Annotated in this window: 57 protein-coding genes, 1 tRNA gene and 1 pseudogene (2 of these 59 cut by a window edge); 33 read left to right on the top strand and 26 right to left on the bottom strand. The window is 67.3% G+C overall.

Translation table 11 applies throughout. The annotated features are described in order from the left end of the window. Together VGN58_RS14575 and VGN58_RS14570 are read left to right on the top strand one after the other, a co-directional pair. On the top strand, window positions 1-140 hold the final stretch of the coding sequence (locus tag VGN58_RS14575; RefSeq protein ID WP_327483899.1) for a hypothetical protein. 367 nt of this gene lie to the left of the window's left edge; only the last 140 of its 507 coding nucleotides appear in the window; its start codon lies beyond the left edge, outside the window; its stop codon occupies window positions 138-140. Window positions 141-189: 49 nt separating this feature from the next. Next, complete coding sequence (locus VGN58_RS14570) at window positions 190-633, top strand: DUF4920 domain-containing protein (protein WP_327483898.1); 444 nt, start codon at window positions 190-192, stop codon at window positions 631-633. Between the two features lie 9 nt (window positions 634-642). Here VGN58_RS14570 and VGN58_RS14565 read toward each other — a convergent pair whose 3' ends face one another. Beyond that, window positions 643-1,278: an NAD(P)H-binding protein gene (locus tag VGN58_RS14565; RefSeq protein ID WP_327483897.1), complete on the bottom strand. Its 636-nt coding sequence runs from the start codon at window positions 1,276-1,278 to the stop codon at window positions 643-645. 167 nt (window positions 1,279-1,445) lie between these two features. On the opposite strand from VGN58_RS14565, the gene VGN58_RS14560 reads away from it, so the two are divergent. The 6 genes from VGN58_RS14560 (at window position 1,446) to VGN58_RS14535 (ending at window position 4,540) form a co-directional block, all read left to right on the top strand. Next, on the top strand, window positions 1,446-1,841 hold the full coding sequence (locus VGN58_RS14560) for a hypothetical protein (protein WP_327483896.1): 396 nt from the start codon (window positions 1,446-1,448) through the stop codon (window positions 1,839-1,841). A 204-nt stretch (window positions 1,842-2,045) separates the two neighbouring features. Beyond that, entirely contained in the window at window positions 2,046-2,417 is a 372-nt protein-coding gene (locus VGN58_RS14555) for an EF-hand domain-containing protein (RefSeq protein WP_327483895.1), read from the top strand. 130 nt (window positions 2,418-2,547) lie between these two features. After that, window positions 2,548-2,853, top strand: a complete 306-nt coding sequence (locus VGN58_RS14550) for a hypothetical protein (protein ID WP_327483894.1) — start codon at window positions 2,548-2,550, stop codon at window positions 2,851-2,853. A gap of 40 nt (window positions 2,854-2,893) precedes the next feature. Next, window positions 2,894-3,184, top strand: a complete 291-nt coding sequence (locus VGN58_RS14545) for a hypothetical protein (protein WP_327483893.1) — start codon at window positions 2,894-2,896, stop codon at window positions 3,182-3,184. 125 nt (window positions 3,185-3,309) lie between these two features. Beyond that, on the top strand, window positions 3,310-4,032 hold the full coding sequence (locus tag VGN58_RS14540) for an HAD family hydrolase (protein ID WP_327483892.1): 723 nt from the start codon (window positions 3,310-3,312) through the stop codon (window positions 4,030-4,032). Between the two features lie 40 nt (window positions 4,033-4,072). After that, on the top strand, window positions 4,073-4,540 hold the full coding sequence (locus VGN58_RS14535) for a hypothetical protein (protein ID WP_327483891.1): 468 nt from the start codon (window positions 4,073-4,075) through the stop codon (window positions 4,538-4,540). A gap of 59 nt (window positions 4,541-4,599) precedes the next feature. Here the strand turns inward: VGN58_RS14535 and VGN58_RS14530 are convergent, their stop codons facing one another. The 10 genes from VGN58_RS14530 to VGN58_RS14485 all read right to left on the bottom strand — a co-directional run bounded on the left by VGN58_RS14530 (window position 4,600) and on the right by VGN58_RS14485 (window position 15,348). After that, on the bottom strand, window positions 4,600-5,724 hold the full coding sequence (locus VGN58_RS14530) for a cupin domain-containing protein (protein ID WP_327483890.1): 1,125 nt from the start codon (window positions 5,722-5,724) through the stop codon (window positions 4,600-4,602). A 118-nt stretch (window positions 5,725-5,842) separates the two neighbouring features. Beyond that, window positions 5,843-6,601, bottom strand: coding sequence for a 2-dehydro-3-deoxy-D-gluconate 5-dehydrogenase KduD (kduD, locus tag VGN58_RS14525; protein WP_327483889.1), 759 nt, complete (start codon window positions 6,599-6,601; stop codon window positions 5,843-5,845). A gap of 171 nt (window positions 6,602-6,772) precedes the next feature. Beyond that, a complete protein-coding gene (gene kduI, locus VGN58_RS14520; RefSeq protein WP_327483888.1) occupies window positions 6,773-7,621 on the bottom strand; it encodes a 5-dehydro-4-deoxy-D-glucuronate isomerase in 849 nt (282 codons plus the stop codon). A 222-nt stretch (window positions 7,622-7,843) separates the two neighbouring features. Then, the gene (locus tag VGN58_RS14515) at window positions 7,844-8,899 is read right to left on the bottom strand and encodes a LacI family DNA-binding transcriptional regulator (protein WP_327483887.1); all 1,056 of its coding nucleotides are present in this window, start codon (window positions 8,897-8,899) and stop codon (window positions 7,844-7,846) included. Window positions 8,900-8,949: 50 nt separating this feature from the next. Further along, window positions 8,950-10,539 carry a family 43 glycosylhydrolase gene (locus tag VGN58_RS14510; RefSeq protein WP_414710801.1) on the bottom strand — a complete coding sequence of 530 codons (1,590 nt, stop codon included), beginning with the start codon at window positions 10,537-10,539 and terminating at the stop codon, window positions 8,950-8,952. An 11-nt stretch (window positions 10,540-10,550) separates the two neighbouring features. Then, window positions 10,551-11,687 carry a pectate lyase gene (gene pelA / locus VGN58_RS14505; protein ID WP_327483886.1) on the bottom strand — a complete coding sequence of 379 codons (1,137 nt, stop codon included), beginning with the start codon at window positions 11,685-11,687 and terminating at the stop codon, window positions 10,551-10,553. Beyond that, entirely contained in the window at window positions 11,684-12,967 is a 1,284-nt protein-coding gene (locus VGN58_RS14500) for a TRAP transporter large permease (protein WP_327483885.1), read from the bottom strand. The genes pelA and VGN58_RS14500 overlap by 4 nt, the downstream gene beginning before the upstream one ends. Window positions 12,968-12,970: 3 nt before the next feature. Further along, entirely contained in the window at window positions 12,971-13,489 is a 519-nt protein-coding gene (locus VGN58_RS14495; protein WP_327483884.1) for a TRAP transporter small permease, read from the bottom strand. A 9-nt stretch (window positions 13,490-13,498) separates the two neighbouring features. After that, window positions 13,499-14,494, bottom strand: a complete 996-nt coding sequence (locus tag VGN58_RS14490; protein WP_327483883.1) for a TRAP transporter substrate-binding protein — start codon at window positions 14,492-14,494, stop codon at window positions 13,499-13,501. After that, complete coding sequence (locus tag VGN58_RS14485) at window positions 14,491-15,348, bottom strand: 2-keto-4-pentenoate hydratase (RefSeq protein ID WP_414710800.1); 858 nt, start codon at window positions 15,346-15,348, stop codon at window positions 14,491-14,493. Before VGN58_RS14485 ends, VGN58_RS14490 begins: the two co-directional genes overlap by 4 nt. A gap of 150 nt (window positions 15,349-15,498) precedes the next feature. Here VGN58_RS14485 and VGN58_RS14480 point away from each other — a divergent pair, with 150 nt between their 5' ends. Then, window positions 15,499-16,848 carry a hypothetical protein gene (locus VGN58_RS14480; protein ID WP_327483882.1) on the top strand — a complete coding sequence of 450 codons (1,350 nt, stop codon included), beginning with the start codon at window positions 15,499-15,501 and terminating at the stop codon, window positions 16,846-16,848. A 488-nt stretch (window positions 16,849-17,336) separates the two neighbouring features. On the opposite strand, the gene VGN58_RS14475 is transcribed toward VGN58_RS14480, so the two are convergent. Continuing rightward, window positions 17,337-20,114: a TonB-dependent receptor gene (locus VGN58_RS14475; protein WP_327483881.1), complete on the bottom strand. Its 2,778-nt coding sequence runs from the start codon at window positions 20,112-20,114 to the stop codon at window positions 17,337-17,339. Between the two features lie 238 nt (window positions 20,115-20,352). On the opposite strand from VGN58_RS14475, the gene VGN58_RS14470 reads away from it, so the two are divergent. From VGN58_RS14470 to VGN58_RS14435, 8 genes are all read left to right on the top strand, one after another. After that, on the top strand, window positions 20,353-21,369 hold the full coding sequence (locus tag VGN58_RS14470) for a sugar kinase (RefSeq protein ID WP_327483880.1): 1,017 nt from the start codon (window positions 20,353-20,355) through the stop codon (window positions 21,367-21,369). Between the two features lie 112 nt (window positions 21,370-21,481). After that, window positions 21,482-22,207 (top strand): TorF family putative porin, encoded by a 726-nt coding sequence (locus tag VGN58_RS14465; protein WP_327483879.1) that lies wholly within the window; start codon window positions 21,482-21,484, stop codon window positions 22,205-22,207. Window positions 22,208-22,327: 120 nt separating this feature from the next. After that, window positions 22,328-24,037: a potassium-transporting ATPase subunit KdpA gene (kdpA, locus tag VGN58_RS14460; protein WP_327483878.1), complete on the top strand. Its 1,710-nt coding sequence runs from the start codon at window positions 22,328-22,330 to the stop codon at window positions 24,035-24,037. A 10-nt stretch (window positions 24,038-24,047) separates the two neighbouring features. Continuing rightward, complete coding sequence (gene kdpB / locus VGN58_RS14455; protein ID WP_327483877.1) at window positions 24,048-26,108, top strand: potassium-transporting ATPase subunit KdpB; 2,061 nt, start codon at window positions 24,048-24,050, stop codon at window positions 26,106-26,108. Window positions 26,109-26,117: 9 nt separating this feature from the next. Beyond that, window positions 26,118-26,720, top strand: coding sequence for a potassium-transporting ATPase subunit KdpC (kdpC, locus tag VGN58_RS14450; protein ID WP_327483876.1), 603 nt, complete (start codon window positions 26,118-26,120; stop codon window positions 26,718-26,720). Between the two features lie 7 nt (window positions 26,721-26,727). Then, window positions 26,728-26,883, top strand: coding sequence for a hypothetical protein (locus VGN58_RS14445; RefSeq protein WP_327483875.1), 156 nt, complete (start codon window positions 26,728-26,730; stop codon window positions 26,881-26,883). 745 nt (window positions 26,884-27,628) lie between these two features. Next, window positions 27,629-30,274: a sensor histidine kinase KdpD gene (locus VGN58_RS14440; protein ID WP_327483874.1), complete on the top strand. Its 2,646-nt coding sequence runs from the start codon at window positions 27,629-27,631 to the stop codon at window positions 30,272-30,274. Beyond that, entirely contained in the window at window positions 30,271-30,996 is a 726-nt protein-coding gene (locus VGN58_RS14435) for a response regulator transcription factor (RefSeq protein WP_327483873.1), read from the top strand. Before VGN58_RS14440 ends, VGN58_RS14435 begins: the two co-directional genes overlap by 4 nt. 1 nt (window position 30,997) lies before the next feature. Here VGN58_RS14435 and VGN58_RS14430 read toward each other — a convergent pair whose 3' ends face one another. Beyond that, a complete protein-coding gene (locus VGN58_RS14430; protein ID WP_327483872.1) occupies window positions 30,998-31,276 on the bottom strand; it encodes a hypothetical protein in 279 nt (92 codons plus the stop codon). On the opposite strand from VGN58_RS14430, the gene VGN58_RS14425 reads away from it, so the two are divergent. The 4 genes from VGN58_RS14425 to VGN58_RS14410 all read left to right on the top strand — a co-directional run bounded on the left by VGN58_RS14425 (window position 31,275) and on the right by VGN58_RS14410 (window position 35,012). Continuing rightward, window positions 31,275-31,934 (top strand): lysozyme inhibitor LprI family protein, encoded by a 660-nt coding sequence (locus tag VGN58_RS14425; RefSeq protein WP_327483871.1) that lies wholly within the window; start codon window positions 31,275-31,277, stop codon window positions 31,932-31,934. The genes VGN58_RS14430 and VGN58_RS14425 overlap by 2 nt on opposite strands. Continuing rightward, window positions 31,900-33,291, top strand: a complete 1,392-nt coding sequence (locus VGN58_RS14420; RefSeq protein WP_327483870.1) for a hypothetical protein — start codon at window positions 31,900-31,902, stop codon at window positions 33,289-33,291. Before VGN58_RS14425 ends, VGN58_RS14420 begins: the two co-directional genes overlap by 35 nt. 15 nt (window positions 33,292-33,306) lie before the next feature. Beyond that, a complete protein-coding gene (locus tag VGN58_RS14415) occupies window positions 33,307-33,870 on the top strand; it encodes a hypothetical protein (protein ID WP_327483869.1) in 564 nt (187 codons plus the stop codon). 326 nt (window positions 33,871-34,196) lie between these two features. Next, entirely contained in the window at window positions 34,197-35,012 is an 816-nt protein-coding gene (locus tag VGN58_RS14410; RefSeq protein ID WP_327483868.1) for a hypothetical protein, read from the top strand. A 15-nt stretch (window positions 35,013-35,027) separates the two neighbouring features. Here the strand turns inward: VGN58_RS14410 and VGN58_RS18315 are convergent, their stop codons facing one another. The 11 genes from VGN58_RS18315 to VGN58_RS14360 all read right to left on the bottom strand — a co-directional run bounded on the left by VGN58_RS18315 (window position 35,028) and on the right by VGN58_RS14360 (window position 43,691). Continuing rightward, the gene (locus VGN58_RS18315) at window positions 35,028-35,234 is read right to left on the bottom strand and encodes an AlpA family transcriptional regulator (RefSeq protein ID WP_345786030.1); all 207 of its coding nucleotides are present in this window, start codon (window positions 35,232-35,234) and stop codon (window positions 35,028-35,030) included. Between the two features lie 3 nt (window positions 35,235-35,237). Beyond that, window positions 35,238-35,549: a DUF7681 family protein gene (locus VGN58_RS14405; protein WP_327483867.1), complete on the bottom strand. Its 312-nt coding sequence runs from the start codon at window positions 35,547-35,549 to the stop codon at window positions 35,238-35,240. Window positions 35,550-35,658: 109 nt separating this feature from the next. Next, window positions 35,659-37,974 carry a phage tail tape measure protein gene (locus tag VGN58_RS14400; RefSeq protein WP_327483866.1) on the bottom strand — a complete coding sequence of 772 codons (2,316 nt, stop codon included), beginning with the start codon at window positions 37,972-37,974 and terminating at the stop codon, window positions 35,659-35,661. Between the two features lie 176 nt (window positions 37,975-38,150). Continuing rightward, window positions 38,151-38,420: a hypothetical protein gene (locus tag VGN58_RS14395; protein ID WP_327483865.1), complete on the bottom strand. Its 270-nt coding sequence runs from the start codon at window positions 38,418-38,420 to the stop codon at window positions 38,151-38,153. Between the two features lie 14 nt (window positions 38,421-38,434). Further along, the gene (locus tag VGN58_RS14390) at window positions 38,435-38,815 is read right to left on the bottom strand and encodes a hypothetical protein (protein ID WP_327483864.1); all 381 of its coding nucleotides are present in this window, start codon (window positions 38,813-38,815) and stop codon (window positions 38,435-38,437) included. After that, window positions 38,812-39,801, bottom strand: a complete 990-nt coding sequence (locus VGN58_RS14385; protein WP_327483863.1) for a hypothetical protein — start codon at window positions 39,799-39,801, stop codon at window positions 38,812-38,814. The genes VGN58_RS14390 and VGN58_RS14385 overlap by 4 nt, the downstream gene beginning before the upstream one ends. 84 nt (window positions 39,802-39,885) lie before the next feature. Further along, window positions 39,886-40,128, bottom strand: coding sequence for a terminase small subunit (locus VGN58_RS14380; protein WP_327483862.1), 243 nt, complete (start codon window positions 40,126-40,128; stop codon window positions 39,886-39,888). 264 nt (window positions 40,129-40,392) lie between these two features. Next, a complete protein-coding gene (locus VGN58_RS14375) occupies window positions 40,393-41,649 on the bottom strand; it encodes an AAA family ATPase (RefSeq protein WP_327483861.1) in 1,257 nt (418 codons plus the stop codon). Next, entirely contained in the window at window positions 41,646-41,897 is a 252-nt protein-coding gene (locus VGN58_RS14370) for a hypothetical protein (protein ID WP_327483860.1), read from the bottom strand. Before VGN58_RS14370 ends, VGN58_RS14375 begins: the two co-directional genes overlap by 4 nt. A 100-nt stretch (window positions 41,898-41,997) precedes the next feature. Continuing rightward, complete coding sequence (locus VGN58_RS14365; protein WP_327483859.1) at window positions 41,998-42,657, bottom strand: hypothetical protein; 660 nt, start codon at window positions 42,655-42,657, stop codon at window positions 41,998-42,000. Beyond that, complete coding sequence (locus tag VGN58_RS14360) at window positions 42,654-43,691, bottom strand: site-specific integrase (RefSeq protein ID WP_327483858.1); 1,038 nt, start codon at window positions 43,689-43,691, stop codon at window positions 42,654-42,656. Before VGN58_RS14360 ends, VGN58_RS14365 begins: the two co-directional genes overlap by 4 nt. 116 nt (window positions 43,692-43,807) lie before the next feature. Between VGN58_RS14360 and dusA the strand changes: the two genes are divergently transcribed. The 5 genes from dusA to VGN58_RS14335 all read left to right on the top strand — a co-directional run bounded on the left by dusA (window position 43,808) and on the right by VGN58_RS14335 (window position 48,533). Beyond that, the gene (gene dusA, locus VGN58_RS14355) at window positions 43,808-44,809 is read left to right on the top strand and encodes a tRNA dihydrouridine(20/20a) synthase DusA (protein ID WP_327483857.1); all 1,002 of its coding nucleotides are present in this window, start codon (window positions 43,808-43,810) and stop codon (window positions 44,807-44,809) included. Between the two features lie 2 nt (window positions 44,810-44,811). Further along, window positions 44,812-45,735 carry an arginine deiminase-related protein gene (locus VGN58_RS14350; RefSeq protein ID WP_327483856.1) on the top strand — a complete coding sequence of 308 codons (924 nt, stop codon included), beginning with the start codon at window positions 44,812-44,814 and terminating at the stop codon, window positions 45,733-45,735. Between the two features lie 147 nt (window positions 45,736-45,882). Next, entirely contained in the window at window positions 45,883-46,287 is a 405-nt protein-coding gene (locus tag VGN58_RS14345) for a hypothetical protein (protein WP_327483855.1), read from the top strand. 76 nt (window positions 46,288-46,363) lie between these two features. Beyond that, window positions 46,364-47,050 (top strand): response regulator transcription factor, encoded by a 687-nt coding sequence (locus VGN58_RS14340; protein ID WP_055937106.1) that lies wholly within the window; start codon window positions 46,364-46,366, stop codon window positions 47,048-47,050. 28 nt (window positions 47,051-47,078) lie between these two features. Continuing rightward, complete coding sequence (locus VGN58_RS14335) at window positions 47,079-48,533, top strand: sensor histidine kinase (RefSeq protein ID WP_327483854.1); 1,455 nt, start codon at window positions 47,079-47,081, stop codon at window positions 48,531-48,533. Between the two features lies 1 nt (window position 48,534). Here VGN58_RS14335 and VGN58_RS14330 read toward each other — a convergent pair. Together VGN58_RS14330 and VGN58_RS14325 are read right to left on the bottom strand one after the other, a co-directional pair. Beyond that, window positions 48,535-49,348, bottom strand: a pseudogene (locus VGN58_RS14330) (zinc-dependent peptidase). Next, entirely contained in the window at window positions 49,315-49,638 is a 324-nt protein-coding gene (locus tag VGN58_RS14325) for a hypothetical protein (protein WP_327483852.1), read from the bottom strand. Before VGN58_RS14325 ends, VGN58_RS14330 begins: the two are co-directional and overlap by 34 nt. 192 nt (window positions 49,639-49,830) lie before the next feature. On the opposite strand from VGN58_RS14325, the gene VGN58_RS14320 reads away from it, so the two are divergent. The 7 genes from VGN58_RS14320 to rocF form a co-directional block, all read left to right on the top strand. Further along, the gene (locus tag VGN58_RS14320) at window positions 49,831-51,645 is read left to right on the top strand and encodes a DegV family protein (protein WP_327483851.1); all 1,815 of its coding nucleotides are present in this window, start codon (window positions 49,831-49,833) and stop codon (window positions 51,643-51,645) included. A 30-nt stretch (window positions 51,646-51,675) separates the two neighbouring features. Further along, window positions 51,676-52,302: a glycerol-3-phosphate 1-O-acyltransferase PlsY gene (gene plsY, locus VGN58_RS14315; RefSeq protein ID WP_327483850.1), complete on the top strand. Its 627-nt coding sequence runs from the start codon at window positions 51,676-51,678 to the stop codon at window positions 52,300-52,302. Then, window positions 52,299-53,267: a bifunctional biotin--[acetyl-CoA-carboxylase] ligase/biotin operon repressor BirA gene (gene birA, locus VGN58_RS14310; RefSeq protein ID WP_327483849.1), complete on the top strand. Its 969-nt coding sequence runs from the start codon at window positions 52,299-52,301 to the stop codon at window positions 53,265-53,267. The genes plsY and birA overlap by 4 nt, the downstream gene beginning before the upstream one ends. Then, the gene (locus VGN58_RS14305) at window positions 53,264-54,013 is read left to right on the top strand and encodes a type III pantothenate kinase (RefSeq protein ID WP_327483848.1); all 750 of its coding nucleotides are present in this window, start codon (window positions 53,264-53,266) and stop codon (window positions 54,011-54,013) included. The genes birA and VGN58_RS14305 overlap by 4 nt, the downstream gene beginning before the upstream one ends. 19 nt (window positions 54,014-54,032) lie before the next feature. Next, window positions 54,033-54,692 carry an SPOR domain-containing protein gene (locus tag VGN58_RS14300; protein WP_327483847.1) on the top strand — a complete coding sequence of 220 codons (660 nt, stop codon included), beginning with the start codon at window positions 54,033-54,035 and terminating at the stop codon, window positions 54,690-54,692. A gap of 13 nt (window positions 54,693-54,705) precedes the next feature. Further along, a tRNA-Thr gene (locus tag VGN58_RS14295) sits at window positions 54,706-54,781 on the top strand. A gap of 98 nt (window positions 54,782-54,879) precedes the next feature. Continuing rightward, window positions 54,880-54,966, top strand: the 5' end (the start) of a protein-coding gene (gene rocF, locus VGN58_RS14290; RefSeq protein ID WP_327483846.1) for an arginase. Its footprint extends 837 nt past the window's final position; only the first 87 of its 924 coding nucleotides appear in the window; it begins with the start codon at window positions 54,880-54,882; the stop codon falls past the right edge of the window.

The following is a 54,966-nucleotide window of genomic DNA, read 5'->3' as shown; positions in this document are numbered from 1 at the left end:
AGGCGCATCTCCAGCCCGGGCAGGTGTTGCTGGTCATCGATGACCCGGACGATGCGCGGCTGGAGCAGGCCACGGTGGCAGTGCTGGCGACTCCCGGCATCGCGCGCCTGCAGGTGCTGCCGCACGGTCTGCTGCAGTAGCGCCGGCAAGCGACGTATCATCGCGGCGACTCCGGACGAGGATGGATGCATGCGACGTTGGGCGATCACCGGAATGATGTTCTTCGCGGGCGCGGCACTGGCGGATGACGCGCAGTGGGAGAAGTTCGGTGCCGACGCGCCTGCCGGTCCCGCAGTGCCGCTGGCCATCGCGCTGGCCGATCCTGCGGCACATGTCGGGCAGGCGAAGGTGTTCAGCGGCCGCGTCGTCGATGTCTGCCAGAAGAAGGGCTGCTGGGTGATGCTGGAAGACGGAGGGCAGGGCGCCCGCGTGCTGCTCGGCGACCACGACTTCTACATACCGAAGGACGTACGCGGCCAGGCCCAGGTCCATGGCGTGCTGGCGCGGGTGGAACTGTCGCCGGACGCGCAGCGGCATACCGCGCAGGAGACCTCCGGCGCCGCGGTGCCGGCCGTGGAGTACCGCATCGTCGCCGACGGCGTGCAGGTGCTGGCCGACGATCCCGGCGCCTGACCGGCGCGGTCAGCCGAGCAGGCGCTCGGACGGGATGATGTGCCTGCCCGGCGGCGCAGCCAGCGCCGCCTGCAGCAGCGCGTCGGCGACCCGTTCGGCGGGCACGATGCGGTAGCGCCGCGGCAGCACGCCGTCCAGCGCCCCCAGCACGCGTAATGCCAGGCGCTCTCCGCCGCGATGCTGCTTGCGCTCTCCGCCCAGCAGTCCCGGACGCAGTACCGTCAGCGACGAGAAGCCGATCCCGGCCAGTGCGTCTTCGACTTCACCCTTGGTGCGCGAATAGAAGACGCGTGAACCGGCATCGGCGCCCATCGCCGATACCAGCACGAAGGTCGTGGCGCCGTGCGCATGCGCCTGCCGTGCGATCGCCAGCGGATAGTCGTGGTCCACGCGGCGGAAAGCCTCCCGCGAGCCGGCATCGCGGATCGTGGTGCCCAGCGCGCAGGCCACCGCGTCCACGCGCCACCAGTCGGCATCGGCGGGCAGCGCGTCGAAGTCCACCACCGGATTGACCAGCTTGGGATGCGGCGCGAGCGGGCGTCGCGTGGGCGCGACCACCTGCAGCACGCGCGGGGAGGCGAGCGCGCGCTGCAAGGCGGCGTCGCCGACCAGGCCGGTGGCGCCGGCCAGCATCAGACGTGTCATGGGCTGTGCATCAGGGACGGGGAGACCTGGCCATCTTGCCAGTCCTGCGGCAGGAGGAGGGGACGGCATCGGTTACCCTTCCAGGGCGGGCGCGGCCCGACGACACGGGATTCCTGCATGCACCGCCTCGCCAGCTTCGTCTCCTCCCATGCCGCAGGCCCCGGCCGATGAATCTGCCGCTGCACTATGGCGTGCTGGGTGCGCTGGAAGCCGGGCTGATCGCGCTGCTGATCGGCCTGCTGTGCTTCCTGTTCTGGAATGCGTTGTGCGCACGGATGCGCTGGTCGATGGGCCATGCGATCGGCTGGTCGTGCCTGAGTGCCGTGATCGTCGGTGCGGGGGCGGATATCTGGAACATGTTCTACCTGGGCATCGCACGACTCGAATCGCCGCTCTATGCGCGCATCGCGCTGCAGGGCATCCACGATCCGGACGGCCTGGGCTCGCGGGTCGTGCTGGAAATCGCCGGAGCGCTGACCGGCGTGGTGCTGGGTTGGCAATGGTTCAGCAAAAAAAACGATGACGCCGCCGCGAAGGACCGCGCCGAAAAAACGGATGCGTAACACCGAAACGCGCGCGACATCACGCATTCGATACCGCGCAGACACCGTGCTCACGACGGCCTAACACCGGGCTAGCCGATGACGGATCGCGCGTGGTTAAGCACGCGTGCACGTTCATGTCGCGCCGCAAATTTCGTTCAGAACGCCGGCGGCAAGGTGGGGCTGTGCGCAATCGGACGCACTCCCACAGAACGGAGCACTGACATGACGAACAACACTCGCAAGCCGCTGATCGCCCTGGTCGCCCTGAGCGCCGCGCTGGCCATGCCGCTGGCCTTCGCGCAGGAGAAGACCGACGACGGCATGCAGGAACAGCAGACCGAGCAGAGCGCCGAACAGGCGACGGGCTCGGCCACCACGCCGACGCAGAGCACCGATGCGGGCGCGACGCAGGCCAAGCAGGGCTGGGCCGACGTCGACACCAACGCCGACGGCAACATCAGCAAGGAAGAGGCCGCCGCCAACCCGGGCCTGAGCCAGGTGTTCGACCAGGCCGATGCGAACGCCGACGGTTCGCTGACCGCCGACGAGTACAAGGCGTTCGTGAGCAAGAACTACGGCGACCAGCAGAAGTAAGCAGCGCCGTTACGAGGGGTGAGCTGATGCGTGCAGTCCGTTGACTGACGCACGGCCATCACCCGACGAAAGGGGCGGCCTTTCGTGCCGCCCCTTCCATTTTCTGGAACCGACCCACGGAGAGGCATCCATGAACATCATCAGGACACGACGGTCCGCGCAGGGTGTGAGCATCGCACTGGCGTTTGCGGTCATGCCGTTCGCGCATGCGCAGGACGCCGCCGAGCGGTCGGAGCGTCCCGCTGCCGCGGCGGCGGCGCCTACCACCGCGCCACGCACGTTCGAGGAACTGGACCAGAACGCGGATGGCGAGATCAGCAAGGACGAGGCCGCTGTCGACCCGCCGCTGGCGCAGGTCTTCGGCACCCTGGACAAGGACGCCGACGGCCGCCTCAGCCCGGAGGAATACGCGGTGCATGTGCAGGGCACGCCCTGATTCCACCGCCCTCTCCCACCAACGAATGCAGGAGCAATCCATGAAGCTTTCCACCCAGCGACTGACGATGGGCCTTGGCGTGGCGCTGTTGAGCGCCGGCCTGATGACGGCCTGCGGCCCGAAACCGGAAGACACCCCGCCGCCCAGCCCGCCCGAACCGATGGACACCACGCCACCGACCGACAACATGACGCCGCCGGCGTCCACTCCCGCCGACCCGACGGTACCGCCGACCGATTCGACGGTGCCGCCGCCGGCCAACCCGAATGCGCCGGAGACGACACCGCCGCCCGCGGACGGCACCACGCCGCCGCCCAGCACGGGCGGCTGATCGCGGACGCTGTCAGCGCACGCGTCCACACCATGGCGGCCGCCCGAAGGGGCGGCCGTTTTCGTGCACGGACGAGCGACTGCTATCCTTCGCGGCCTTCGCAGCGAGGGAAGGGCAGGTATCCGATGGCGCGCATCCGATGGGTCGGCTTCGACGGCGACGACACGCTGTGGAAGAGCGAGGATTACTACCGGCAGGCCGAAGCGGATTTCGAGGCGATCCTCGGCGCCTATGTCGATCTTGCCGACGCGCGCACGCACCAGCATCTGCTCGACGTCGAACGCCGCAACCTGAAGATCTTCGGCTACGGCGTGAAAGGCATGACGCTGTCGATGCTGGAAACCGCGATCCAGGTGACCGCCGAACGCATCAGCGCACACGACCTGCATCGCGTGATCGAGATCGGACGCGCCACGCTGCAGCACCCGGTCGACCTGCTGCCCGGCATCCGCGACGCGGTCGAACGCATCGCCGCCGACCACGAGATCGTCCTGATCACCAAGGGCGACCTGTTCCACCAGGAAGCCAAGATCGCGCAGTCGGGCCTGGCCGACCTGTTCCATCGCATCGAGGTGGTGTCCGAGAAGGACCAGGCTACCTATGCGCGCGTACTGCGGGAGCTGGAGGTGGCGCCGTCGGCGTTCGCGATGGTCGGCAATTCGTTGCGGTCGGACATCGAGCCGGTACTGGCGCTGGGCGGCTGGGGCATCCACATGCCCTACCACGTAACGTGGGCACTGGAGGCCGAGCACGGGGTGGCCGCCGATGCGCCGCGCCTGCAGGTGGTGGAGAACGCAGGTGAACTGGCGGACGCCGTGGCCAGGATCGAGGCGACACCCGAGGCCTGATGCGCTGCGCGGCGCGGCGGCGCTGGGGCACAATGGAGCCATGACGCGCGCAATGGCCATCGCCTTCCTGCTGTCCGTGCTCCTGCTGGCGACCGGGACACCCGGATCCGCACAGGATGGCGAGGCCACGTACACACCGGCCAGCGGCGATGCATCGGTGGACCGGCACCTGGCCGACATCAACGACTACGCAAGCCGCTATCCCGCCGCATTCGCGGACGAAATGGCCCGCTACTACGCGGTGCCGCGCGCCTACGTGGAAGCCATGCAGCAGCAACCCGACTGGACCGCGGGCGACATCTTCATGGCCTGCGCGCTGGCGCAGATCGTGGGGCAGCCCTGCCGTGCGGTCGTGCGCGAATGGTCGCGCGACCACGAAGGCGGCTGGAAGGCCGTGGCGGCCCGGCTGCAGGCGGAACCGGGCAGTGCGCAGTACCGGCGGTTGCGCAGTGCGCTGGAGGCCACGTATCGGCGCTGGGATCGGCCGGCACCTGTCGGCGAGAAGTGAGTGGAGAGGAGTGAGAAGTGAGTAGAGCGTTTTTCCGCTCACTCCTCACTCCTCTCCCCTCACTCCTGCTTCCTCCCGTACATGATCAGCAGCACCAGATCGTCCTCGCCGTCCTGGCGGATCGCATGCGTGCTGCCTGGCCGGGTCAGCATCGCGTCGCCGGCATGCACCTCGCGCGCGACGCCATCCAGTTCGTAAATACCGCGACCGCTGAGGACGTAGTAGATCTCGTCCTTGTGGTGCTGATGCAGGCCGATGCCGGCGCCGCGATGCAGTACGCGCTTGCGGAACTCGAAGCCCAGCGCGGGCGCGTCCTTGAAGAAGGGATGGGCCGTGGTGGTTCCCGCGCCACCATGCGGGCCGGGCTGCTGGATCGCGATGTCGCGCTCATGCACGATCAATGAGGGATGCGCCTGCGCTTTGCGGGCGGACAGCGCCGTGCCGGGCGCGCCGCAGTCGGTGTCGCGCGTTACGTGCGTGGCGAGCGACGGATCCAGCCGCTTCCAGCCCGCCACCACCAGGCACGCCGCCATCACCGCGCCCCGCTGCTGGAAGTGGGTGTCGTCCTGCTGGTCCTGCGCCGGCACGTGCATGAAATAGGCCTTGCTCGGCTCGTCGCCGGCCGCGCGCAGCCAGTCCATGCTGAGCGTGGTCAGGTCGATCACGCCCACCTGCTCGCGCTGCGCCAGATCGCGCACCGCCTGCGCATACAGGCCGTGCGTGTCGAGCAACTGCCCGCGGTCGAACTTGCGGCGCGCCACCGGCGTCACCAGGATCGGCGTGGCGCCCTTGCTGCGCGCCAGTTCGACGTAACGCATCAGCCATTCGGGGAACGCGCGCTGCGGCTCGTTGTAGCGGGTCGGGTCCTCGATCTTCTCGTCGTTGTGGCCGAACTGGATCAGCAGCACGTCACCGGCCCGCATCTCCTTCGCCATGCCGTCGAACCAGCCTTCGGCGATGAAGCTGCGCGAGCTTCTGCCGCTCTGGGCGTGGTTGCGGACCACGTAGGCGTCTTCATCGAGGAAGCCCTGCAACTGCTGGCCCCAACCCTCGCGCGGCGCGCGCTCGGGTCCGTAGTGGCTGGCGGTGGAGTCGCCGGCGATGAAGACCTGGCGTGGGGGGGCGGCGTGGGCAAACGCACAACAGGCGAAGAGCCACACCGTGGCGAGCCAGCGCAACATCATCAGTGATCTCCTCGACCGGTCTCCTGTGGGAGCGACGTCAGTCGCGATGACGGATCGGGATGCCCGTTTCGCGACTGACGTCGCTCCCACAGCACCCCTTGCCACGGTGCGCTGCGCCTCAGCGCGCCAACCAGCCGCCGTCGACCGGGATGACCGCGCCGTTCACGTAGTCCGACGCGCGCGAGGACAGGAACACCGCCGTGCCGCCGAGGTCCGACGGCTCGCCCCAGCGGCCGGCCGGGATGCGGTCGAGGATCGCCTTGTTGCGGTCTTCGTCCGCACGCAGCTGCGCGGTGTTGTCGGTGGCCATGTAGCCGGGCGCGATGGCGTTGATGTTCACGCCCTTGGCGCCCCATTCGTTCGCCAGCAGGCGGGTGATGCCGGCGATGCCGCTCTTCGATGCCGTGTACGACGGCACGCGGATGCCGCCCTGGAACGACAGCATCGAGGCGATGTTGATGATCTTGCCGCGACCCTGCGCGATGAAGTGGCGACCGGCGGCCTGTGACATGAAGAACGCGGACTTGATGTTGACGTTCATCACGTCGTCCCAGTCCTTCTCGCTGAAATCCACGGCGTCGGCGCGCCGGATCAGGCCGGCGTTGTTGACCAGGATGTCCAGTCCGCCCAGACCGTCGACCGTTTCCTTCACCAGGCGCTCGACCGGATCGATGCTGATCAGGTTGGCTTCCAGGTTGAGGAAGCGACGACCCAGGGCACGCACCTTCTCGCCTGTCTCCGCTGCTTCGACGATGCCGGCGGCGGCGATGTCGGCACCGGCTTCGGCCAGCGCCACGGCGATGCCCTGGCCCAGGCCGGTGTTGGCGCCGGTGACCAGCGCGATCTTGCCTTCGAGACTGAACGGATTGCTTGCCATCGTGGACTCCCTCGGTGTGGTGCGCTTCTGGTAGAGCGGAGCGTGCTCCGCTGCGCTTGATGCATCGGCTTCGGATGGACTTGCGGTAGAGCGGAGCTTGCTCCGCTGCGCATGGTGTATCGCATTCGGTGGGGGGTTCAGCCGAGCAAGCTCGGCTCTACACGACGTCGCTTACTTCAGTTGGCAGATGTCCAGCACGTGCATGTCGGTGTAGTCCAGGTTCTCGCCGCCCATCGCCCAGATGAAGGCGTAGTTGCTGGTGCCCGAACCCATGTGGATCGACCACGGCGGCGACACGACGGCCTCGTCGTTCTGCACGACGATATGGCGCTGCGCCTCGGGTTCGCCCATGAAGTGGTAGACGCGGTCGTTCTCGGCCAGGTCGAAGTAGAAGTACACCTCGCTGCGACGATCATGCAGGTGCGGCGGCATGGTGTTCCACACGCTGCCGGTCTTCAGCACGGTCAGGCCCAGCAGCAGCTGCGAGGACTGGCAGGTGGCCGGCACGATGAACTGGTAGATCGTGCGCTCGTTGCTGCTTTCCAGCGCACCGCGCTCCAGCGCCACGGCGTCCTTGATCGACAGCTGCTTGGTCTCGAAGCGCGCATGCGCCGGCGTGGACGTCAGGTAGAACTTGGCGGGATTGGCGGCGTCATCGGACTCGAACGCCACGTCGGCGCTGCCCATTGCCACGTACAGGCCATCCTTCGGGCCGAGCGCATACGTCGTGCCGTCCACGGTGACCTTGCCCGCGCCGCCGCCCACGTTGATGACGCCCAGTTCGCGACGCTCCAGGAACGGCTTGCCGGCGGCCGAGGCCGGCTCGGTCTGGCGCGGCAGGTCGACCTTCGTCGACACCGGGGCCGCACCGCCGATCACGAAGCGCTCGTTGTGCGAGTAGTTCATCTGCACCGTGTCGGCGACGAACAGGTTGCCGATCAGGTAGCGGTCGCGCAGCTGGTCGTTGCTGGCGCCGTCCATCATGTCCGGGTGGGTGGCGTGGTAGGTCTTGCAGAACATGGGCGGGGCTCCGTCGGTGCGGACGCCCGTGGAGCGGGGCGTCGGGATAGGTCGTGAGGCGATTCTACGATCTTTGGTAACCGGTGTCATTTTGCGGTGCGGCAGGAGGTCGGGAGTGGGGGATGGGGAGTGCGGGGTGGAGGCGGCGGGCACAGCGGCACCTTGTCGGCCCGGTGGCTTGAAGGCGCTATCCGCTGTTCCCCATTCCCTGTTCCCGGCCCTTCACTCCGGCGGTTGCGAGGAGTCGCGGATGACCAGGTGCGGGCGGATGCTGGCGGCCGCCAGCATCGGCGTACCTTCCGGCTGGATCAGCATGGCGGCGGCGGTGCGGCCGGTGTCGCGGGTGTTGCGCCGGACCGAGGTCAGCGAGGGCCACAGGCGCGAGGCCAACGGGCTGTCGTCGAACCCGACCACCGACAGCTGGCGCGGGATGTTGATGCCGGCGCGCATGGCGACCTTGTACACGCCGGCCGCCATTTCGTCGTTGCCGGTGAAGATGGCGGTGGGGCGGTTCTTGCCCGACAGCAGTTTCTCGGCCGCGACCACGCCGGATTCGAAGGTGTAACCGGCTTCGATAATGCGCGACTTCGGAACCTCCAGCCCGCGCTTGGCCAGCGCCTGCACGAACCCGTCGGTACGCTCGATCGACGACCGGTAGGCGGCCGGGCCGGTGATCAACGCGATGTCGGTATGGCCCAGCGAGAGCAGGTACTCCGCCGCTTCCGCCGCGCCGTCGCGGTCGTGCGTGACCACCATGCGCGAGGGCTCGTCCATCGAGACCGAGGCGATGCGCGAATAGCGGCAGCCGATCTCCGCCAGCATGTCCGCCAGCGCCTGGTCTTCCGACGCGCGCGGCACCAGCATCACGCCATGCAGCTTCTGCTGCTGCACGAAGCGTCGCACGCCGTCGATGTAGCCCGGGCTGCGGCTGTCGCAGGGGTGCACGACCAGTTCGAAGCCCGAATCGCGCAGCGCGTCCAGCGCGCCGTACTGCATGTTGACGATGTACTGCGCGGTCGGGTTGTCGTAGACCATGCCGATCAGGAACGAGCGGCGGAACGCCAGGCCGCGGGCCATCGGGTCGGGCGAATAGCCGACCTCGCGCATCAGCGCCTCGACCTTGTCGCGCGTGTCCTTCCGCACCAGCGGCGAGTGGTTGATGATCCGCGACACGGTCTTCTTCGAGACGCCGGAAAGCCGTGCGATGTCGTTGATGGTCGCAGCCTTGCCACCGGTGGGCAGGCTGGCAGGGCTGTCGGGCTTCTTGCGCGCGGGCATGGGACGATGCGGGTCCGTTCGTCGGTCGAGGGGATTCTAGCGGCTGGGGGTCAGTCCAGCGCGCGGTAGCGGAAATTACGGAAGCGCACCTTGCCGTCGCCGGCCGCATACAGCGAGGGCTTGAGGGCCAGGAAGCCGCCGGCGACGTTGTGGTGGTAGCCGGAGACCTCCATCTGCACGGGATACTTGGTCCAGGCCTGGCCATCGGCGCTGGTGTGGATGGTGACGATGTGGCGATCGTGCTTGACGCGCAGCCACAGCCTGCCGCCCTTCGCGCTGGGCGGCAGGTGGCCCGGACGCTCCAGGCCGTAACGGTGCATGACGAACTGCTCGCCGTTGCTGCCGACGCCTGCGTACAGGCGGTCGTTGTAGAACAGCACCGCGCCGCCCTGCGCGCCGGGTTCGACCTCCATCTCCACCTCGAACTGGTAGGCCAGGTCGCCGGCGATGACGCCCAGCGGCGAGCTGTCGCGGGGCGACGTGCCCTTGCCCTGCAGGGTCATCACGCCGCCGCCGACGCTCAGGCGCGCGGCTTCGCCCGGTGACGGATCGTAGAACGCCCACTGCGGGCCCAGCCGGTCGCTGCGGAAGTCGTCCGACAGGGCCATGCCGTGCGGCGACAGCGCCTCGCCGGCCGGCTTGCGCAGCGGTTGGCTCAGGTCGCCGCCCCTGGCGACGAACCAGCCGTCCTCGGTCCATTCGATCGGGTCGAGCAGCGCCTGCCGGCCCAGGGTCCAGAAGTCGCGCTCGTAGCCGTGGTAGATCATCCACCACTGGCCTGCCGCGTCCTCGACCAGCGTGGCGTGGCCGCGCGACCACCAGTACTGCTCGCGCGAGGTGGTGCGCACCACCGGATTGTTGGGCGCGTTCTGCCACGGACCGTGGATCGAACGCGAGCGCGCGACGATCACCATGTGCCCGGTCGGCGGCCCCGCGGTGCCGCCGACGGCCGTGATCATGTAGTACCAGCCGTTGCGGAAGGTGATCTTCGGGCCTTCCTGCGCATAGCCTTCCACGTCCCACGATTCCGGGTAGCGCCAGCCGTCGTAGACGTGCTTCACCTCGCCGACGGTGCTCAGCCCGTCGTCGGCCAGCTGCACGTAATCGCCCGCGCTGAGGAACAGGTAGCGCTTGCCGTCCTCGCCCACCGCATGGCCGGGGTCGATGTGGCCGGGCAGGCCGATGTCGATCGGTTCGCTCCACGGGCCGCGGATGTCGTCGGCCCACACCACGAAGTTGCTGCGCCGCGGCGACTCGGTGCCGCCCACGCGGGCGGGGAAGTAGATGTAGTAGCGGCCCTGGTGCCTGACCAGGTCGGGCGCCCAGATCGAGCCCACGTTCTTCGTGATGGCGTGGCCGATGGGCTGCCAGTTGATCAGGTCGCGCGAATGCCACAGGGGCAGTCCGGGATAGGCGGTGAACGAGGACAGGGTGAGGTAATAGTCCTCGCCATCCTTCAGCACCGACGGATCGGGACGGTCGCCGGCCAGCACCGGGTTGAGGAACGTACCGTCACCGAGATCGGCCTGGCGCTGGTGTTCGATCCCGCGCTTCCAGACGGGAGGCACGGCATCGGTCGCCAGCGCATCGAAGGCGACGCACAGGGACAGCGCGGCGATGAGCAATCGGATGAACGGCATGCTGGACTTCCTCAGGGCGTGGCCGGGTGCGACGCCTTCCATTGCGGGTATTCCTCCGACAGCAGCCGCGCCGGCCAGCTGCCGTACCACTCGTAGCCGGTGCGGCGCTCGCGCGGAATGTCCTCGTAACGCGCGACCCGTGCGCTGTCGCGCGTCGCCAGCACCACGCTGTTGTCGTTCACGTCGTAGAAGCGCGCCCACAGGCCGGAGGCGGACGGGTCGGCGACCAGGCGACGGTCCTTCGTGCTGCGGTGGTACTGGAACTGTTCCGCCGGTGCGTCGAAGGTCTCGATGCGCCAGCCGGTGATCTCCACGCGACGCAGCCACGCGACCGCGCCGTCCACGGCCGCGACGACAGCGGGCGAGGGGGCCGGGATCGACATCAGATAGCGGACCACGCCGACGGTTTCCTGTCCTGCGATGGCGGGCAGCTCGAACGCGCGACCCTGCGCGGGCAGCAGCGTCTTCGCGTCGTACTGTCCGGCCCAGCCGGCCAGTGTGTCGCCCTGCCTCACCTGCAGCCGCAGCAGGCAGGCATCACCCCGTTCGATGGCCGCCTGCACGCGGGCGCGCAAGGTGGCATCGACGAAGGCATAGCGACGCGTGTCCGATACGACCTTGCGCAAGGTGCCCAGCACGCCGGCGGTGACGTCGTCGGCGATGGTGATGTGCGGGTGGTAGGACTGCGTGGCCGGTACGGTATGCGGCCAGCCGCCGCAGGAGGGAATCTGCTGCGCCAGGGTGAAGGCGATGCCCCGCAGGCTGCCGTCGCGGTACCGGGTGTCGCCGGTGATCGCGTAGGCCGTGGCCAGGTAGTCCAGCTGCGTATAGATGTTGCGGTTGTCGAAGCTGCCGCCTGACTTGCGCGCTTCGATGTCGAAACGCGCGCGTCCGGCATCATCCAGAATCCGTGCGGGATCCTGGTTCTCGATCCAGCCACCGTCGATGCGCTGGTAGCGCAGGATGTTGTCGGCGATCTTCGCGACTTCGTCCGGCGCATGCCGGGGATACGCATCGCCGTGCACGTTGCGCCAGTGGTGGATGGCGTCCTCGAAGCCGGCGAGCGACGGCGTGGCGGCAGGCGATGCGGACCACGCCGGCAGCGACGCGAACAGCAGCGTCGCGGCAGCCAGGCGCACCGGCCTCATCCCTTCAGCGCCTTCGGCAGCCACAGCGACAGTTCGGGGAACAACGCCACGATCAGCAGCACCGCCAGTCCCGCCAGCCAGAACGGCCAGATCGTGCGCATGCTCTGCGCGATGCTGATCTTGCCGATCGCCGTGCCGATGAAGAGCACCGACCCCACCGGCGGTGTCACCAGTCCCAGTCCGCCGGTCAGCACCAGCACCAGGCCGAAGTGGATCGGGTCGATGCCGTAGGCGCGCGCCACCGGCAGGAAGATCGGCGTGCAGATCAGGATCATCGGCGCCAGGTCCATGAACGTGCCCAGCACCAGCAGCACCAGCACGATCAGCAGCAGGACGGTGTACTTGCTGTGCGCGATCGACTGCAGCGCATCGACGGCCGCCGCCGGCACCTGCAGGTAGGCCAGCAGCCAGCCGAAGACCGCCGCCGTGGCGATGACGAACAGGATCACCCCGGTGGAACGCGCCGCATGGGTCACGGTGGCGAAGAATTCCTTCACCGACAGCTGGCGGTACAGCACGCTGGTCACCAGCAGCGCGTAGACCACGGCGATGGCCGCACTTTCCACCGCCGTGAAGATGCCGGCGCGGATGCCGAAGAAGATCAGGCCGACCAGGCCCAGGCCGGGCAGCGCCGAGACCAGTCGCAGCATCACCGCCCGCATCCCCGGGAACGGTTCGGTGCCGTAGCCGCGCTTGCACGCGACCGCCCAGCCCGTGAACATCAGCACCGCCGTCATCAGCAGCGCAGGCACGATGCCGGCGGCGAACAGGTCGGCGATGGACAGGCCGCCGCCGGCGGCCGCCGAAAACAGGATCAGGTTGTGCGACGGCGGCACCAGCAAGGCGACCAGCGCCGCGGTGATGCTGACGTTGACGGCGAAGTCGCGGTCGTAGCCGCGCTTGACCATCTGCGGGATCATCGTGCCGCCCACCGCCGATACGTCGGCGATGGCCGATCCCGACACGCCGCCGAAGAACAGCGACGACAGGATGCTCACCTGGCCCAGGCCGCCACGCAGGCGTCCCACCAGCGACGCGGCCAGGCTGATCAGGCGTTCGGAAATGCCGCCGCGCAACATGATCTCGCCGGCGAAGATGAAGAGCGGGATCGCGATCAGCGACGCCGAACCGGTGCCGGACGAAATCTGCTGCACCAGCACGATGCTGGGCAGGTCCAGATAGAGCAGGGTGGCCAGCGACGCCGCCGCCAGCGCATAGGCGACCGGTACGCCGATCAGCAGCAGGATCGCGAAGATCGAGAACAGCAGGGTGATCGCCATGGGTCAGCGGGCCTCGTCGGTCAGCGGCGCACGCAGCACCAGGAGCAGTCGGTACAGCGCGAACACCACCATCAGCAGGCCGCCGAGCGACAGCGGCAGGTAGCCGATGCTCTGCGGCATCGGCGCACCGGCGATGCGGATGCCCAGGCCGTCGAACAGGAGCACGGCACCCCAGTACGCCATCACCGCACCGATCGCGGCGATCACCAGCGGCGAGATGGCGTGCAGCAGTTTCTTCAGCCCCGGGCGCGCCGCATCGGCCAGCAGGAAGAAGCCGAAGTGGCGGTTCGTGTGCACGCCTGCCGCGGCCCCCAGGCTCATGGCGGTGGTCAGCAGCAGGATGGTGACCGGCTCGGTCCAGCTGGGCGAGTCGTTGATGACGTAGCGGGCGATCACCTGCCAGCCCTGCACGATCACCAGGCCGAGCAGGGCCGCGACGGCGATGGCGATGGCGGCGTTGGACAGCAGGTCCATGCCGCGTTGCAGCGGCGTGGCGGGATGCGGCGTGATTTCTTCGGACATCGTCGTTTCTCAGGCCAGGTCGCGGATGCGGCGGTACAGGGCGTCGATCGCCGGATCCTTGCGGTATTCGGACAGCAGGGGCTGCGACGCTTTCGCAAACGCGGGGAGGTCGGCCTCGTTGTGCTCCACGCCCGCGGCGAACACGGCGTCGCGGGCCTTGGCTTCCGATGCGTCCCAGAGCGTGCGCATCACGCCCACCGACTGGCGGGCGGTTTCGATCAGCAGCTCCCGGTCGCGCGGCTGCAGGTCGTCCAGCGTGCGCTGCGACACCAGCAGCACGTCCGGCGCATAGGAATGGTTGGTCTGCGACCAGTACTGCGCGGCCTCGAAATGCCGGCTGGAATGGAAGCTGCGGATGTTGTTCTCCGCGCCGTCGATCATCCGCGTCTCCAGCCCGGAGAACACCTCGCCCAGCGAGAGCGGCGTGGGATTGGCGCCGAACAGCCGCAGCATCCGGATGAAGATGTCCGAGACCGGGACGCGGATCTTCAGTCCGTGCAGGTCCGCCGGTACACGGATGGCGTGCTTGGTGTTGTAGAAGCAGCGCGCGCCCGAGTCGTAGATGGCCAGGCCGACCAGACCGCGCTGCGCGAAGCCCTCCAGCACCGCCTTGCCCACGCCTTCGTCCATCGCGCGGCGCATGTGCGGCACCGAGTCGAACACGTACGGCAGACACAACGCCTGGGTCAGCGGGAAGGCGTTGTTCAGCGCGCCGGCGTAGACGCGGGTCATGTCGATGGCGCCGAACCGCGCCATGTCGATCGCTTCCGACTCACGGCCCAGCTGGCCGGAGTGGTACTGGCGCAGCGTCACCCGTCCACCGGTCTCGCGCGCCATCGTCTCGCCGATCCAGCGCACGGCTTCGACGGTGGGGTAGTCCTTGACGTGCACGTCGGTCGCCGTCAGCACGTGCCGGCCATCGTCGGCGAAGGCGCGGCTGCCCGCCAGCGGAAGGGCGACCGCAGCACCAAGGCCGGTACCCAGGAAGCGACGACGGTTCATCATGCGCGCCAGTCTCCTTCGTCCTTCGGTGTCGCGGCGACCGCGACACACGCAATGCTGCCATGGCCATCGAACTCGATCAGCGCCTGCTGGCCCGGCAGGATGTCGTGGATGCCGGTGGCGTTGCCGGTCGCGATCAGGTCGCCGGCTTTCAGTGGCCGGCCACGGCGCGCCGAGCGCGACAGCGCGAACGCGAACGCCGCACGCAGCCCGCCGGGGAGGGTGGTGGCGCCGCCACGGCCGACCAGGCGGCCGTCGATCGACGTGGTGCAGGTCAGTGACGCGTCGCTGCGGCTCGCCCAGTCCGGGATCTCGGCGCCCATCACCAGGCCATTGTTGTTGCCGAAGTCCGAGACGACCACGCGCGGGCCGAGCTGGTTGATCGTCGCCAGCGGGCTGCTGGCCACTTCCATGCCGATGAACAGCGCGGATGGCACGGCGGCGGCTTCGTCGGGCGTCCACGCGTGCTTGTCGGCGGGTACGTCGGCGTCCAGACGCAGGACGTACTCGGCCTCCACCGCGCCGAAGCCGCCCGAGAACACCTCGAACGTGGATTGACCACCGGTGGTCACCTGCAGCTGGCGCCGGAAGATCGGGCCAAGCAGCCGCTCGTCGCCGGATGCGTCGCGGCGCTCGGGCGCGATGAAGCCGACCTTCCAGCCCGCGACGTGGTCGGGCCACTGCGCGATCGCCAGATCCTGCACGCGATAGGCGGTGACCAGGTCGGGGGGAATCTCGCCGGGAAAGTCGGTCAGCGCGCGGCCCTGCCGGCGCGCAGCGACGAAACTGTCCGCGACGGCGGCCAATGCGGGGGCTGCGGCGCGCACCTCGGCGAGGGCGTTGTGATCGTTACTCAAGTGGGTTCTCCCCGCTCCGTTTGTTGCACTGCCGAGTGACAGTGCAGGCTGATGGCCTGTATATGGTAAACCGGTGTCATTGACAATGTGCACTGCCGCAAAACCCATCCCGATGCCACGATGCGTCCATCCACTCCTGGGAGGGAGCCAATGCTTCATATCCGTTTTCCCGCGCGGGTCCGCGGGCTGACCTGCGGCCTGGCCGCGCTGCTGATGGCGTTCGTCGCGACGCCGGTCATCGCTGCCGACGCGCCTGCGCTGGCGTTCCCCGGCGCGCAGGGCGCCGCGGCGCACACGCCGGGTGGCCGGGGCGGCAAGATCGTCCGCGTCACCACGCTGGCCGCTGATGGACCCGGCTCGTTCGCGGAGGCGGTGACCGGCAAGGGCCCGCGGATCGTGGTGTTCGAGGTCGGCGGCGTGATCGACCTGGGCATGAAGGAGCTGCGCATCAGCGAGCCGTTCCTGACCATCGCCGGCCAGACCGCACCGCATCCCGGCGTGACCATCATCAAGGGCGGCCTGACGATCGCCACGCATGACGTGGTGATCCGGCACCTGCGCATCCGGCCGGGCGACGGCGGGTTGCCGAAGCGCTCCGGCGACATCGATGCCATCACCACCGTGCGCGGTGCGCACGACGTGATCGTCGACCACTGTTCGCTCACCTGGGCCACCGACGAGAACCTCAGCGCCTCCAGCACGCGCTTCCACGGCGAGAACGAAGCCGAATGGATGGCCAATGCGTCGCGCCGCATCACCTACAGCAACAACATCGTCAGCGAAGGCCTGGCCAATTCGATCCATGCCAAGGGCGAACATTCCAAGGGTTCGCTGATCCACGACCACGTCAACGAGGTACTGATCGTCGGCAACCTGTACGCGCACAACTACGAGCGCAGCCCGCTGTTCAAGGGCGGCGCGCGCGGGCAGGTGATCAACAACCTGATCTACAACCCGGGCCAGCGCGCGATCCACTACAACCTGATCGCGGAAGAATGGCTGGGCCATCCGTACTCGAAGGGCGAGATGGTGGTGCGCGGCAACGTGATGCGCGCCGGCAGGTCGACCGAGCCCCTGGCGTTCCTGATGATCGGCGGTTCCGGCGATCTGGACGTGTATGCGCAGGACAATCTGATCGTCGACCGCGTCGGCAATGCCAGCATCCAGGAAACCGGTCGCTACACCACGGCGCCGGTGAAGCTCAATCGACTGAAGACCGCACCCGCGCTGCCGTTCGGCGTCACCGTGCTGCCCTCGGCCAAGGTGCAGGATGCGGTCATCGAGACCGCAGGCGCCACGCCCTGGAACCGCGACCTGATCGATCGCCGCATCGTCGCCGATGTCATCGAAGGGCGCGGCGAGATCATCGACAGCCAGGAGCAGGTCGGCGGCTATCCGCAGTACAAGGAAGCCCGCAAGCCGTTCGTCGACAGCGAATGGAACCTCGACACGATGGAGCCCAAGTCGGGCAGCTATCCGCGCGGCGAACCGCTGCGCTGATTCCAGGCGGGCCGGCCTCGCCGCCGGCCACGCGTACTGCAGGAGGCCCGCCGAAAGGCGGGCCTTTCGTTTGTCCTGTCGAGCGGATGCGTGCGCGATGGCGATGGTCCGCAACCCGCCGTATCCTCGTGTCGCGCCCGCACCGCCGAGGACCGGCAGTCAGCTAGCGGCGTACGCGCCGTGCGATCGGCACCGGTGCGCCGGGCCGGAGCCCTTCCACTGCACAGACCGGACAGCGTGACCGGCCGTCTGGACATGCATGTGGCGGAGGGCGGCGGAGGCAAGAGGGATGCAATGCGGGCGAACGGCCGGCGTCCTGCGATCCGTGCGGGCCTGCCCGCAAGGCGGCACGGATGCGTGCAGCGGAGGCACGTGGAAGGCATCGCGTCGCGGATGCGCCGGCAGCCTGCGGATGAAAAAAGCCCGGCCGGGAGAGGCGGCCGGGCTTCGGGTGCCCCTTCCGTGGAAGGGGCGGGACGGTCAACGCATCAGAACTTGTAACGCAGGCCCAGCAGGTACTGGCGGCCGGTTTCGCTGTAGTCCAGCGGGAGCTGGCCACCCGCATTCGCGACCCACGATTCCTGCGGTTCGTCGGTCAGGTTGATGCCTTCCAGGCTCAGCTCGAGCTTGTCGTTGATCTTCCAGCGCACGGAGGCGTCGACGGTGGTCGTGCCCGTTTGTCCGTGAACGTCGAAGCCGGCCTCGGTCGCGGGTACCTGCAACAGGAAGTCGTCGCGATTGGTCGCCGAGACACGGCCCGAGAAGCGCTCGCCTTCGTAGTAGAGCGTCGCGTTCCAGGCGTGCTTGGACAGACCGGTCAGATCGGTCTTGAACGAGTTGGCACCGGTAGAGGTGAGGTACTGGATCTGCGAATCGACGTAGGTGTAGTTCAACTGCACGCCCAGGTTGCCGAACTTGCCCGGCAGGAAGGTGAAGGGCTGCGTGTAGTTGGCCTCGAAACCGGTCAGTTCGCCACCCGGGGTGTTGAGCGGCACGCTGAAGACGAAGTCGTCGTTCACGCCGGCACCGGTGCCGTCCAGCAGGCTGGCGGGCAGGCCGCTCGACGAATAGGGCTGCACCACGCGGGTGGTCTGGATGAAGCTCTCGATGTCCTTGTAGAACAAACCCAGGCCCAGCATCGCGCCTTCGTTGAAGTACCACTCGAAGCCCAGGTCCACGGTGTCGGCGCGGATCGGATCCAGGTTCGGATTGCCGCCGCTGACGGTGCGCGCACCGCCGCTGACGTTGACGGTCACGCCCGGGGTCAGGCTGCCCAGGCCGGGACGCGTCATTACCTTGGCGGCACCGAGCCGGATCAGGAAGTCAGGCGTGATCTCGGCCACCAGGTTCATCGACGGCAGGGTGTCGCTGTACTCGCGCGAGACCGTCGTGGCGACCGGCGTGCCGCTGGCCGTCGCGATGCCCGTGGAGGACTGCTTGGTGCGCACGTAGCGCACGCCGAAATTGCCCGACACGGGAATGGCACCCAGATCGGCAGAGAATTCACCCATCAGGTAGACGCCGCGATCCTCTTCCTCGACGCTGCGCGTGTTCACCGCACGCTCGGCGAGGGCGAACGGCCCGCTGTTGCTGTAGATGTCGTAGAAGTCGGCGATGCCCTGGTAGTGGGGGATCACCCACGTGCCGGGAGACCCGCTCACACCATCGAGGCTGGCCTGTTCGGTCAGATCCGTCGGCACGATGCGGGTGCCGTCGGTGAACATCGGCACGCCCGTCAGGCTTTCGGTAGACCGCCGCAGTTCGCGCGTCGAGAAGCTGTAGTCCTTCGCCTGCACGCCACCCTTCAGGCGGAAGCCCGGGCTGATGTTCCAGTTGAAGTCCAGCTGGGCGACGTCGAAGTCGTTCTCGACGTACTGCGGGCGGATGCGGATCTCGGCCAGCGTCCAGCCATTGGGATCGGTGGGGCTGATGCCATAGTCGATGACCGGCTTGTAGGGATTGCCGCGGTAGTCGTAGCTGTAGTTGTCGACGTTCAGCTTGTCCATGATGATCGTCGTCTGGATCGGATTCTCGTGTTCCGATTTCGACGTGCCGAGCTTGCCCGAGATCTTGAAGTTGTCGGTGAACTCGTGCTGGCCTTCCAGGCCCAGCTGGGTGAAGACCGTGTTCCATTCGTCGTGTCGGCTCTCGGAGCGGATGTCCACGTCGTCGAACAGCCCGTAGACCAGCGCACCGTTCTCGACCACGCCATCGCGCACGATGGTCTGCGGCTTGCCGTTCTGCGAGGCGCCACGGCTGAACGAAATGGCCTCGATGTACTTCTCGTCACGCACCGCATCGATCTTCGAGTACAGCGCATCGAAGGCGAACTGGGTGCGATCGGTCGGCTTGAACTGCAGCGACGCCGTCACGCCCGTGCGCTTCTGGTCGTGCTCCATCAGCGTGTAGCGCGGGAAGCGGGGGTGATAGGTGTTGGCGGCAAGGGCCGGCGTATAGGGCGATGCCGGGTTGAAGCCATTGTTGCTGGTGCCGCCGGCCCAGCGGCCGCTGCCGCTGCCTTCTTCCAGCGCCTGCCGCTCGGAGTAGGCGACCGACAGCAGTGCGCCGAACTTGCCGTCGGCCCACGTATTGGAGATCAGCCCGGCCAGGCGCGGATCGGTCGAACTGCCCATGTCGGCATAGCTGGCCTGGCCGCTGGCGACCAGCGTGAAGCCGTCATAGTCGAACGGGCGCGCCGTGCGCAGGTCGACCGTGGCGCCGAGCGAGCCTTCCTCGACATCCGCCTGAGCGGTCTTGCGCACGATCAGCTGCGAGAACAGGTCGGAGGCGAAGACGTTGAAGTCGAAGCCGCGGCCCCGGTTGGAACCGCCGTTCTGGTCGGTGGAACCGACCGTGGTCAGCGCCTCCATGCCGTTGATGCGGACGCGGGTGAAGTCCGGACCCAGGCCGCGCACCGAGATGTTCCGGCCTTCGCCGGCATCGCGGGTGATGACCACGCCGGGGATGCGCTGCAGCGATTCGGCCAGGTTGAGATCGGGGAACTTGCCGATGTCCTCGGCCACGATCGCATCGACCACGCCGGCTTCGCCGCGCTTGATGTCGAGGGCCCGCTCCACGCTGGCGCGGTAACCGGTGACGCTGACGGTGTCGAGCGTGTCGACGCTTTCGGCCGGGGCGGACTGGCCCGAGTCGGCCGGCTGCGCCGCCTCCTGGGCGTGGGCGGCAGCACTCATCTGCAGCGCCAGGCCGATCGAGACGGCAAGCAAGGTAACCGGTGTCTTCCGGTTCTGATGACTAACTGGCATGTTCTCCCCTCCTCAAGGGACCATGGCCGCGTACCGCGACTGTTTTGATGGCAAAAACTGCTGTTTATTCCCTTACGAAACCTGCCAGCTGGTAAAATGACACCGCTGGTCAAAAACAACGCTAACAGAGTGTGCGCTGCAACAACAACTGTCAGTTGAGCCGGTTAATCTTGTCCCAAGGACAAGCCGAACCGGCGCGCAGGGTGCGCCGCGTCCATGTCACGGGAGGAGAGGGGAGATGGGAAAGATCGTCTGTTTCGGCGAGTTGCTGCTGCGTCTTGGCGCACCCGGTCGCCAACTGTTGTTGCAGTCGCCCGTGCTGGACGTGCATGTCGGCGGCGCCGAAGCGAATGTCGCGGTCTCGCTGGCGCGCTTCGGCCATGACGCCGGCATGGTGGGCCTGGTGGCGGACAACGCGCTCGGCGAAGCCGCCCTGGGCGAACTGCGCCGGCATCGCGTCGACACGCGCGCCGTGAAGCAGGCGCCCGGACGCATGGGCCTGTACTTCCTGACCCCCGGCGCCATCCAGCGACCGAGCGAGGTGCTGTACGACCGGGCGGACTCGGCCTTCGCCCGCGACGGCGGCGGCACGCACGACTGGACGACGCTGCTGGCCGGCGCGGACTGGCTGCATGTCTCCGGCGTGACGCCGGCACTCGGACAAACGGCTGCGGATGGCGTCCTCACCGCCGTGAGAGCGGCCCGCGCTGCAGGCGTGAAGGTGTCCTTCGACGGCAACTTCCGTCCCAGGCTGTGGGACGCATGGGGCGGTGATGCGCCGACGATCCTGCGTGGCCTGATGTCCGAAGCCGACCTCCTGTTCGCCAGCCATCGCGACCTGCAGGTGGTGCTCGGCCTGGAGTTTCCGCAGGCGACACCGCAGGAACGCTTCGCGGCGGGCGCGGCGGCCGCGTTCAAGGCCTTTCCGCATCTGCGGCAGATGGCGGCCACCGTGCGCGTGCAGCGCAGCGTCGACCATCACGCCCTGTCGGGCATCACGGCGTTGCGCGGCGGCAGCCTGCTCACCACGCCGTCCTACGAGGTCTCGCCGATCGTCGACCGCATCGGCACGGGCGACGCCTTCGCCGCCGGTGTGCTGCATGGCGGCCTGACCGGCATGGAGGCGGTCGATGCGCTGCACTTCGGCGTGGCCGCCGCCTGCCTGAAGCATTCGCTGCCGGGCGATTTCAATCTGGTGGCGGCGGCCGACGTGCACGCCTTCCTTGGCGAGAACAGTCTGGACGTGAAGCGCTGACGCACGCTTTACGCCGAATTTACGCCGCGGCCCGCGCGGCGCATGGCGGCTTTACGCGAGCCGGGAACAGACTTTTGCGGTCGGCGGAACTTCTTCCGCCTGGATCGCACCCATGCCGTTGTCCTCTTTCTTTTCCCGCAGGCAGATGCTTGCGCGTTCCGCGTCTTCCTCCCTCGCCGCTGCGCTGTTGCTGGCGGCGGCCTCGTCCGCCAGCGCCGCGACGTTCAGCGGTTCCGGCGCCCTCACCACCGACTACGTCTGGCGCGGCGCCACGCAGACCCAAGGCGACCCGGCTGTGCAGGCCGGTTTCAAGGCCGCGGCCGACAACGGTCTGTACGGCGCGATCTGGGGCTCGAACGTCGAGTTCGCACCGGAAACGAAGGCCAGCAGTGAGATCGACGTCACCGTCGGCTGGAGCGGCAACGTCGCCGAGGACTGGGCGCTCGACATCAACCTCACCCACTACCGCTACCCGTCCACCACCGTCGACCTCAACTGGACCGAGGCCATCGGTACGCTGACCTGGAAGCAGCACTACTGGGCGCAGCTGGGCTACTCCACCGAAGCGCTCGCGACCGACGAAGCCGGCGCCTACGCGCAGCTGGGCGCCAAGTTCCCCCTGGGCGAACAGGTCCGCCTGGAAGCCGCCGCCGGCTACTACTGGTTGGACGACGCCTACGACGACAGCTACGCACATGCACAGCTGGGCGCCGTGTTGGCGTTCAAGGCGCCGTTCGAGCTGCGAGTGACCGCGCACGCCACCGACAGCAGCGCGAAGACGCTGTTCCCGGGCCTGGCCGGCTCGCGCGTGGAAGCGGCGCTGCAAGCGTCGTTCTGACGGCGGCCGTGCTCGCGTCCTTTCTCTGCATGTCGCTGGCGCTGGCGGGCTTGCTCGCCGGCGCCGGTCTTCTGTTCCTGCTGATCACGCGGCGCGCACGCACGCCGATGGATGACTCCCATGACTGAATTCCTTCTCGTTTTCGCGCTTGCGATCGCACTCGGCTGGCCGTTGGGCCGCTACCTGGCCGCGGTGATGCGCGGTGCCCCGATGCGGGGCGACCGGCTGTTCGGCCTGATCGAACGCCCCCTGTACGCGCTGCTCGGCGTCGATCCTTCGCACGGCATGGGCTGGAAGGGCTATGCCAAGGCCTTCCTGCTCAGCAACCTGGTGCTGGGCGTGATCGTCTGGGTCGTCCTGATGACCCAGGCCTGGCTGCCGCTCAATCCCAACGGCATCCCCAACATGCGCTGGGACCTGGCGCTGCACACGATGGTGTCGTTCCTCACCAACACCAACCAGCAGCACTACTCCGGGCAGGCGCAACTGTCGTACCTGGCGCACGCCAGTGCGATCGTCGGCCTGCAGGTGATCACGCCAATGATGGGCCTGGCCCTGGTCGCCGCCACCTTGCGCGGGCTGTTCGGCGGGCGAGAGAAGAAGGATGCGACGGCGGACACCACCGCGAACGGTGAAGCCGATGTCGGCAACTACTGGGCCGATGTGATCCGTCCGGCCGTACGTTTCCTGCTGCCGCTGTGCCTGGTCTGGTCGCTGACGCTGACCAGCCAGGGCGTACCGGCCACGTTCGACGGCGGGCCCGTCGCCACGCCGATCGATGCGTCGGCCGGCATGACCGAGCAGAAGATCGCGTTGGGCCCCGTCTCGCCGATGGTCGCGGTGAAGCAGCTCGGCACCAACGGCGGCGGCTGGTACGGCCCCAACAGCGCCGTGTCGCTGGAAAACCCCACGCCGTTCTCCAACCTGCTGGAAACGCTGGCCATCATCCTGATCCCGGTCAGCATCGCCTTCATGGTCAGCGGATTCACCGGCCGCAAGAAGTTCACCGCGCTGGTGTTCGGCACCATGCTGACCATGTCGCTGGTGTCCGCCGGTGCGGCCGTGTGGTCCGAAAGCCTGTCCGGCACCTCCTCGGACATCGCGCTGATGGAAGGCAAGGAAGTGCGCTTCGGCGCCGCGCCGTCCGCGCTGTGGGGTGCGCTGACCACGCAGACCTCGAACGGCTCGGTCAATGCGATGCACGACTCGCTGGCGCCGCTCACCGGCCTGGTGACGACCAGCAACATGCTGGTCAACAGCATCTGGGGCGGCATCGGCTGCGGCCTGCAGCAGTTCCTGGTCTATCTGCTGCTCAGCGTGTTCCTCGCCGGCCTGATGACCGGCCGCACGCCGGAACTGTTCGGCCGCAAGATCGAAGCGCACGAAGTGAAGCTGCTGGCCGCGCTGGTACTGCTGCAGCCGCTGGCGCTGCTCGCCTTCACCGCCATCACGCTGGCCGTGCCATCCATCACAGGCAATTCCAATCCGTCGTTCCATGGCATCAGCCAGGTGTTCTACGAGTACACCTCGGCGTTCGCCAACAACGGTTCCGGCTTCGAGGGTTTGGGCGATGCGACCTACTGGTGGAACCTCAGCACCTCGCTGATGCTGGCGCTGGGCCGTTACCCCGCGCTGATCATCCCGCTGGCCATCGCCGGTTCGCTGGCGCGCAAGCGCGCTACGCCCGAAGGCCCCGGCACCCTCAAGGTGGAAACCCCGACCTTCGCGCTCACCCTGATCGCCGTGGTCGTCATCCTGACCCTGTTGCAGTTCATGCCCGTGCTGGTCCTCGGCCCCGTCGCCGACCACCTGGCCCTGAGCGCGCTCTGAGAACACCGACATGACTCCCTCCTCCTCACGCTCCGCCGGCCGCGCGCCGGCCCTGCTCGACAGCGCGGGCTTCCGCGCTGCCGTCATCGGCGCCTTCACCAAGCTGGCTCCGCAGCACGCCTTCAAGAACCCGGTCATGGCCGTGGTCTGGCTGGGTACTCTGCTAACCGCTGGGCTGACGCTGGCCGGCACCACCACGCCGGGCATCGGCTGGGCGGTGACCGCGTTGCTGTTCGTCACCGTGCTGTTCGCCAATTTCGCCGAAGCCGTCGCCGAAGCGCGCGGCCGGGGCCAGGCGGCGTCGCTGCGTCGCGCCCGCAAGGATCTGGTCGCGCGCCGCATCGACACGCCGCTGGGCGGGGCCGAGCGGCGCATTCCCGCGGCCGACCTGAGGCCCGGCGATTACGTCATCGTGTCCGCCGGCGAGCAGATCCCGGCCGACGGCGAAATCGTCAAGGGCCTGGCCACCATCAACGAGTCCGCCGTCACCGGCGAATCCGCCCCCGTGCTGCGCGAAGCCGGCACCGACCGCAGCGGCGTGATCGGCGGCACCAAGGTGCTGTCCGACCAGATCGTGGTGAAGGTCACGGCCGAGCCGGGCCACAGTTTCCTGGACCGCATGATCTCGCTGGTCGAAGGCGCCAACCGCCAGAAGACGCCGAACGAGATCGCGCTGGGCCTGTTGCTGCTGACGATGACGCTGACGTTCCTGATCGTCGTGGTCACGCTGCCCTTCATCGCCGGCTTCGTCGGGGCGAAGCTCGATCCGCTGCTGCTGGTCGCACTGCTAGTCTGCCTGATTCCCACCACCATCGGCGGCCTGCTGCCGGCCATCGGCATCGCCGGCATGAACCGCGCGCTGGCGGCCAACGTGCTGGCCAAGTCGGGCAAGGCGGTGGAAGTGGCCGGCGACGTCGACGTGCTGCTGCTCGACAAGACCGGCACCATCACCCACGGCGACCGCCAGGCGACGCTGTTCCATCCGCTGGCCGGCATCGACCGCGAGCAGTTGCGCGATGCCGCTATGCTGTCGTCGCTGGCCGATCCCACGCCGGAAGGCAAGTCGATCGTGAAGCTGGCGCGCGAGCAGGGCGCCACCCTGGCCGATCCGGCGCGTGCGCAGTTCGTCGCCTTCACCGCGCAGACCCGCATGTCCGGCGTGGATCTTCCTGACGATGGCCGCGGTCACGTCCGTGTCATCCGCAAGGGTGCGATGGACGCCATCCTGAAGCATGTGCAGGCGCTGGGCGGCACCGCGCCGGCCGAACTCACCGCGCGCGTCGAGCAGGTCGCCCGCAACGGGGCCACGCCGCTGGTGGTCAGTGACGGCAGCCATGTGCTGGGCGTGGTGGAACTGTCCGACGTGGTCAAGCACGGCATCAAGGAAAAGTTCGCCCACATGCGCGCCGTGGGCATCCGCACGGTGATGATCACCGGCGACAACCCGTTGACCGCCGCCGCCATCGCCGCCGAAGCCGGCGTGGACGACTATATCGCGGAGGCCCGTCCGGAAGACAAGCTGGCGCGCATCCGCCAGGAACAGGCCGGCGGCCGCCTGGTCGCGATGGTCGGCGACGGCACCAACGACGCACCGGCGCTGGCGCAGGCCGACGTGGGCCTGGCGATGAATTCCGGCACGCAGGCGGCGAAGGAGGCGGGCAACATGGTCGATCTCGACTCCGACCCGGCCAAGCTGCTGGAGGTCGTCGAAGTCGGCAAGCAGCAGCTGATCACGCGCGGCGCGCTGACCACGTTCTCGCTGGCCAACGACGTGTCGAAGTACTTCGCCATCCTGCCGGCGCTGTTCGCCGCTGCGATTCCTTCGATGGGTGCGTTGAACCTGATGCGGCTCTCCAGCCCGACCAATGCCGTGCTGGCCGCGCTGATCTTCAACGCCATCATCATCCCGCTGCTCATCCCGCTGGCGCTGCGCGGCGTGCGCTTCCGCCCGGCCGGCGCCACCGCGCTGCTGCGCCGGAACATGCTGGTCTACGGTGTCGGCGGCGTGCTGCTGCCGTTCGCCGCCATCAAGCTCATCGACCTGTTGCTGGCCGCCGTCATCGGCGCCTGAGGACTTTCCATGAACACCCCTTCCGCTTCTTCCGTCGCCGCCGCGCCCGCGTGGCGCCCGGCTCTCGTGCTGGCCGGCGTGACGCTGCTTGGCTTCGGCCTGCTGTACTCGCTGGCGGGGGCCGGCCTGGGTTCGTTGCTGTTCCCGCACCAGGCCGGCGGCAGCCTGATCGAACGCGACGGCCGCGTGATCGGCTCGTCGCTGGTCGCCCAGCCGTTCGCCGACGAGCGCTACTTCCAGTCGCGCCCGTCCGCCGCGAACTACGACGTGATGGCCCTGGCCGGCAGCAACCAGGCGCGCACCAACCCCGACCTGCGCACGCGTATCGACGAGGCGCGTGCGGCCGTGGCGGCGCGCGAAGGGGTGGCGCCGGCCGACGTGCCGAGCGACCTGGTCACGCAGTCGGGCGGCGGCATCGACCCGCACCTGTCGCCGGCCGCCATCCGGATCCAGATCGCGCGTGTCGCCCGCGCGCGCGGACTGCCGGTGGACGAGGTGGAACGTCTGGTCGCCGCACACACCGAAGGGCCGCAGTTCGGCTTGCTGGGTGCGCCGCGCGTCAATGTGCTCGAACTCAACCTGGCCCTGGATGAGGCCCGAAAGCCGGAGTAATGCAGCCATGGAGCATGATCGATGTCCCAAGGGCCTGGCCGGCCACAAACGCCGCCTTTGCGCCTGGCGTCGCGACCTGGTGTTTCGCGCCCTGCTGTTCGCGGTCGCTGCCGGCTACGCCATCGTCATCGTGGCCTTGGCCAACAGCCCGCCGTCGGGCTGACCGTTCCCGTTGCATACGCGTGCCGAGAAGAGCTCGATCAGGCGATGTGCGCGCGCTGGTCCACGCGCCCCGCGCGCGGGGAGAAGGAAACAACCGCACGATGCTGAAGATGCTTTTCCCTCTCCCCGCGTGCGGGGAGAGGGTGCCGAAGGCGGGTGAGGGGCGACGGCGCCGAAGTGCTGAGTCGTACGCCGTGTGTCGAGTGTGATGAAACGATCAGCGCTTGCTTGGAGATCTCCGTGACTCGTCAGGATTCTCCCTCCGCTCGCCCCTCATCCGCCCTCCGGGCACCTTCTCCCCGCGCGCGGGGAGAAGGGAGACGCCCGTGGTGATCGATCACCTGTGTGCCGTACTTGTCGTCCTGCGACTGAACCAAAAAGGTGCGCTGTCAGATCAGATCGCTTCGTTCACGAGGTTCGTAAGCTTGCGCACAAGGAAATTTTCTTCGATGCACAAAGTTCCGAGGTGAGACGGCGACGAAAGTTCGTTCGCGTGCAAGGCTCGAAGCTGTCATGACGAGGCGAACTTCATCGACGTCGAACCGGGAAGGGTCGGAGGGTCGAGGCTTTTGGGTGAGACGACGAGGAACATGGCGATGCGATCGAACCAAACAGGTGCGCCGGCGGGGAGATCTTCTTCGCGCGCAAGGCATGTCTGCCTCGCCATCGAGGAAATTTTCCTTCACGACACCCTTCGCGCGGCCGGCGCCCCCTCGACGTGACACGACAACAGGCAGAATATCCCCATGACCGATTCCCGCGACCGTCAGGCCGATGCCCTGATCGACCACCTGCAGCGTGAGCGGGGTGGGCGGCTGACCATCTTCCTGGGCGCCGCGCCCGGCGTGGGCAAGACCTACACCATGCTGTCGCGGGCGCGCGAACTGCGTCGCCAGGGGCGCGACGTGGTGGTGGGGATCGTGGAGACGCACGGGCGGGGCGAGACCGCCGCGCTGACCGAAGGCTTGGACATCCTGCCGCGCAAGCGCGTGGCCTACCAGGGTCGTTGGCTGGAGGAGATGGACCTGGACGCGCTGCTGGCGCGTCGCCCGCAGATCGCGCTGGTGGACGAACTCGCCCACCGCAACGCGCCGGGCAGCCGCCACGAGCGCCGCTGGCAGGACGTGATCGAACTGCTGGACGCCGGCATCGACGTCCATACCACGATCAACATCCAGCATCTGGAAAGCCTCAACGATGTCGTCCACCGGATCACCGGCGTACGCGTCAGCGAAACCGTGCCGGATGCCGTGTTCGACCGGCTGCGCGACATCGTGCTGGTCGACCTGCCACCGCGCGAGCTGATCGAACGCCTGCACCAGGGCAAGGTCTACCTGCCGGAACAGGCATCGCAGGCATTGCAGGCGTTCTTCTCGCCCTCCAACCTGATCGCGTTGCGCGAACTGGCCATGCAGACGGCGGCCGACCGCGTCGATGCCGACCTGCGCGAAGACCAGGCCGCGCGTGGCCTGCCGGGCATGCCGCTGCGGCGGCGCGTGCTGGTGGCCATCGACGGGCGCGGGCAATCCGAATACCTCGTGCGCGCCGCGCGCCGCATCGCCGAACGGCGCGATGCACCGTGGAGCGTGGTGACCGTGCAGGTGTCGGACGCGGTGGACGAGGCGCAGCAGCGCGAGATCGACCAGGCCTTCGCGCTGGCGCGCAGGCTGGGCGCGGACACCGAGGTGCTGCGCGGGGCGCGCATTCCCGATGCACTGCTCGACCATGCGACCCAGAGCGGCGCGTCCACCCTGGTGCTGGGACGTACGCGCGAACGGCCGTTCGCGCGCATGATCAACCGCACGCTGACCCAGCAGATCCTGCAGCGCGGCGCGCACTACGAGCTGGTCATCATCAGCACGCCGGAAGCGCGCGCGCGTTCGCGCCGTGGCAGGTCCGGTCCGAACGGCTGGCTGCCGCGGGAGGAGCTGGGCTTCGCGGCGACGGCCTCGGTCCTGTCAGTGGGGGTCGCCTGGCTGGCCGAGCGCTGGGTCGGCCTGGAAGACCTGTCGATGGTCTTCATCGTCGCGGTGGTGCTGGTGGCGGCACGCACGCGCATGACCGCCGCCGTGGTGGCTGCGCTGCTGAGCTTCCTGGCCTACAACTTCTTCTTCATCGAACCGCGCTTCACCTTCAACATCGGCGCGCGCCAGGGCGTTGCCACCGTGTTCCTGTTCCTGGTGGCGGCGCTCGTTGCGGGACGCCTGGCCTCGCGCCTGCGCATGCAGGTGGTCGCGTTGCGTGCGGCCAATGCGCAGGCCACGGCATTGCAGGCACTGGGCCGCGACCTGGCCGGCGCCGCCGACCTGGGCCAGGTGCTGGTCGCCGGCCGCAAGGCGTTGGAGCGCGCACTCGGCGCCGATGCCTGGCTGCGCGTGCACGGGCGCGAAGAGCCCGTCGACACCACGCTGAGCGAGATCGACCGGGCCGCCAGCGACTGGGCGCAGCAGCACGGCCAGCCGACCGGGCGCCACACCGATACGCTGGCCGGCGCAGCACGCTGGTTCCTGCCGCTGCGCGGCGACCGTGACAGCGTCGGGGTGGTGGGGCTGCGCTTCGAGGACGCCGACCGCCTGCTGCCTGAGCAGCGACGGCTGGCGGAAGCGATGGCGGAAGATATCGCGCAGGCGGTGGTGCGCACGCGTCTGGTCGCCGAACTGGAAGACGCGCGCGTCAGTGGCGAAACCGAGCGCCTGCGCTCGGCACTGCTGTCTTCCGTCTCGCACGACCTGCGCTCGCCGCTGGCCTCCATGATCGGCTCGGCCAGCAGCCTGGCCAGCTACTGGGACGCGATGGGCGAAGCGGACCGGCGCAGCCTGCTCGACACCATCCAGCAGGAAGGCGAGCGGCTGGACCGCTACATCCAGAACCTGCTCGACATGACGCGGCTGGGCCACAGCGGATTGACGCTCAACCGCGACTGGATCGGCGTGGACGAGCTGCTCGGTTCGGCGGTCGCCCGCCTGCAGCGCTACCAGCCCAAGGTGCGCGTGCATACCACGGTGGCCGCGGACATGCCGACGATCTGGGTGCACCCGGCCTTGATCGAGCAGGCGGTGTTCAACGTGCTGGAGAATGCAGCGAAGTTCTCGCCGCCGGACGCACCGGTGCATATCGACGCGAAGCTCGTCGACGGTGCCTTGCGCATCGACGTGCGCGACCGGGGACCCGGCATTCCGGAAGACGAGCGCGCGCGCATCTTCGACATGTTCTACAGCGTGGAGCGGGGCGACCGCGGCCGCCACGGCACCGGCCTGGGGCTGGCGATCTGCCAGGGCATGGTGGGCGCGCACGGCGGCAGCGTGCAGGCGCTGCCCGGGCCGGATGGCCGCGGCACGGTGATCCGGATTACCCTGCCGCTGCTCACTCCCACGCCACAGGCACCGGCTTGACCTACAGCGCGCCACCGTCCGCCACGTCCGCACCGCCGGCGCGCATCCTGGTGATCGACGACGAGCCGCAGATCCGGCGCTTCCTCGACATCAGCCTGCGCGCGCAGGGCTATGTGGTGGCGCTGGCCGAGAGCGGCCATGCCGGACTGGCCGAGCTGGCGGCGCAGGGTGCCGACCTCGTCGTGCTGGACATCGGCCTGCCCGATCTGGACGGCCACGAGGTGCTGCGCGAACTGCGGCACTGGTCGCAGGTGCCGGTGATCATGCTGACCGTGCGCGATGGCGAAGCGGAGAAAGTCGCCGCGCTCGATGGCGGCGCCAACGATTACGTCACCAAGCCGTTCGGCGTGCAGGAACTGATGGCGCGCATCCGCCGCCTGCTGCGCACACGCATCGCCGCCAGCGACGCGGCCATGCCGCTGTTCGACGACGGCCACCTGCACGTCGACCTCGGCCGCCGTGAGGTGACGCTGGACGGCAAACCCGTTGCACTGAGCCGCAAGGAATTCGCCCTGCTCGCCCTGCTGCTGCAACACCCCGGCCGCGTGGTCACCCAGCCGCAACTGCTGCGCGAACTGTGGGGCCCCGACCACCAGCACGACACGCATTACCTGCGCATCCTGGTGGGCAAGTTGCGGCAGAAGCTGCAGGATGATGCAACGTCGCCAAGGTATATCGCGACGGAGCCGGGGGTGGGGTTGAGGTTTATTGGACCAAGCTGACTCAGGCGAAGCCGATGTCTCGGCGGCAATTCAGGTGCGAACTCACATTCCCTGCGCCACGCCAAGCTTGTCGGTCGCCCCGATGAGGAAATGCGGGGCTAGCCGAGAAAATCCACGCCAAACCAATGGATTGGTTCGGTCCTTGAAGGCTGGATCGCAAATGTGCAGCCGCATCCAGCGTGCAAGACTGTTGACCCGCCTGCGATGTCGCAACACCATGGGTCTGCCCCAGCGACGCGAGGACAAGGATGATGTCGGGCGGATCGAGAAGAATTTTCATGGCAAGCGCGCTGCTTCTGGCAACAGGGCCGGGGTGTGCTTCAGTGCCTTCGCCTGAGGCGGAAAAGTTCAAGGCGACTATTCCCGCTGCTTCGGGCACTCCGGTACACGTGTTTGATGGCGGACATGCTGGGACGCTATTCCCGACGTCAACCGTTGCGTCCATCCTCGCGACCACCGCGGAAGGCGTGTCGGCGGTGAAGGACTGTGATGCGCTAGCGCTAGCGGACAAGGAGTCGTGCTACGCCCGTTATGACGAAGCCACACTGGCCGAGTGCGAAGCGGCGCGACTCTACAGCTGCGCACCTTATGCCCGCATGCACCGCGCAGAGGTTCGACTGAAGCAGGCAGGCGAAGCCATGCTCCACGTCATGCGCACTGCATATGCCTCCTACGAGCACGAACAGCCCGGCTACTTGAAGGATGCGGAAGACGCCTATGCCAGCGCCGAGAGCGCCTGGCGAGCGTATCGGGACGCGCACTGCGGGCTGACGCCCATGCTTGAGGGCATGTCGCGTCAGGACTTTCCCGGACTGATCGAAATGTGCCGCGCCATCATGACCGAGGCGCATGTCAGGGAGCTTGAAGCGCTGATGTCCAACCTGTTTGCGGAGGGAGCCGCCAATGACGAACGGAAATCAAGAGCCCCGGACATATGACCCGCTCGACCGCACGACGTTCGATGCGATCGCCTACAACGCGGTCGGACGCGCATCCGAGGTCGGCACTTACCCTGCACTGAGTCTGGCACACAGCAGCGGAAACTCCGGCTGGAGCGTCGGTATCGTGCAGTGGGACTTTGGCCAACCAGTACGTGGCGAGAAGGTACACGACCTGATGTCCGGCTACCAGGCATGGGCCAGTCCGGACAATCAGTTCTCGCCTGCGGAAGTGAGGGACCTCACCCGACGGCTGCAGACCCGCGGCCAGTCGGGCAATGCGTTGAGTGTGGAAGAGCAGTCACGCCTGAACGACTATTTGCGCTCTGACCTGGGGCGTGAGCTGGTGGGCTCTCTGAATCAGGAGCAGATAGACAAGAAGTGGAAGAACGTCGGCGAGCCACTTTCCCGTATCGAATGGCTGCGCGATCTACGCCGGACCGATCCTGCAGAAGCGGCCGAGATCGTTGCCCAGTCAATGAAGCTCTACAACCAGAACGAGAGACGCGGGGAAAGGTTGATCAACCATCTGGAGCGCAACGAACTGAGCGCGGAGGCGACGCGCGACTGGATCGGAGGAGAGGGTATCCGTGGGCTGAGCGCCAGCGCGCGTCACGCGATCGTGACGGGACGGGATAATGCCATCGCGGGGACCCGACTGATGAATGCTCTGGAACTCGGTGAGGGGAGGTTGGCTCAAGCCTGGCGCCGCGAGGTTCATGAGCGCGGCAACCCATCGTTGTACGAGAGGTTCACCAACAGCCCTGACGTGCAACTGCTCGATGCGATGATGCGCAGCCCTGCCCCAGGACGCACGATTCTTGACCACGTGGACAACCACGAGCCAGCGAGGGACGCCAGGATTCGTGCGGCGCGGCCCAATGCCGCACTGGAAATGTCCTCGGTCACGTTGCGCCGGTCCGGGGAGCTGACCGTCGTCAGCCCCGCCGCGGACATCTTTGTCATGACCCGGGAAGGCTGGAATCGGAACGGGATCCCGATGCAGGGGCGGGAAGCCCGCGCGGTGGACATGCCCGACCACACGGAAGGACTGCGTTTTCCCCCTTTGATGCCTGGCGATGCACGGCGACCGGATCAAGCGCAGGCGCAGGACCCGACCACTACGTTGCTCGACCGTCTCTACAACGCAGCGGTCAACAAGGATGAAAAGGCTGTGGATTCAGCATTGACAGAGTACGGCCATAGCCCAGCCGGGCTTCAGTTTCAGCGTGAGATCGCGGCCGCAACACCGCAATCGCAGGCCGAGACGCGTCGCCCGGAAGTGCAGCCCCAGGCCAGCGAGCGGGACGCCGCGGAGCAACGGTCAACATCCACGGGTCCAATATTGTCGATGTGATGGAGCTAGCAAGGCATGGAGCAAGATGAAGAAAAGCTGGTGAAGCTGGGACTGGTGATGAAGCACTTCGCCGATCGTGCCGAAGCCGCTTCAGCCAAGATGGAGCAGGGTGCCGTGTCACTGGAAGACAGCGCAAACGCGATGCTCTCGCAAGGGCGGGGCTTGGCGAGCGCGGTGGCTGACGGCGTCAAGAATCAGCTCGCAAATGACGTCAGGCACGCGTTGGATCGTGTCATTGAGCCGGTCCATGCGTTGCTGGACGCTGATGCGAAGTCGATTGCACGCGTCGCGGCGCAGTTGCAGACCGAGCGGGAAGCATTCAACGCCGAACGGCGCAAGTGGATGGTGACAGGCATCGGCGGCCTGACCATGTGTACGATACTGGCGTTCGTTGGCGTCGCCGCCTGGGGAATCTACTGGAACGATAAGTCGGCGAGTGCGAGGGCGGAGCTGACATGGGTAGACGCGGTCAACCAGGCTGACTTCGTTCCCTGTGGAGAGAAGAGGATTTGCGCCAATGTCGACCTCAAGGCGGAACCGATCAGCGGAAAATACAGGCCGGTGAAGCCCAGAGACTGACTCGTTGACGACCCCTTCAGCGCAATGGGTTGTTGACTGGGCCTCGAGGCCCAGCATGGGAGTGCTTGACGGATACGCTATTGGGCTTGACTTCGTTCAGCCAAGCATGTGAGTCGCGCTTGGCAGGGAAATGTCGCAAGAGCCCCCACGCTACAATGACACCATGACGTCCCCCCGCATTCCCCACGACGCCCTGTGCCTCTCGGTCGCCCCGATGATGGACTGGATAGAAAATAGCGATATTTTGCGGGAATAATGACGCTTTCTTAGATTTCATGTGCACGAGGTGTGCACTGAAGCGCAGCCGACCACTGCGGGAGTACGCAATGAAGTTCATGTCCGTTTGCGTGGAATGTCTAGAGAGCGACAGCAGAGGGACGCTTATCTATGTCCCGTTTCAGGACGGGGGTCTGTATGACGTCACTTGTGAGTTTGGCCACCGGCGGCGCTTTGTGGTCCAAGAGCATCCATTTGAAATGCTCTATCAGATCGCATCTAACGCAATTCTTGACGGCTATTACCGCGAGGCTGTTACCTCATTTGCGGCGAGCCTAGAACGGTTCTACGAATTCTCAGTTCGCGTTCTCCTGCGTGCCAGGGGGCTTGAACATGCCGAAATTCAGGAAGCGTGGACGGCAATCACGGATAGGTCTGAGCGTCAGCTCGGCGCATTCGTCGCAATGTGGACCGCACAGTTCAAGACTCCGCCAGAGGTGCTGTCTGGCAAGAAGCAGAACTTTCGGAACGATGTCGTCCACAAGGGCGTGATCCCAACAAGAGAAAAGTCTCTAGGCTTCGGCCAAGCCGTGCTTGATCTTATCCGTGCACAGAGGTCGATCCTAAAAAGTGCCCACCAGCGCGAGATTAGCGAAATTGTGGGTAGGAGAAACGGTGACCTGATGAGGTCTGCGGGGCAGGGAGTGCAAGTTTCCCTAACCGTTACGCCGTCAGCGGTGAGTATCTCTGACGCCTCCCCGCCGATCGAGACGTTAGCGGAGATCATCGAGAAAATGCAGCAGAATCGTGAAATGTTCGACAAGATGATCAGAACATTCAAGCAGCACGCGGAACGACAAGGTAGGCCGACAATTCTCGGTGAAGCTATACGGAAGGAGAGCAACGAAAACGGCGGGAACGCATGACTACGTTCCGCTAAGCTAGCCTGGCTCCTGTCCTGCTTCATCGCGATCGCGAATTCTGTCCGTTATCCATTGGTCGATTTCGCATTCAACCCACCCCGACATACTGTGGCCAAGCGGAACTGGCCTGGGAAACGTACCGGCGCCCGCGCGCCGGTAGATCGCTGATTTCGAAAGGCCCGTCCGTTCGATGACCGCGGGAAGACGAATCAATCGCTGAGACATCGCCTAAAACCCCGTCGGCTGCGTCAGCGCACGGTCCGCGAACATCACGCCGGATTGCAGCGCGTGCTTCGCATCGGCAAGCCAGCGATACGGGTCTGCATCCTGAAGCCGCTGCATTTCGTCGATGTCATGCGTCGCCTTCGCGTGCGCGTGCTGGTCGTCCAAGTGTGATTCGACGTGCTGCAACAGCTCGCGCAGTTCCGCGGCCTTCGTGCGGATCATTCTGGCGATGATGACAGTCGTATCGACTTCCGAAGATGCGGGCTGATCGTATGCTTCGACGGTCGCAGGCGCGACCGAGCTGGTATCAAACATGCTGTTTTTTCCCCTGTTAAATGGATCGCGCACATTGCGTGCGCGATCCAATTGAACACGATTGTTGCAACAGGAGAAAGTTAGTGTCCCTTTCGTCCCTGTCATCCTGCTACATCGCGTCCACCAGGCGGCCTCGACTGTCTGCTGCTGCGCGGCGGCGACGCTCCGCTTCAATCTGCTTTGCCAGCGCTTCGGACGACTCGCCGGGCTGCTGCTGAATGTTGTACGTGTGCGTCGAATTGTCAGAGACGGTCGTGCCGCCGCGCACAGCCGCAGCAGGCGCCGCGGGCGCGGTGCGACCACGCGCGGGCGCGGGCATGCCGCCGGGACGCGGTGCCGCTGGCGTGCCCCCAGGCGCCGGGGCCGTCGCTGCCACAGGCGAAAACGCCGACTGTGCGAGCTGAAGCGGCAGGCCGATCACCGGCAGCTTCGCGACCAACGCGCTGACCGTCGCAGCCTTCCCGATAACCCAGCCGATGATGCGCGCGAGCGCCGCGAATCCGCGCAGACCGTTGGCAACTACGGTCCCGATGACCGCGCCGAACGTGCGGCCGGCGCTCGCCGCGCCTTCTAGCTGCTCGCTCGTCATGTTGACGGGTTCCAGCAGCTTGACGACCCAATCCCACGCCTTGCCGATCGCGGCCGACACGGAATCCCATACGGGCTTCAGCGGGGCGAGCGCTGCGGCGACCTCGGCCAGCGCCGGCCCGACCGCCGCACGCACGCCGTCGAACATCCCGCCCAGGAACGCTTTGATCGGCTGCCAGTATTTGCGCACCACCAAAGCGCCAGCCGTGAGCGCGGCGACGGCTACCGTCACCGGCCCGCCGCCGATCGCGGCGATAGCAGCGCCGATCGTCCGCACAGCGCCAGCCACACGCATAGCGACAGGGCCGAAGCGACCCATCGCGGCAAGCGCGCCGGTTGCGCGGAATCGCGCAATGAATCCCATGACCGACAAGATGGGGCCTTTCGCCGCCGTCCAGGCATACGAGACGCCAGTTGTCACGACGCGCAAGCCTGTCATCGCCAGGGCCGAACCGACGATGCCCTTCACCAGACCGGGATTCTGTCGCGACCAGTCAGCGAAACCTTCGATCATCGGCGCGGCCGACTCCAACAGGCGGTTGACCGATGGGAGCAACGACTCACCGATCACGACGGACACTTCCCGCATCCGGTTCTTCGTGATCTGCCACATCGCGCCAGTCGTCTTCAGACGGGCCTCAAACTCGCGCGCCATGCTGCCTTTTGCCTGCTCACCGTTCACCAGTGCCAGTTGCTTGCGGTACTCCGCAGCACCCGTCGCGAGCTTTGCGATGTCGTCGCCGTACTCGGCGCCGAAGATGCGGGTCGACGCGACCATGCGCTGTTCGTCGTTCAGCGCGTTCAGCGTGTCCAGCAGTCGCAGGATCGTGCCCGTCGCGTCCTTCGACATGCCCTTTTGCAGCGCTTCCGGATCAAGCCCGATCGACGACATGCCGGCGCGGACTTTCTTCGACTGCGCCGTCGCTGCGCCCAGAATGCGGAGGACAGCGTTCGTCGCGGTGCCGGCCACTTCCGCCGAGCTGCCGAGCGTCAGGAACGTCGAACCCAGCGCCGCCGCTTCCTTAGCCGGCATCTTCAGCGCTTGCGCCATGCCGCCGGTGCGCCGCAGGACGTCAACGATCCCTGTCGCTGTCGCCTGGGAGTTGTCATCCAGGTAATTGATCGCGTCCGCCAGCTCGCTGATCCGGGGAATCGGAATCTGGAACAGGCCCGCGATTTTTCCCATGTCGTCGGCAATCTGACCTGCTGGGAGCGCGAAAGCATCCGCCATCATGGCTGTGGTGCGAGTGAAATCAATTACTTCGTCGGTCGCCACGCCCATGCGCAGACCCGCCGCGACCATATCGGCAATCTCATTCGTCGCCAGCGGTACTTCGCGTCCGAGGCGCTGAATCTCGCGCGACATGCCGAAGTAGGTCGACGTCAGGTTGCCGGAGGCATCACGCGCGCCTTCAAGCTGTTTCGCGACGCCAAGCATCGAGTTTTCGAACTGCACGGCACTACGGATCGGCGCTAACGTCGCAGCAGCGACCACACCGAACGTCGCAGCAGCGGAACCCAGCTCGCCGCGAAGGTGGCGGCGGCGGTCGTTGTTCGCGTCGATGCGCTGCTGCACGTCGGCAAGGCGCGATTGCGCCGCCCGCAGCTTGTCGGCCTCGCGTGCAAGGCCGGCGTACTCTTGCCGCATGCGGTCGACGTTCCTACCCATGCGGCCGAACGTGTCGATGCTGCGGCCCAGCAATCGCTGACGCCGCTCGACGTTCGCGATTTCCTCGCCGATCGCCTTCAGGCCCGACTTCGTCGACGAGAGTGCAGAACGGAAGGCGCCCGAAACGGCGCCTCCGATGACAATACTGGCTTTCATGGTCTTTGCCATGCATCACACCTGGGCTTGATATGTGTAGTGACGGCGCTTCTTCTTCACGCGTGGGGAGAGAGTCCGTGAGCTGAAAGCCGCATTGCTGCAAAACTCCCCGCGTCTGTACGTATCCCACGCGATCGATGCGAGTACCCGGGCGCTTCGTGGCACCAGCGCTTTGCGCTTGGCAGCCATTAGGCGTCGCGCCAGGTTTCGTTGCGCGAGGGGGAGATGACGATATCTTCGCCAGCGGCTTCGACTTCTTGTTCGGTGGCGTCAACCGCAAGGCCACGCGCTACCAGGTCGGTTGCCTCGTCCATGCTGACTTCGACGATGCTCCCAAGGGCGACGAATTCCCCATTAATCGCGAAGGTAATGTGCCTGTCAGTGGCGATCCGGCTGCCAACCACCTTCAGGTGGCAACGGGTGGCGGTCACGGTCTTGGTTTTCTGGATAGTTGCCATGCGGGATAGGTTCCTTAGTTTCGCCAGCCGTGAAGCCACGACTGACGCTGCCTGATGGGTTGGGATGATTCACGGATGTACTGCATGAAGCGGCTACGTAGGTGCAGCGAAGCTCGCTGGACCGCGGCGGCGTCGCATTCGGGGAAGTGGCGGAGAATTCGGCTTTCGATATCTGTCTTGTCGTAGATGAAGCCACCGCCGAGAGCAGGGCAGTGGACACATACGCGAGGGCCATCGTCCGTGTGCGAACGTGCGGCGAACCAGGCTGATTCGATCGCTGCATCCAAGGCAGCGGGATAGAGCATGGCCGGCGGCGCAGGTCCGTCGGAGGCAGGACCCTGCGTGGAATCCTCCTTCTCCCGCCCGCCGGCCAATCTTGCGGACAGTCGCTTCATGCGACGGTCCAGAACTTAGTTGCATCCGGCACAAGCGGGAGCAAGTTGATCCACGCGATGACTTCCAAGCCACCATTCAAACCAACACGCTTGAAGTGGATGTCGATATCGTCACGGATGGCAATCGCTGCGCGGTCCCACGCTCCGATGAGCGTTTGCGATGAGTCGGCCGTCAGCTCGGCGACGATGCCAGCAGCACGGAGCGAGCCGTCTTCAGCGATCGTCCCTGAGGCACCGGCGGTCCCCACGAGGCCGCGAAGCTCCGGCAATGCCAAGCCTGCGGACGCAGCCTTCGCCAGGGTGAACGCCGACGGTGACGCAGCCAGGATGGCAGACAGCAGGGCCTCATCAGCCGCACGTGCCGCACCCAGCGTGAGTGCGATAGCGACTTCCTCGCAGAATTCTTCGTCGCCGATCAGTCGAAGATCACCGCGCGAAACGGCGAATCGAACGCCTTTTGTGATTGCTTGATTCCAGTCAAGGCGAGCGATACTGACCGGCAGCGATGCCAGTGTCAGCTCTGAGCCACCACCGATGTTCCCCGGTCGGCCAATCTCCCCCTGCTCCGTTTCGCCCTCAAGATTGGCGTCTTGAAACACCGCGGGGGCCACCGTGCGGAATTCGACCGGCACGCGTTGCAACGCGATGTCGTTCTTGTTGCTGACGGCATGGGCCGTTCGATTGTCTTCCACCACCAGGACGCGCGCACCGGCAGCGTTCACACGAGAGTTTGCGATGACCGCGCGGTCCATCGTCAGCGACGTCCCCGACGGCACACCTTTCGGCGTCCGGCGAAGGGTGCCGTCCTGATTGAACGCAGCAGGCAAGCTCGACGTCTTCATGCATGCGGGAATGCTGCGAGCCATGTTGGCGGGCAGATAGGCGGTCGGCTCCTGGAAGCCTTCCGGCGTATGACCTCGCAAGGGCTGGGCGTTGCGGGCGTCACGCATTGCGCGGAGTAGATCAGCGGAGAGACTGGTTTTCATGCGGTCGGTTTTCCGTTGTTGATGCGGCCATTCTTGCGGCGGCGGACATTCGTCGATATGGCGTTGATCGGTGAAGTTGGCGCATCAACGCCGCAGGCTTCGAGCTAGCGGCGGCAGTGGGCGCCTGCTTCGAATCATTTCCAGTCGCCAGTTGGCGACGTCGGCCGTATCGAAGACCCAGGCGTCACCTTTGGTCTTCGCCCGTTTGATGTACGGGCAGCCGGAGTCGACCCATTTATCGATTTCAGCGACCGGCACGCCGAACACCTTTGCAATGCCGGCGCGGTTTACGCGACGGATCGAAGCACCTGAAGTTGATTCAGACATGCGGCTCTGTTCCTGGTGAGGTAAAAGAAAAAAGCGCTGGAAGCCCACGCACACCGCGAATGGCGCGGCGTCGTCGACCCCGCAGGGGCCGTGGGGGTCCGGAAGGACCCGCACTTATCCACAGGGGCAGGGGAGGGGTTCTACCCCGCGCCAATGCGCCAATGCCGCGCCAATAGCGCGCCAATCCACTACGGCCAATGGCGCGCGTCCCACAGGGCGCGCCAATGCGCCAATGGGGTATGGGGTATATCGGCGCACCCTGGATCACAGGGGTTCGCCCCCTGCGGGGTGCGCCAATACCCAGCGCTCCCGATCCTTTCGGTTGTCGCTGCGGTATCGGTCGCGACGGATATGCCCCGAGGCTTGCAAGCTCGCGAGAGCGCGATTCACGCGCTTCCCGCCCTTCGCGTTCGCGAACTCGGGTGGGAGATAGGGTTCCAGGCACTTCGCCGAGCTGAAGGCGCTAGCGTGCGCCGTGTTGACCGTGACCCCGGCAGAGATTGCCTCCCGGATCGCGGCGAGGATCGTCAGCTCGTCGGTCGCCGCTCGCGCCGAGAAGTGAATTGGCTTCAGGACGCCGCGATCATTCCATTCCAGGGCGATCGGATCGCTTGCCTTGCCGAGATTCAACTTCTCTTGGCGAAGCTCGATGGACCCTTCGTCCGACAGCAGGGCGAGTCGGGAACGTGCGGAGTTGTGCCAGGCCGTCGACCCCGAATAGGAGTTGCCGGCACTGCCATACCTGGCGGCCGCCTTGTCGATGTGTGCGAGCAGACAGACGGCGGCGTCGTTCTCGCGTGCAATCTCCGCCAGCATGCGAACGAAGGCCCGCACCTGGCGCCGGTCATTCTCTTGGCCGTCAAACGCATCGCTGGCGTTGTCGATGATGACCAGGCCGGCGCCTTTCACTGCGTCAGCCAGTTCCAGCATGGCGGCAGTCTTAGCCAGTGAGCGTTCACCATAGGTCACCAGCTCACTCGCCAGGACGGGACAGTCCGTGCCGTCCAAGATCGTCAGGCCGCCGATGACCTCAGTCGCGTTCAGGCCGTAGCTTTCCACGATCTTGCGGAGTCGATACCGGACCAGCTCGCCGCGGTCTTCCAGAGATACAAACACCGATCGCAGCTTGGCCGTGTACAACGAACACCAGTCCCGACCCGCGGCGACGTGCGCCGCCAGAGTCAGGGCGAGCATCGACTTGCCACTGCCGCCGTGTCCGCCTAACAACGTCACATGGCCGCGAGGCAGTAGAGATTGGACGACATAGTCGGGGGCATCGTAGGAAGCGCCCTCTATGTCGGACAAGTCGACGGAAGCGAATAGGGGTTCTTTGCCGGGAAGCGGCCCGTCGAACGGGCACCCGACCTGTGCGGCGAGTCGCTCACAGGTGTCGAAGTCGCCCGCAGCCTCGGCACGCTCATAAGCGTCGGCAAGTCCGGCTTGCCCGATGGCTAGGCAGCGCGCGAAGGCGTCTATCGCGATGCGTGCATTGTGCTTGTCACTTTGTGCAGCCAAGGTCACAGGAAGGTCACCCGCGGCGTCGTGCGCTCACGTGCAAGCGACTTCAGGTGTTCCGCAACGGCGTCACGCGGATAGAGGACTCGATTGCCGAGTCGGATGTACGACGGGCCTTGCCCGCGTTTGCGCCAGGCTTCAATCGTGCCTTGCGTGGCCCCCGCCAGTAGGCGGAAGTCTTCTTCTAGCAGGCAATCAAGGGCGTCCGCCATGTGGCGAAGGCGCTCGGTTTCATTTGGCTGGTCTGTGACCATGTTTCCCCGTCATTACCGGCTGGATGCCGGTTCGTGTACGGGGCTATTTCAGCGGCGCGGTACCGTGTGCGCCTCGGCGTTGATCGACGTCTTCAGGCGATCAACGTTTCGCGTCTTCGATTCCTGACTTCACGATACGGGGGCCGATCTCTAGTCCAAGCTGCTCGCCAAGACGATCTGTGAAGCCGGCAAACCATGCGGCCGGGTCGGCGGCAGGAAACTCGCCGGTCATCCGCCAATAGAAGCCAGCCAAGTTAGAGACAAGTGCGCGCGCACGCGCCTGCTTCGGCTTTGCCTGACGTGAAGGCTCTAACTGCGACGCGGCGTATTCACTCACAGCTTCGACAGCATTCGCCCACTCCCATGCTTCGTCCAGGAGGGCATTTCGTTCCATGCCCGAAAGGCGGTCCGCCATATCCGGGGAGAGCGAAGGCGGGCGCTCGACAAGCGCATCGCGCGCGTACATGGCGAGCGTCTGTGCGGCTGCGGGACTGAGTCCCTTCAGGCTGGCTAGAAGCCGTCGCGCTTCGGATGCGATCTTGGTGATTTGATCCCGCTGCGTGGCGATCGCTTCATCGCCAAGATTCGGCATCTGCGCCAACTCACCTGCGAACCTCACCAGTTTTTCTTGTTGTTCGGGAGTTAGCCCGGATTTCCTGGCTTCGATGTGCAATGAAAGTCGCACCGCGTCGGGCAGGTAGGCCGGATCAATCCAGAATCCGGGGGCGGTGCCGAACTCCGGCTTCGTCCTTGCGGTCATTTAGCTTCTCCAATAAGTGCATGGACGTCTTCCGGTTTAATGGACGTATAGCGGCGCAGCATCGTCCACGTCTTGTGCCCCGTAAGAAGCGCGACGCGGGGAATGTCCAGCCCCATGCGGAAAAATTGCGCTGTTGCGCGGTGTCGGAGGTCATGGAAATGCAGGTCGGCGATCGGCGGTTCTAGTGACTTGCATGCGCGCGTGAATGCTGTCGATACCGAGTCCGCATTAGCGCGGAAAACGCTACCCGTTTCGCGGTCATCCATTACCGTTTTCAGGATGTCGACCGCGGCAGGCAGCAGCGGAACCGTTTGATTGTTCCCGACCTTGTTGCGCGGGTCTTTGCGGTCGCGGATCAATGCCGTCTTTCGCTTCAGGTCGACGTCCTCGACACGTAGGGAGCAAATCTCCCCTAAACGCATCCCGGTTGCCAACGCAAACCGGCAGAGGGTCGGCATGTCGATACGCTGACGGCTGCTGGCGCCCCAATGTGCGTAAAGTCGATTCAGTTCTTCGTCCGTCGGCTCGCGCTCGCGTTCTTTGCTGCGCGTGTCTAGGCCGCGATGCTTCAGCGAGGCGCGGACCTGTGACGGGAGGTCGGCTGGAATGTCCAGATGCCGAGCGTGGCGCCCCCACTTCAGCACCGCCCCCAGGAAGGATAGATCGGCGGCGATCGTTACCCCGCCGGCGCCGTCCTCGACGCGCTGGTCGACGAAGTCCCGAAGAACGATCGCCGAGAGGGAGGCCAAGCGGACTTTGCCGAGCCGTGCGCCGAGCATCGCCAGGGTTGCGGCCTTCGTCTTGCCGCCCGATCCGGCGCCAGTCTCTTTATAGGCGTCGATTAGGTCGCCTAGCGTGGCGCCCTTTGGCGGTTGGGCGTGCCCGCTGGCGGCTACCTGGTGGGCTTGCCCCTCGATGGTTCGCGCCCAAGCTTCAGCATCCCGTTTAAGCGGGAACGTGGCGGCCCGATACAATCCTCCCCGGCGAACCTGGGCGCGCCATTTGCCGGACGGTAGCTGGGTAAACGTAGCCATGTGTGCAATCTGTGTCCGTCCAGTCGTGTACCAAATCTTACCCGTATGTTCCCCGTGTGTGCACTACGTGTGCACGATAGGCCGCACACAGGGCGTTTAAACGCACTGAGCATCAAATGAATAGTGAATTAAAACAACAGGTTATGGATGTTCGCCTCTCGGTCGCCCCGATGATGGACTGGACCGATACTCACTGCAGGGTCTTCCACCGCCTGTTGGCGCCGAATGCGCGCCTGTACACCGAGATGGTGCACGCGCAGGCGGTGATCCACGGCGACCGCGACCGGTTGCTGGGGTTCGACGCAGTGGAGCATCCCGTCGCCATCCAGCTCGGCGGCAGCGATCCGGCGCACCTCGCGCAGGCCGCGCGCATTGCGCAGGACTGGGGCTACGACGAGGTGAACCTCAACGTCGGCTGTCCGTCGGATCGCGTGCAGGCCGGGCGCTTCGGCGCGTGCCTGATGAAGGAGCCGGCGCTGGTGTCCGAGTGCGTGGCGGCGATGATCGACGCCGTCAGCATCCCGGTCACCGTGAAGTGCCGCCTCGGCGTGGACGAGCAGGAAGACTACGACCTGTTCCTCGCCTTCATCGACACCGTGGCCGCGACCGGCTGCGACACGTTCTTCGTGCATGCGCGCAAGGCCTGGCTGCAGGGCCTGTCGCCGAAGGAGAACCGCGAGATCCCGCCGCTGCGCTACGACTGGGCCTATCGGCTCAAGCGCGAGCGGCCCGGGCTGACGGTGGCCATCAACGGCGGCATCACCACCACGACGCAGGTGCACGAACACCTGCAACACACCGATGGCGTGATGATCGGCCGCGCGGCGTACCACGAACCCTATGTGCTGCATGACATGCAGATCGCGCTGTTCGGTGGGCAGATGCGCCCGCGTGCGGAGCTGTTGCGCGCATGGCGCCCCTATGTGGAAGCGCAGCTTGCCAAGGGGGTGGCGTTGAAGCACCTGACCCGGCACGTGCTGGGCCTGTTCCATGCGCAGCCCGGCGGGCGGACGTTCCGCCAGATCCTCAGCGAAGGCGCGCACAAGCCCGGTGCGGGCTGGTCACTGGTGGAGCAGGCGCTGGCCGCGACCACGCGCGAACTGCGGCCGGCCGCCTGAGCATGATCACGCGCGACATCGCCAACTTCGTCGCGCATGCGCGCACCCTGGCGCCGGACTTCGGCCCGGCGACGGCGCGGGCGGCGTTCCTGGTGTCGCCGGACGGCTTCATGCGGGCCGAGCAGTCGGCGCAGGACAACCGCTACATGGCCGACGCCGGCGCGTTCGACACCGGTGCGGCACTCCGCGAGCACCATGCCCTGCAGCGCGCACTGTCCCGGGACGTGCCGGTGGTGTGCTTCCCGGGTGACGAGGCGACGCCTGATGCCGTGTTCCCGAACAACGTGTTCGCCACCGCGCGTGTCGAGGGCGAGGCACGCCTGATCGTCGGGCGGATGCGGCATGAGGTACGCCAGCGGGAGGCCCGGCGTCCGGACATCCGGGGCTTCTTCCGCGACACGCTGGGCTATGCCGAAGTGGACCTGTCCAGCCAGCCGCATCCGTGTGAGCTGACCGGCGCGCTGGTGATCGACCGCGCACGCGGCATCGGCTTCTGCGGCCTGTCCGAGCGCTGCGACGAGGTGGGCGCGGCGCGGATGCACGACGCCTTCGGCCTGCGCGCCACGCTGCTGTTCGACCTGGCCCCGGGCGAATACCACACCAACGTGCTGCTGGCGGTGCTGGCCGGCCGCGCGGCGCTGATCCACCCCGGTGGCGTGGAGGCGCCGGGCCTGACCTCTGCGCTGGAGGCGCTGTACCCGGGTGGCGTGATGGCGCTGACCGACGCCGAGCAGGCCGCCTTCGCCGGCAACGCCATCGCGCTGGCGGCAGGGAAGGTGTGGATGAGCCGGCGTGCCCACGAGGCGTTGCGGCCGGCGACCGTGGCGGGGCTGGCGGCGGTGGGCTTCGCGGTGCACAGCGTGGCGCTGGACGCGATCGAGGCCGGTGGCGGCTCGCTAAGGTGTTGTGTTGCCGAGATTTTCTGAGTATTCAGGTGGCTGAATGCGGGGCGTAGCCCTGTGGATAAATTCAGAACCGATTCACCGCCACGGTCCAAAACTTCAGGTCCATTCTTCAGAGGCGGTTTCGGGTTTCGTTCAGTTTCGCGGGCCCAGTTCCGTTACGATTCCGTTATGCGTTTTCGCGTTCCGACCCTCGCCGCCGTTGCCTTGGCGGTCCTCGCCGCCCTCGCTGGCACCCATGTGGTGCAGGCACAGGAGGATCGTGGCCGGGGGGATGCACCTCGCGAACGCGGAGCGCCGCGAGGCGAAGATCGTGGTCACCGCAGTTCCATGTCCGATTCGGTGCGCCGCGTGCGCAGCGAATCGGGGAATCAGGTGTTGAGCGTCGAGCGCATGCAGTACGACGGACGCGACGTCACGCGCGTCAAGTACATCGATGAGCGTGGCCGGGTGCGCACCCGGACGCAGGACGATTTTGGCCCGTCGCGCCGCGACCTGGATTCTCCCGTGCGTCCGCGTCGCGACATCGCGCCGCCGCCGCAGCCTGCACGCGGCGATAACTCCCCGCGCCCGTAGTCTTACGTAAAATCCAAGGCTCAACTGAGCACGTCCCGCGCGGTCCGATGCCGCGCCGCATTCCCAAGGAGAGTCCATGCGTATCCTGCTGGTCGAAGACGAAGCCCCCCTGCGTGAAACCCTCGCCGCGCGCCTGAAGCGCGAAGGCTTTGCGGTGGACGCGGCCCAGGATGGCGAGGAAGGCCTGTACATGGGTCGCGAAGTGCCGTTCGACGTGGGCATTATCGATCTCGGCCTGCCCAAGATGTCGGGCATGGAACTGATCAAGGCGCTGCGCGACGAAGGCAAGAAGTTCCCGGTGCTGATCCTGACCGCGCGCTCCAGCTGGCAGGACAAGGTCGAAGGCCTGAAGCAGGGCGCCGACGACTACCTGGTCAAGCCGTTCCACGTGGAAGAACTGCTGGCGCGCGTCAACGCGCTGCTGCGCCGTGCGGCCGGCTGGAGCAAGCCGACGCTGGAATGCGGCCCGGTGGCGCTCGACCTGGCCGCACAGACCGTCAGCGTCAACGGCAGCAATGTCGACCTGACCAGCTACGAGTACAAGGTGCTGGAGTACCTGATGATGCATGCCGGCGAACTGGTCTCGAAGGCCGACCTGACCGAGCACATCTACCAGCAGGACTTCGACCGCGACTCCAACGTGCTGGAAGTCTTCATCGGCCGCCTGCGCAAGAAGCTGGATCCGGACGGCGAACTGAAGCCGATCGAGACCGTCCGCGGTCGCGGCTACCGCTTCGCGATCCCGCGCAGCGGCGAAGGCTGATGTCCCGCGCCGGCATCGCCTGCACTTGATGCCTGCGCCACCGTCCGGCGCCGCGCCTTCCGCTCCCGTCGGCCGTGACCGGTTCGACGGGTGGCGGCCGCGTTCGCTGCGCGCGCGCCAGCTGCTGGCCGCCAGCCTGGCGCTGCTGGCGTTTCTCGCACTGGCCGGGTACGCCCTGGACCGCGCCTTCGTCGACACCGCCGAGGACAACCTGCGGCAGCGCCTGAAGAGCTACGCGCTGTATTACACCGACAAGGTGGAGTTCGGTCGCAACGGCACCCTGATTCCGCCCTATAACACGCCCGACCCCCGCTTCGACATGCCCGACAGCGGCATGTATGCGCAGGTCGTGCTGCAGGGCGTACCACCATGGGGGTCCAACTCGACGTTGGGCCCCGAGCTGCCCGTACCGCGCATGCTGGGCGCACTGGAAGAGTCGTTCGAGGGACCCCTGCCGATCCGCCGCGCCGACGGCAGCGAAAGCGAGGTCTACCGCTATGGCGTGGGTTACGCCTGGCCAGCGACGCACCAGCATCCGGAGATTCCCTACAGCATCTACATCTTCGAGGACGCGCAGGCGCTGAGCGCACAGATCCGGGTGTTCCGGGGATCGCTGTGGGTCTACCTCGGCGGCGCCGGCGTGATCCTGCTGCTGTTGCAGATGCTTGTACTGCGCTGGAGCCTGCGGCCGCTGCGGCGGGTGATCTTCGAACTCAGCCGCGTGCAGCGCGGCGAACTCTCGGGCATGACCGAGAGCCACCCGCGCGAACTCGAACCGCTGACCGACAGCATCAATGCCTTCATCGAGAGCGAGCGCGAGAACCTGGAGCGGCAGCGCAACACGCTGGCCGACCTGGCCCACAGCCTGAAGACGCCGATCGCGGTGCTGCGCACGCAGCTGGACAGCGGCGGCGGCGATCCGCAGGCGTTGCGCGACGAGCTGGACGTGCAGCTCAAGCGCATGAACAACCTGGTGTCCTACCAGCTGGCGCGCGCGGCATCGAGTGGCCACAAGCTGTTCTCCGCCGCCGTGCCGATCGAGCCGCACGCGGAGGAGATCGTGCGCGGGCTGGAGAAGGTGTATGCGGCGAAGGGCGTGATCTGCGAGTTCGAGATCGACCCGCGTGCGCGCTTCCACGGCGAGACCGGCGACCTGCAGGAACTGATCGGCAACCTGCTGGAGAACGCGTTCAAGTGGGCGCGCTCGCGCGTGCTGCTGACGGTGATGGTGGGGGCGACGGCGCCACAGCGGCGGCCGGGCGTGTTCATCGCGGTGGACGACGACGGTCCCGGCATCGCCGAAGACGATGTGTCCAAGGTGCTGCAGCGTGGCGTACGCGGCGACGAGCGCGTGCAGGGCCACGGCATCGGCCTGTCGATCGTGCAGGACCTGATCCGCGACTATCGCGGCGAGCTGCAGGTACGGCGCTCGGAAGAACTCGGCGGCGCGCGCTTCGAAGTGCGCCTGCCGCCCGGTCTCTGACTCAGGCTGTCGCCGCGGCCATCGGCGAGGGACCGTAGAAGCGCTGCAGGTGTGCGGCCACGTCCGGCATGGCTTGGGCCAGGATGTGCGGTGCGGAGAAGTGGTACTCGGTGACCACCGCGAAGAATTCCTCCGGCGCTTCCGCCGCGTACGGGTCGATGGCCGTCTCGCGCCCCAGATCGACCTGCATGCAGAATGCGTCGTACGCGCGCTGGAAGTCGCGCGCCCAGCGGCCATGCCACGCGTCCGGCAATGGCGGAGTGCCATCGAGTTCGCCGTCCAGCACGTCCAGCTTGTGCGCCATCTCGTGCACCGCCACGCAGAAGCCGGCGTCGGGCTCGGCGATGTCGGCCTGCACGTCGGCCCAGGACAGGATCAACGGCCCCTGGTCCCAAGCTTCGCCGGCCAGATCGTCTTCCCACTCGTGCAGCACGCCTGCGGCGTCGGTGTGCGTGCGCTGCACGCGGAAGGCATCGGGATAGACGATCAGCTGCGACCACCCGCGCAGCCCGCCTTCGCCGAATTCCAGCAGCGGCAGGCAGCACAGTGCCGCCAGTTGCGCGCGCTGGGCGTCGTCCAGGCTCAGTCCGGCCAGCGGGGTGATGGTCTTCTGGTGCAGGAAGCGCGCGGTCAGCGCACGCAGCCGGTCCAGGCGCGCGTCGTCCAGCGCCGCCACCCAGGGGGTGGCGGCACGCACGCGCTGCCAGAGGGTGTCGTCAATCGACGGGGAAGGGCGCCGCAGGCGGCGCAGGAGTCCGATCACCGGATATCGCCGCCCCCGTCAGCGGAACATGCCCGGCAGGAAGCTGTGCCACTTCGAGCCGCGGCTGCGCGGCAGCGGGGTGTCGTCGTCGTCGCCACCGCCCCGGGTGGTGGTGGGCGAGGTCAGGGAGGCCGGCGCCCCGTACTTGCTGCGCACGGCGGTGGCGCGCGCGCGGCGTGCATCCGAGGCGGTGGGAACGGCATCGACAGGACGCTCGGCGACCGCACGGTCGGCCACGTCCTGGCAGGTGCCGGTGTTGCCGCCGGCGACGCCGCGCCCGTTCTGGGCGAACACGGCCGCCGAGGCGATCAGGAGCAGCAGGGCAAGGCTGGCGCGAAGCATCGGAGGGACTCCTGTCGGTCAGTTACAGCGGCCAGATGACACCGCCGACTATAGCCGGATTGGTGTCGTCCGGCACGGATCCGCCTGCCCCGTGCGACGAAATGCCGGCGCGCGGCGACGGATCGAGGGAAACCGCCGACGGACTGCTGCGTCGCAACAGGCGAGCGCCCGCGCTTACGGCAGACTCCCGCCATGCCTACGCCTTCCGACCGTCCGCTGACCGCCGCCGCCCTGCGCCTGGCCCTGATCGCCGGGGCCCGCCGGGTCATCGCGGCACGGGACGGCTTGAACCGCATCAACGTGTTTCCGGTGGCCGACGGCGATACCGGCAACAACCTCGCCTCGACCCTCGGCAGCGTGCTCAATGGCGCGCTGAGCCAGCCCAGCCAGCACGCCGGCGACCTGCTCAGCCGGGTCGGCAACGACGCCATCGACGGTGCGCGCGGCAACTCGGGCGCGATCCTGGCGCAGTTCCTCCACGGCGTAGCGGAGCGGGTGCGCACGCTGCCGGAACTGGATGTCCGTTCACTGGCGGCGGCGGTACGGCAGGGAGCGCTGAGCGCGCGACAGGCGCTGGCGCAGCCGGTCGAAGGCACCATCCTGAGCGTCATCACCGCCTTCGCCGACGAACTGGACGCGGCGGCGGACAGTGCGCAACCCGATACGCGCAGCGGCTTCACCCGGGCGCTCGCCCGCGCCCGGCGGGCACTGGCGGACACGCCTCGGCAGATGGCGCTGCTGCAGAAGGCCGGCGTGGTGGATGCCGGTGCGCAGGGCTTCGTCGACCTGCTGGAAGGCATCGCCGAGTTCGTCGAGGGCGGTCCGCGTGCGGTGCGCGTGCGCGCCGGTGCGCCGGTCGCGGCCAACGATGGGGGTGCGCTGCCGACGCACGATCACGAGATCGATCCAGCGCGGCGCTGGTGCACCGAATGCCTGTTGCTCGGCGACGGCCTTGACCGCGACCGCCTGCGCGCCGCGCTGGAAGCGGCAGGCGCGGACTCCATCGTCATCGCCGGCGGCAGCGCGCGTCTGCGCGTGCATGCGCACACCGGTTCCCCGCAGGCGCTGTTCGACGCCTGCGCGCAGCAGGGGCGCGTGGAGGCCATGAAGGCCGACGACATGATCCGCCAGCAGGCGGTCGCCGCCGCACCGCAGCCGCTGGTGGTGGTCACCGACAGCGCCGCCGACCTGCCCGACGACATCGCCGAGCGGTACGCCATCGGCGTGGTCCCGGCGCGCGTGGATCTGGACGGCCGCGACTACCTGGACAAGATCGGGCTGTCGACCGCCGAGTTCTACCGGCGCATGGCGGCGTCGCATCAGCTTCCGCGCACCAGCCAGCCGCCACCGGGCGATTTCCGCCGGGAGTTCGAGCTGTCGCTCGCGCACCACGCCCGCGTGCTCTACATGGGCCTGTCGCGTGCGCTGTCGGGCACGCTGCAGTCCGGCGAGCACGCGGCGGCACGCGATCCGGACCGCCGCGTGCGCGTGTTCGATACGGTCAATGCGGCCTGCGGGCAGGCACTGCTGGTGTGGCGTGCCGCGGAGCTGGCGGCGCAGGGGCAGGACGACGCGAGCGTGGTGGCCGAACTGGAGCGCCTGCGTCCGCTGACGCGGATGTGGGCCATCGCGCCGGACATCTCCCACGCCGTGCGCGGCGGCCGCATCCCGCGCTGGGCGGCGCCGATCGCGCGGCTCAGCGCGTTGACGCCGATGGCGAAGATGAGCGTGGACGGCCGCATGGTGGTCGCGGGCATCCTGCTGACGCGCGCGCAGGCACCCGAGGCCTTTGCGCGTCGCGTGGCGCGCCAGTTGCCGGCCGGCCAGCGCTGGCGGCTGATCGTCGGCCACTGCGACGACCGCGCCGGTGCAGAGCGGCTACTGGCCGCGCTGCGCACGCGCCTGCAGATCAGCGAGGACCGCCTGGTGGAAACCGGCGCCGCCATCGGGGCGCATGCGGGGCCCGGTGCGCTGATCGTGGCGGTGCAACCGGCGCCCGAGGCCTGAGCCCGCGGGGGCGTGGCCCATAATGGCGGCATGCTCATCGCCTGCCTGCTCCTGCTGTTCGCCTACCTGATCGGCTCCGTGTCGGGTAGCCTGGTGCTCGGCCGCCTGCGCGGCGTCGATATCCGCACGCAGGGCAGCGGCAATGCCGGCGGTACCAATGCCTTCCGCACGCAGGGCGCGAAGTTCGCGCTGGGGGTGGTGCTGGTCGACATCGGCAAGGGCGCGCTGGCGGCCTGGCTGGCGCTGCGGTTCGCGCCGCTGGACGGCCCGCTGTCGCCGCGCGCGCTGGGGTTCCTGGCGGCATTCGTCGCGGCGATGGGGCATGTGTGGCCGGTCTGGCACGGCTTCCGCGGCGGCAAGGGCGTGGGCACGTTGCTGGGCGGCCTGGCGGTGCTGTGGCCGCTGGCGCTGCTGCCGTTGTTCGCGGTGTGGCTCGGCGTGCTGGTCGCGACGGGCTATGTCGGCCTGGCGTCGATCATTGCCACCGCTTGCCTGATGCCGCTGGCGTGGTGGCTGCAGATGGATCGCGCCACCCAGATGTTCGCCATCGCCGCGGCGCTGCTGGTGCTCTTCACCCATCGCGTCAATGTGCGGCGCCTACGCAACGGCACGGAATCGCGCTTCGAGCGCGTGCGCGTCTGGCGCCGTCGCGCGTGACCGGCGAGCGCGCCCTGTTGCAGCGGTTGATCGAAGGCCCGGTGTCCGGCCATGCGCTGGCGGACGAGGCCGGACTGACGCGGGCGGCGATGTGGAAGCGGATCGAGGCGCTGCGCGAAGGTGGCCTGCGCATCGAAGCGCAGCCCGGGCGTGGCTACGCGCTCGCCGACCCGGTCGAACTGCTGGAGGCCGAGCGCATCCGTGCGCAGCTCCAGGCTGCGACCGCCGGCGCGCTGTCCTCGCTCGAGGTCGCGTGGTCGCTGGATTCGACCAACAGCGAACTGCTCCGCCGGAAAGCGCCGGAGCGCGGGGTCGACGTGTTGCTGGCCGAACAGCAGACCGGCGGGCGGGGACGGCGCGGACGCCAGTGGGCGTCGCCGATCGCAGCGAATCTCTACTTGTCGCTGTCGCGCCAGTTCTCCGGCGGTCTCGCCCGCCTGGGCGGTCTCAGCCTGGTGGTCGGCGTGGCGGCTGCCGAAGCGCTGCGTCGGGCCGGTTACGCCGAGGTAGGCGTGAAGTGGCCCAACGATCTGCTCGTGCACGGGCGCAAGCTGGGCGGCATCCTGGTGGAAGGCGGTGGCGAACATGGCGGGCCCGTGCGAGCCGTGATCGGCATCGGCGTGAACGTGCGCATGCCGGCGGTCGTCGCCGCGACCATCGGCCAGGCGTGGACCGATCTGGCCGGTCTTGGCGAGGGCGCGCCATCGCGCAACGCGCTCGCCGCGCAGCTGCTGGATGCGCTGTTGCCGGCGCTGGAGCAGTTCGACCGGGAAGGACTTTCGCCTTTCCTGACGCGGTACGCGGCGCTGGATGTGCTGGCGGGACGCGCCGTCACCGTGCATGGTCCGCAGGGCGATGAGCACGGCGTGGCCGAGGGCATCGGCGAGGACGGCGCGTTGCGCGTGAGGGTGGGACACGCGGTGAGGCGGGTGCATGCGGGCGAGGTCAGCGTGAGGGCGACATGACGCAGTGGGTCTTCGATCTGGGCAATTCGCGGGTGAAGTGCGCGCCGCTGCGGGCGGACGGCAGGCCGGGCGAGATGCATGCCTTCGCCTACGACGACGCGCTCGTCGCTTCGCTCGACCAGGCGATACCGGCAACGGCGACTTGCGAGAGCTCCACCGCCATCGTGGCCAGCGTGGCGTCGCCGATCCGCACGGCCTCGGTCATCGAGTGGCTGACCACACGCTTCGGCGCCATTTCGATCGCCCGTACGCAATCGGCGCTGGCCGGCGTGCGCATCGCCTACGCAGAACCCGCGCGGCTGGGCGTGGACCGCTTCCTGGCCCTGCTGGCGGCGCGCCGACGCGGCACGCCGCCGTGGCTGGTCGTCGGCGTGGGCACGGCGGTGACGGTCGACCTGCTGGATGCGGACGGCCGCCACCACGGCGGGCGCATCGCGCCCTCGCCGCAGCTGATGCGGGACGCCCTGCATGCCGCTGCCGCGCAGCTGCCTGCGCAGGGTGGCGCCTATGTCGAATTCGCCGCCGACACGGTCGACGCGCTGGCGTCGGGCTGCGACGGCGCGGCGCTGGGCCTGATCGAACGCAGCCTGCAGCAGGCACAGGAAGCGCTGGGGCAGCGCCCATCGCTGCTGCTGCATGGCGGCGGTGCGGCGGCGCTGGCATCGCGACTGGGCCAAGGCGAGATGGCGCCTGCGCTCGTGCTTGAAGGGCTGGCCGTCTGGGCGCGGCTCGGTGCCGAGGCGTGAGCGCGGCTAGAATCGCCGCATGCTGATCCGTGCCCTGATCGTCCTGCTGGTGGTGTTGAACCTCGGCACCGCCGCCTGGTGGCTGACCCGTCCTGCGCCGGCGCCCGTGCCGGGCCCTGACCTGCCCGCGGGCGTTGCCCGCCTGCAACTGGTGGACGAGCCCGCGCAGACGAACGCGCCGGCCATGTCGACGCCGGTCGCCTCGCCCGCGCCTGTCGCTCTCTGCTTCAGTCTGGGACCGTACACCAGCGAGAACGCGGCCATGCGGGCGCAGGCCGCGACGGCCGGACAGCTGCTGCGCGCCCGCCTGCGCGAAGTGCCGGGCATCAGCGCGAGCGGATACCAGGTGGTGATCCCGCCGGCCGCATCGCTGGAGGACGCACAGGCGGTGGCCGCGAGGATCGGCGCGGCCGGCTTCGATGATTTCCTGGTCGTGCGCCAGGGCGACCAGGCGAACGGCATCGCGCTGGGGCGGTACCGCAGTCGCGAGGCGGCCGAGCGGCGTCTTGCGCAGCTGCAGGCGGCCGGCTTCCCCGCGCAACTGCAGCCGGTGGGCCGTGCCGGTCCGGGGTTGTGGTGGCTGGACGCCGGCGTCGCCGACGGCATCGACCCGATCGCCATCGCCCGCGCGGCGTCCAGTGGCGCGCCGCAGCCGCTCGAATGCACCGCGCTGCGCTAGAATTGCGCCCCACGCCGCTTTAGCTCAGCTGGTAGAGCAACCGCCTTGTAAGCGGTAGGTCATCCGTTCGATTCGGATAAGCGGCACCATCTTCCGCGGACGCGCCATCGCACCATGTGTTGCGATGCCACAGCCCCGTCATCGCCGACCGCATAGACTGTGCGCCTGTTTCCCGCAGGACGTACCCATGAGCCGAGCCTTTCCTCCCGTGTCCCTGATCGGCGTGCCCACCGACGTCGGCGCCGGCCATCGCGGCGCCCGCATGGGGCCGGAT

Source organism: Pseudoxanthomonas sp. (assembly GCF_035999195.1).
In the GTDB taxonomy this organism is placed as follows: Bacteria; Pseudomonadota; Gammaproteobacteria; order Xanthomonadales; family Xanthomonadaceae; genus Pseudoxanthomonas_A.
Note: the sequence above shows the minus strand (reverse complement) of the source record. Positions and strands in the feature narration are given on the sequence as shown.

What these genes read in the sequence shown, in the direction of transcription:
- VGN58_RS14320 (WP_327483851.1), top strand. Translation starts at nt 49,831, where the DNA reads ATGCCTACGCCTTCCGACCGTCCGCTGACCGCCGCCGCCCTGCGCCTG.
- VGN58_RS14360 (WP_327483858.1), bottom strand. Translation starts at nt 43,691, where the DNA reads ATGGCTACGTTTACCCAGCTACCGTCCGGCAAATGGCGCGCCCAGGTT.
- kdpA (WP_327483878.1), top strand. Translation starts at nt 22,328, where the DNA reads ATGACTGAATTCCTTCTCGTTTTCGCGCTTGCGATCGCACTCGGCTGG.
- VGN58_RS14475 (WP_327483881.1), bottom strand. Translation starts at nt 20,114, where the DNA reads ATGCCAGTTAGTCATCAGAACCGGAAGACACCGGTTACCTTGCTTGCC.
- VGN58_RS14540 (WP_327483892.1), top strand. Translation starts at nt 3,310, where the DNA reads ATGGCGCGCATCCGATGGGTCGGCTTCGACGGCGACGACACGCTGTGG.
- VGN58_RS14305 (WP_327483848.1), top strand. Translation starts at nt 53,264, where the DNA reads ATGACGCAGTGGGTCTTCGATCTGGGCAATTCGCGGGTGAAGTGCGCG.
- VGN58_RS14555 (WP_327483895.1), top strand. Translation starts at nt 2,046, where the DNA reads ATGACGAACAACACTCGCAAGCCGCTGATCGCCCTGGTCGCCCTGAGC.
- VGN58_RS14445 (WP_327483875.1), top strand. Translation starts at nt 26,728, where the DNA reads ATGGAGCATGATCGATGTCCCAAGGGCCTGGCCGGCCACAAACGCCGC.
- VGN58_RS14335 (WP_327483854.1), top strand. Translation starts at nt 47,079, where the DNA reads ATGCCTGCGCCACCGTCCGGCGCCGCGCCTTCCGCTCCCGTCGGCCGT.
- VGN58_RS14385 (WP_327483863.1), bottom strand. Translation starts at nt 39,801, where the DNA reads ATGAAAACCAGTCTCTCCGCTGATCTACTCCGCGCAATGCGTGACGCC.
- VGN58_RS14465 (WP_327483879.1), top strand. Translation starts at nt 21,482, where the DNA reads ATGCCGTTGTCCTCTTTCTTTTCCCGCAGGCAGATGCTTGCGCGTTCC.
- VGN58_RS14500 (WP_327483885.1), bottom strand. Translation starts at nt 12,967, where the DNA reads ATGGCGATCACCCTGCTGTTCTCGATCTTCGCGATCCTGCTGCTGATC.
- VGN58_RS14350 (WP_327483856.1), top strand. Translation starts at nt 44,812, where the DNA reads ATGATCACGCGCGACATCGCCAACTTCGTCGCGCATGCGCGCACCCTG.
- VGN58_RS14415 (WP_327483869.1), top strand. Translation starts at nt 33,307, where the DNA reads ATGGAGCAAGATGAAGAAAAGCTGGTGAAGCTGGGACTGGTGATGAAG.
- VGN58_RS14430 (WP_327483872.1), bottom strand. Translation starts at nt 31,276, where the DNA reads ATGAAAATTCTTCTCGATCCGCCCGACATCATCCTTGTCCTCGCGTCG.
- plsY (WP_327483850.1), top strand. Translation starts at nt 51,676, where the DNA reads ATGCTCATCGCCTGCCTGCTCCTGCTGTTCGCCTACCTGATCGGCTCC.
- VGN58_RS14370 (WP_327483860.1), bottom strand. Translation starts at nt 41,897, where the DNA reads ATGGTCACAGACCAGCCAAATGAAACCGAGCGCCTTCGCCACATGGCG.
- VGN58_RS14410 (WP_327483868.1), top strand. Translation starts at nt 34,197, where the DNA reads ATGAAGTTCATGTCCGTTTGCGTGGAATGTCTAGAGAGCGACAGCAGA.
- pelA (WP_327483886.1), bottom strand. Translation starts at nt 11,687, where the DNA reads ATGAGGCCGGTGCGCCTGGCTGCCGCGACGCTGCTGTTCGCGTCGCTG.
- kduI (WP_327483888.1), bottom strand. Translation starts at nt 7,621, where the DNA reads ATGTTCTGCAAGACCTACCACGCCACCCACCCGGACATGATGGACGGC.
- VGN58_RS14425 (WP_327483871.1), top strand. Translation starts at nt 31,275, where the DNA reads ATGGCAAGCGCGCTGCTTCTGGCAACAGGGCCGGGGTGTGCTTCAGTG.
- VGN58_RS14490 (WP_327483883.1), bottom strand. Translation starts at nt 14,494, where the DNA reads ATGATGAACCGTCGTCGCTTCCTGGGTACCGGCCTTGGTGCTGCGGTC.
- VGN58_RS14395 (WP_327483865.1), bottom strand. Translation starts at nt 38,420, where the DNA reads ATGGCAACTATCCAGAAAACCAAGACCGTGACCGCCACCCGTTGCCAC.
- VGN58_RS14325 (WP_327483852.1), bottom strand. Translation starts at nt 49,638, where the DNA reads ATGCTTCGCGCCAGCCTTGCCCTGCTGCTCCTGATCGCCTCGGCGGCC.
- VGN58_RS14420 (WP_327483870.1), top strand. Translation starts at nt 31,900, where the DNA reads ATGACGAACGGAAATCAAGAGCCCCGGACATATGACCCGCTCGACCGC.
- VGN58_RS14390 (WP_327483864.1), bottom strand. Translation starts at nt 38,815, where the DNA reads ATGAAGCGACTGTCCGCAAGATTGGCCGGCGGGCGGGAGAAGGAGGAT.
- VGN58_RS14560 (WP_327483896.1), top strand. Translation starts at nt 1,446, where the DNA reads ATGAATCTGCCGCTGCACTATGGCGTGCTGGGTGCGCTGGAAGCCGGG.
- kdpC (WP_327483876.1), top strand. Translation starts at nt 26,118, where the DNA reads ATGAACACCCCTTCCGCTTCTTCCGTCGCCGCCGCGCCCGCGTGGCGC.
- VGN58_RS14570 (WP_327483898.1), top strand. Translation starts at nt 190, where the DNA reads ATGCGACGTTGGGCGATCACCGGAATGATGTTCTTCGCGGGCGCGGCA.
- VGN58_RS14340 (WP_055937106.1), top strand. Translation starts at nt 46,364, where the DNA reads ATGCGTATCCTGCTGGTCGAAGACGAAGCCCCCCTGCGTGAAACCCTC.
- VGN58_RS14535 (WP_327483891.1), top strand. Translation starts at nt 4,073, where the DNA reads ATGACGCGCGCAATGGCCATCGCCTTCCTGCTGTCCGTGCTCCTGCTG.
- VGN58_RS14440 (WP_327483874.1), top strand. Translation starts at nt 27,629, where the DNA reads ATGACCGATTCCCGCGACCGTCAGGCCGATGCCCTGATCGACCACCTG.
- VGN58_RS14470 (WP_327483880.1), top strand. Translation starts at nt 20,353, where the DNA reads ATGGGAAAGATCGTCTGTTTCGGCGAGTTGCTGCTGCGTCTTGGCGCA.
- VGN58_RS14545 (WP_327483893.1), top strand. Translation starts at nt 2,894, where the DNA reads ATGAAGCTTTCCACCCAGCGACTGACGATGGGCCTTGGCGTGGCGCTG.
- VGN58_RS14565 (WP_327483897.1), bottom strand. Translation starts at nt 1,278, where the DNA reads ATGACACGTCTGATGCTGGCCGGCGCCACCGGCCTGGTCGGCGACGCC.
- VGN58_RS14495 (WP_327483884.1), bottom strand. Translation starts at nt 13,489, where the DNA reads ATGTCCGAAGAAATCACGCCGCATCCCGCCACGCCGCTGCAACGCGGC.
- VGN58_RS14530 (WP_327483890.1), bottom strand. Translation starts at nt 5,724, where the DNA reads ATGATGTTGCGCTGGCTCGCCACGGTGTGGCTCTTCGCCTGTTGTGCG.
- VGN58_RS14515 (WP_327483887.1), bottom strand. Translation starts at nt 8,899, where the DNA reads ATGCCCGCGCGCAAGAAGCCCGACAGCCCTGCCAGCCTGCCCACCGGT.
- VGN58_RS14345 (WP_327483855.1), top strand. Translation starts at nt 45,883, where the DNA reads ATGCGTTTTCGCGTTCCGACCCTCGCCGCCGTTGCCTTGGCGGTCCTC.
- VGN58_RS14300 (WP_327483847.1), top strand. Translation starts at nt 54,033, where the DNA reads ATGCTGATCCGTGCCCTGATCGTCCTGCTGGTGGTGTTGAACCTCGGC.
- VGN58_RS14405 (WP_327483867.1), bottom strand. Translation starts at nt 35,549, where the DNA reads ATGTTTGATACCAGCTCGGTCGCGCCTGCGACCGTCGAAGCATACGAT.
- VGN58_RS14550 (WP_327483894.1), top strand. Translation starts at nt 2,548, where the DNA reads ATGAACATCATCAGGACACGACGGTCCGCGCAGGGTGTGAGCATCGCA.
- VGN58_RS14510 (WP_414710801.1), bottom strand. Translation starts at nt 10,539, where the DNA reads ATGCCGTTCATCCGATTGCTCATCGCCGCGCTGTCCCTGTGCGTCGCC.
- kdpB (WP_327483877.1), top strand. Translation starts at nt 24,048, where the DNA reads ATGACTCCCTCCTCCTCACGCTCCGCCGGCCGCGCGCCGGCCCTGCTC.
- VGN58_RS14365 (WP_327483859.1), bottom strand. Translation starts at nt 42,657, where the DNA reads ATGACCGCAAGGACGAAGCCGGAGTTCGGCACCGCCCCCGGATTCTGG.
- VGN58_RS14480 (WP_327483882.1), top strand. Translation starts at nt 15,499, where the DNA reads ATGCTTCATATCCGTTTTCCCGCGCGGGTCCGCGGGCTGACCTGCGGC.
- VGN58_RS18315 (WP_345786030.1), bottom strand. Translation starts at nt 35,234, where the DNA reads ATGTCTCAGCGATTGATTCGTCTTCCCGCGGTCATCGAACGGACGGGC.
- dusA (WP_327483857.1), top strand. Translation starts at nt 43,808, where the DNA reads ATGAATAGTGAATTAAAACAACAGGTTATGGATGTTCGCCTCTCGGTC.
- VGN58_RS14400 (WP_327483866.1), bottom strand. Translation starts at nt 37,974, where the DNA reads ATGGCAAAGACCATGAAAGCCAGTATTGTCATCGGAGGCGCCGTTTCG.
- kduD (WP_327483889.1), bottom strand. Translation starts at nt 6,601, where the DNA reads ATGGCAAGCAATCCGTTCAGTCTCGAAGGCAAGATCGCGCTGGTCACC.
- VGN58_RS14380 (WP_327483862.1), bottom strand. Translation starts at nt 40,128, where the DNA reads ATGTCTGAATCAACTTCAGGTGCTTCGATCCGTCGCGTAAACCGCGCC.